This window comes from Rhizobium sp. L51/94 (assembly GCF_019355555.1).
Lineage (GTDB): Bacteria > Pseudomonadota > Alphaproteobacteria > Rhizobiales > Rhizobiaceae > Rhizobium > Rhizobium rhododendri.
On record NZ_CP072141.1, the window covers coordinates 1,817,291 to 1,872,974 of the forward strand.

The 55,684-nt window shown below is 62.4% G+C and carries 55 protein-coding genes and 1 tRNA gene (1 of these 56 only partly in view); 27 read left to right on the forward strand and 29 right to left on the reverse strand.

Translation table 11 applies throughout. The features are described from left to right. Nucleotides 1–157: 157 nt before the first annotated feature. From J5274_RS08850 to J5274_RS08865, 4 genes are all read right to left on the reverse strand, one after another. A complete protein-coding gene (locus J5274_RS08850) occupies nucleotides 158–1,165 on the reverse strand; it encodes an Atu2307/SP_0267 family LLM class monooxygenase (RefSeq protein WP_142824274.1) in 1,008 nt (335 codons plus the stop codon). A 432-nt stretch (nucleotides 1,166–1,597) separates the two neighbouring features. Then, nucleotides 1,598–1,674: transfer RNA gene (locus tag J5274_RS08855), tRNA-Pro, on the reverse strand. 165 nt (nucleotides 1,675–1,839) lie between these two features. Next, nucleotides 1,840–3,324, reverse strand: a complete 1,485-nt coding sequence (locus tag J5274_RS08860) for an esterase-like activity of phytase family protein (protein WP_219274924.1) — start codon at nucleotides 3,322–3,324, stop codon at nucleotides 1,840–1,842. Between the two features lie 212 nt (nucleotides 3,325–3,536). Continuing rightward, a complete protein-coding gene (locus J5274_RS08865; protein ID WP_142824276.1) occupies nucleotides 3,537–3,887 on the reverse strand; it encodes a hypothetical protein in 351 nt (116 codons plus the stop codon). Between the two features lie 304 nt (nucleotides 3,888–4,191). On the opposite strand from J5274_RS08865, the gene J5274_RS08870 reads away from it, so the two are divergent. Beyond that, nucleotides 4,192–5,217, forward strand: a complete 1,026-nt coding sequence (locus tag J5274_RS08870; RefSeq protein WP_142824478.1) for a LacI family DNA-binding transcriptional regulator — start codon at nucleotides 4,192–4,194, stop codon at nucleotides 5,215–5,217. Between the two features lie 46 nt (nucleotides 5,218–5,263). On the opposite strand, the gene cysN is transcribed toward J5274_RS08870, so the two are convergent. The 3 genes from cysN to J5274_RS08885 form a co-directional block, all read right to left on the reverse strand. Beyond that, a complete protein-coding gene (gene cysN / locus J5274_RS08875; protein WP_142824479.1) occupies nucleotides 5,264–6,748 on the reverse strand; it encodes a sulfate adenylyltransferase subunit CysN in 1,485 nt (494 codons plus the stop codon). A gap of 1 nt (nucleotide 6,749) precedes the next feature. Next, nucleotides 6,750–7,703, reverse strand: coding sequence for a sulfate adenylyltransferase subunit CysD (cysD, locus tag J5274_RS08880; RefSeq protein ID WP_219274925.1), 954 nt, complete (start codon nucleotides 7,701–7,703; stop codon nucleotides 6,750–6,752). A gap of 104 nt (nucleotides 7,704–7,807) precedes the next feature. Further along, entirely contained in the window at nucleotides 7,808–8,539 is a 732-nt protein-coding gene (locus J5274_RS08885; protein ID WP_142824278.1) for a phosphoadenylyl-sulfate reductase, read from the reverse strand. A gap of 359 nt (nucleotides 8,540–8,898) precedes the next feature. On the opposite strand from J5274_RS08885, the gene J5274_RS08890 reads away from it, so the two are divergent. After that, nucleotides 8,899–9,345 (forward strand): Rrf2 family transcriptional regulator, encoded by a 447-nt coding sequence (locus tag J5274_RS08890; RefSeq protein ID WP_142824480.1) that lies wholly within the window; start codon nucleotides 8,899–8,901, stop codon nucleotides 9,343–9,345. Here the strand turns inward: J5274_RS08890 and J5274_RS08895 are convergent, their stop codons facing one another. Further along, nucleotides 9,346–10,713 carry a chloride channel protein gene (locus J5274_RS08895; protein WP_142824279.1) on the reverse strand — a complete coding sequence of 456 codons (1,368 nt, stop codon included), beginning with the start codon at nucleotides 10,711–10,713 and terminating at the stop codon, nucleotides 9,346–9,348. It abuts the gene before it with no gap. Between the two features lie 182 nt (nucleotides 10,714–10,895). Between J5274_RS08895 and J5274_RS08900 the strand changes: the two genes are divergently transcribed. From J5274_RS08900 to J5274_RS08910, 3 genes are all read left to right on the forward strand, one after another. Further along, nucleotides 10,896–11,171 carry a YlcI/YnfO family protein gene (locus tag J5274_RS08900; RefSeq protein WP_219274926.1) on the forward strand — a complete coding sequence of 92 codons (276 nt, stop codon included), beginning with the start codon at nucleotides 10,896–10,898 and terminating at the stop codon, nucleotides 11,169–11,171. Further along, complete coding sequence (locus J5274_RS08905; RefSeq protein WP_142824281.1) at nucleotides 11,168–11,467, forward strand: type II toxin-antitoxin system RelE/ParE family toxin; 300 nt, start codon at nucleotides 11,168–11,170, stop codon at nucleotides 11,465–11,467. Before J5274_RS08900 ends, J5274_RS08905 begins: the two co-directional genes overlap by 4 nt. A gap of 555 nt (nucleotides 11,468–12,022) precedes the next feature. Next, nucleotides 12,023–13,081, forward strand: a complete 1,059-nt coding sequence (locus J5274_RS08910) for a LacI family DNA-binding transcriptional regulator (protein WP_142824282.1) — start codon at nucleotides 12,023–12,025, stop codon at nucleotides 13,079–13,081. Between the two features lie 27 nt (nucleotides 13,082–13,108). On the opposite strand, the gene betA is transcribed toward J5274_RS08910, so the two are convergent. Then, nucleotides 13,109–14,761 carry a choline dehydrogenase gene (betA, locus tag J5274_RS08915; RefSeq protein WP_142824283.1) on the reverse strand — a complete coding sequence of 551 codons (1,653 nt, stop codon included), beginning with the start codon at nucleotides 14,759–14,761 and terminating at the stop codon, nucleotides 13,109–13,111. Nucleotides 14,762–14,854: 93 nt separating this feature from the next. Here betA and J5274_RS08920 point away from each other — a divergent pair, with 93 nt between their 5' ends. Both J5274_RS08920 and J5274_RS08925 read left to right on the forward strand, forming a co-directional pair. Beyond that, the gene (locus tag J5274_RS08920) at nucleotides 14,855–15,100 is read left to right on the forward strand and encodes a type II toxin-antitoxin system RelE/ParE family toxin (RefSeq protein ID WP_142824284.1); all 246 of its coding nucleotides are present in this window, start codon (nucleotides 14,855–14,857) and stop codon (nucleotides 15,098–15,100) included. A 6-nt stretch (nucleotides 15,101–15,106) separates the two neighbouring features. Next, nucleotides 15,107–15,469 (forward strand): helix-turn-helix domain-containing protein, encoded by a 363-nt coding sequence (locus J5274_RS08925; protein WP_142824285.1) that lies wholly within the window; start codon nucleotides 15,107–15,109, stop codon nucleotides 15,467–15,469. Nucleotides 15,470–15,480: 11 nt separating this feature from the next. On the opposite strand, the gene betB is transcribed toward J5274_RS08925, so the two are convergent. The 3 genes from betB to betI are packed head-to-tail and all read right to left on the reverse strand — an operon-like array spanning nucleotide 15,481 to nucleotide 19,071. Further along, nucleotides 15,481–16,944: a betaine-aldehyde dehydrogenase gene (gene betB / locus J5274_RS08930; RefSeq protein WP_142824286.1), complete on the reverse strand. Its 1,464-nt coding sequence runs from the start codon at nucleotides 16,942–16,944 to the stop codon at nucleotides 15,481–15,483. Nucleotide 16,945: 1 nt separating this feature from the next. Next, on the reverse strand, nucleotides 16,946–18,475 hold the full coding sequence (betC, locus tag J5274_RS08935; RefSeq protein ID WP_219274927.1) for a choline-sulfatase: 1,530 nt from the start codon (nucleotides 18,473–18,475) through the stop codon (nucleotides 16,946–16,948). 5 nt (nucleotides 18,476–18,480) lie between these two features. Further along, on the reverse strand, nucleotides 18,481–19,071 hold the full coding sequence (gene betI / locus J5274_RS08940) for a transcriptional regulator BetI (RefSeq protein WP_142824288.1): 591 nt from the start codon (nucleotides 19,069–19,071) through the stop codon (nucleotides 18,481–18,483). Nucleotides 19,072–19,240: 169 nt separating this feature from the next. On the opposite strand from betI, the gene J5274_RS08945 reads away from it, so the two are divergent. From J5274_RS08945 to J5274_RS08965, 5 genes are all read left to right on the forward strand, one after another. Continuing rightward, nucleotides 19,241–19,789 (forward strand): HdeD family acid-resistance protein, encoded by a 549-nt coding sequence (locus tag J5274_RS08945; RefSeq protein WP_142829209.1) that lies wholly within the window; start codon nucleotides 19,241–19,243, stop codon nucleotides 19,787–19,789. 192 nt (nucleotides 19,790–19,981) lie between these two features. Further along, nucleotides 19,982–20,236: a type II toxin-antitoxin system ParD family antitoxin gene (locus J5274_RS08950; protein ID WP_142824290.1), complete on the forward strand. Its 255-nt coding sequence runs from the start codon at nucleotides 19,982–19,984 to the stop codon at nucleotides 20,234–20,236. A gap of 185 nt (nucleotides 20,237–20,421) precedes the next feature. Then, on the forward strand, nucleotides 20,422–22,206 hold the full coding sequence (locus J5274_RS08955) for a GGDEF domain-containing protein (protein WP_224128090.1): 1,785 nt from the start codon (nucleotides 20,422–20,424) through the stop codon (nucleotides 22,204–22,206). A 77-nt stretch (nucleotides 22,207–22,283) separates the two neighbouring features. Further along, nucleotides 22,284–23,282: an NAD(P)H-quinone oxidoreductase gene (locus tag J5274_RS08960; protein ID WP_142824292.1), complete on the forward strand. Its 999-nt coding sequence runs from the start codon at nucleotides 22,284–22,286 to the stop codon at nucleotides 23,280–23,282. Between the two features lie 127 nt (nucleotides 23,283–23,409). Beyond that, nucleotides 23,410–24,405, forward strand: a complete 996-nt coding sequence (locus J5274_RS08965; protein WP_142824293.1) for an asparaginase — start codon at nucleotides 23,410–23,412, stop codon at nucleotides 24,403–24,405. Between the two features lie 28 nt (nucleotides 24,406–24,433). On the opposite strand, the gene J5274_RS08970 is transcribed toward J5274_RS08965, so the two are convergent. Beyond that, nucleotides 24,434–25,189 carry a DeoR/GlpR family DNA-binding transcription regulator gene (locus tag J5274_RS08970; RefSeq protein WP_142824294.1) on the reverse strand — a complete coding sequence of 252 codons (756 nt, stop codon included), beginning with the start codon at nucleotides 25,187–25,189 and terminating at the stop codon, nucleotides 24,434–24,436. 117 nt (nucleotides 25,190–25,306) lie between these two features. Between J5274_RS08970 and J5274_RS08975 the strand changes: the two genes are divergently transcribed. Together J5274_RS08975 and J5274_RS08980 are read left to right on the forward strand one after the other, a co-directional pair. Next, nucleotides 25,307–25,663, forward strand: coding sequence for a DUF4406 domain-containing protein (locus J5274_RS08975; protein ID WP_142824295.1), 357 nt, complete (start codon nucleotides 25,307–25,309; stop codon nucleotides 25,661–25,663). A gap of 111 nt (nucleotides 25,664–25,774) precedes the next feature. Continuing rightward, on the forward strand, nucleotides 25,775–26,395 hold the full coding sequence (locus tag J5274_RS08980) for a glutathione S-transferase family protein (RefSeq protein WP_142824296.1): 621 nt from the start codon (nucleotides 25,775–25,777) through the stop codon (nucleotides 26,393–26,395). Between the two features lie 3 nt (nucleotides 26,396–26,398). Here J5274_RS08980 and J5274_RS08985 read toward each other — a convergent pair whose 3' ends face one another. The 3 genes from J5274_RS08985 to J5274_RS08995 all read right to left on the reverse strand — a co-directional run bounded on the left by J5274_RS08985 (nucleotide 26,399) and on the right by J5274_RS08995 (nucleotide 29,387). Beyond that, entirely contained in the window at nucleotides 26,399–27,058 is a 660-nt protein-coding gene (locus J5274_RS08985; protein ID WP_142824297.1) for a glutathione S-transferase family protein, read from the reverse strand. 103 nt (nucleotides 27,059–27,161) lie between these two features. Further along, a complete protein-coding gene (locus J5274_RS08990) occupies nucleotides 27,162–28,517 on the reverse strand; it encodes a TIGR03808 family TAT-translocated repetitive protein (RefSeq protein WP_142824298.1) in 1,356 nt (451 codons plus the stop codon). An 84-nt stretch (nucleotides 28,518–28,601) separates the two neighbouring features. After that, nucleotides 28,602–29,387 carry a carbon-nitrogen hydrolase family protein gene (locus J5274_RS08995; protein WP_219274928.1) on the reverse strand — a complete coding sequence of 262 codons (786 nt, stop codon included), beginning with the start codon at nucleotides 29,385–29,387 and terminating at the stop codon, nucleotides 28,602–28,604. A gap of 246 nt (nucleotides 29,388–29,633) precedes the next feature. Here J5274_RS08995 and J5274_RS09000 point away from each other — a divergent pair, with 246 nt between their 5' ends. From J5274_RS09000 to J5274_RS09010, 3 genes are all read left to right on the forward strand, one after another. Continuing rightward, nucleotides 29,634–30,647: a ligase-associated DNA damage response exonuclease gene (locus J5274_RS09000; RefSeq protein ID WP_142824300.1), complete on the forward strand. Its 1,014-nt coding sequence runs from the start codon at nucleotides 29,634–29,636 to the stop codon at nucleotides 30,645–30,647. Nucleotides 30,648–31,050: 403 nt separating this feature from the next. Then, nucleotides 31,051–32,688, forward strand: coding sequence for a cisplatin damage response ATP-dependent DNA ligase (locus J5274_RS09005; RefSeq protein ID WP_142824301.1), 1,638 nt, complete (start codon nucleotides 31,051–31,053; stop codon nucleotides 32,686–32,688). Between the two features lie 87 nt (nucleotides 32,689–32,775). Continuing rightward, a complete protein-coding gene (locus J5274_RS09010) occupies nucleotides 32,776–33,798 on the forward strand; it encodes a S9 family peptidase (protein WP_224128066.1) in 1,023 nt (340 codons plus the stop codon). 469 nt (nucleotides 33,799–34,267) lie between these two features. On the opposite strand, the gene scpA is transcribed toward J5274_RS09010, so the two are convergent. Next, a complete protein-coding gene (gene scpA / locus J5274_RS09015) occupies nucleotides 34,268–36,403 on the reverse strand; it encodes a methylmalonyl-CoA mutase (protein WP_219274929.1) in 2,136 nt (711 codons plus the stop codon). 646 nt (nucleotides 36,404–37,049) lie between these two features. After that, nucleotides 37,050–38,420 carry a methylmalonyl-CoA mutase family protein gene (locus J5274_RS09020; protein WP_142824303.1) on the reverse strand — a complete coding sequence of 457 codons (1,371 nt, stop codon included), beginning with the start codon at nucleotides 38,418–38,420 and terminating at the stop codon, nucleotides 37,050–37,052. 318 nt (nucleotides 38,421–38,738) lie between these two features. Between J5274_RS09020 and J5274_RS09025 the strand changes: the two genes are divergently transcribed. Together J5274_RS09025 and J5274_RS09030 are read left to right on the forward strand one after the other, a co-directional pair. Then, nucleotides 38,739–39,536 carry a L,D-transpeptidase gene (locus tag J5274_RS09025; RefSeq protein WP_142824304.1) on the forward strand — a complete coding sequence of 266 codons (798 nt, stop codon included), beginning with the start codon at nucleotides 38,739–38,741 and terminating at the stop codon, nucleotides 39,534–39,536. Between the two features lie 168 nt (nucleotides 39,537–39,704). Further along, nucleotides 39,705–40,436, forward strand: a complete 732-nt coding sequence (locus J5274_RS09030) for a L,D-transpeptidase (protein WP_142824305.1) — start codon at nucleotides 39,705–39,707, stop codon at nucleotides 40,434–40,436. 19 nt (nucleotides 40,437–40,455) lie between these two features. Here J5274_RS09030 and J5274_RS09035 read toward each other — a convergent pair whose 3' ends face one another. Beyond that, nucleotides 40,456–40,944 (reverse strand): MarR family winged helix-turn-helix transcriptional regulator, encoded by a 489-nt coding sequence (locus J5274_RS09035; protein WP_224128065.1) that lies wholly within the window; start codon nucleotides 40,942–40,944, stop codon nucleotides 40,456–40,458. Between the two features lie 121 nt (nucleotides 40,945–41,065). Between J5274_RS09035 and J5274_RS09040 the strand changes: the two genes are divergently transcribed. Continuing rightward, nucleotides 41,066–41,488 (forward strand): organic hydroperoxide resistance protein, encoded by a 423-nt coding sequence (locus J5274_RS09040; protein WP_142824306.1) that lies wholly within the window; start codon nucleotides 41,066–41,068, stop codon nucleotides 41,486–41,488. A gap of 231 nt (nucleotides 41,489–41,719) precedes the next feature. Here the strand turns inward: J5274_RS09040 and J5274_RS09045 are convergent, their stop codons facing one another. Next, entirely contained in the window at nucleotides 41,720–42,841 is a 1,122-nt protein-coding gene (locus J5274_RS09045) for an NADH:flavin oxidoreductase (RefSeq protein ID WP_142824307.1), read from the reverse strand. Between the two features lie 100 nt (nucleotides 42,842–42,941). Here J5274_RS09045 and J5274_RS09050 point away from each other — a divergent pair, with 100 nt between their 5' ends. After that, nucleotides 42,942–43,361 (forward strand): helix-turn-helix domain-containing protein, encoded by a 420-nt coding sequence (locus J5274_RS09050; RefSeq protein ID WP_142824308.1) that lies wholly within the window; start codon nucleotides 42,942–42,944, stop codon nucleotides 43,359–43,361. A gap of 65 nt (nucleotides 43,362–43,426) precedes the next feature. Beyond that, nucleotides 43,427–43,732: an alkylphosphonate utilization protein gene (locus tag J5274_RS09055; RefSeq protein ID WP_142824309.1), complete on the forward strand. Its 306-nt coding sequence runs from the start codon at nucleotides 43,427–43,429 to the stop codon at nucleotides 43,730–43,732. A 65-nt stretch (nucleotides 43,733–43,797) separates the two neighbouring features. On the opposite strand, the gene J5274_RS09060 is transcribed toward J5274_RS09055, so the two are convergent. Continuing rightward, nucleotides 43,798–45,354, reverse strand: a complete 1,557-nt coding sequence (locus tag J5274_RS09060; protein ID WP_142824310.1) for a helicase HerA-like C-terminal domain-containing protein — start codon at nucleotides 45,352–45,354, stop codon at nucleotides 43,798–43,800. 214 nt (nucleotides 45,355–45,568) lie between these two features. Here J5274_RS09060 and J5274_RS09065 point away from each other — a divergent pair, with 214 nt between their 5' ends. Further along, complete coding sequence (locus J5274_RS09065) at nucleotides 45,569–45,967, forward strand: hypothetical protein (protein ID WP_142824311.1); 399 nt, start codon at nucleotides 45,569–45,571, stop codon at nucleotides 45,965–45,967. A 44-nt stretch (nucleotides 45,968–46,011) separates the two neighbouring features. On the opposite strand, the gene J5274_RS09070 is transcribed toward J5274_RS09065, so the two are convergent. From J5274_RS09070 to J5274_RS09095, 6 genes are all read right to left on the reverse strand, one after another. Beyond that, nucleotides 46,012–46,266 (reverse strand): BrnA antitoxin family protein, encoded by a 255-nt coding sequence (locus J5274_RS09070; RefSeq protein ID WP_142824312.1) that lies wholly within the window; start codon nucleotides 46,264–46,266, stop codon nucleotides 46,012–46,014. Then, nucleotides 46,226–46,498, reverse strand: coding sequence for a BrnT family toxin (locus J5274_RS09075; RefSeq protein ID WP_142824313.1), 273 nt, complete (start codon nucleotides 46,496–46,498; stop codon nucleotides 46,226–46,228). Before J5274_RS09075 ends, J5274_RS09070 begins: the two co-directional genes overlap by 41 nt. Nucleotides 46,499–46,598: 100 nt before the next feature. Beyond that, nucleotides 46,599–47,372, reverse strand: coding sequence for a trans-aconitate 2-methyltransferase (gene tam, locus J5274_RS09080; RefSeq protein WP_142824314.1), 774 nt, complete (start codon nucleotides 47,370–47,372; stop codon nucleotides 46,599–46,601). A 60-nt stretch (nucleotides 47,373–47,432) separates the two neighbouring features. Then, nucleotides 47,433–48,992 (reverse strand): TerC family protein, encoded by a 1,560-nt coding sequence (locus tag J5274_RS09085; protein WP_142832171.1) that lies wholly within the window; start codon nucleotides 48,990–48,992, stop codon nucleotides 47,433–47,435. 379 nt (nucleotides 48,993–49,371) lie between these two features. Further along, on the reverse strand, nucleotides 49,372–49,833 hold the full coding sequence (locus tag J5274_RS09090) for a cupin domain-containing protein (RefSeq protein ID WP_142824316.1): 462 nt from the start codon (nucleotides 49,831–49,833) through the stop codon (nucleotides 49,372–49,374). 323 nt (nucleotides 49,834–50,156) lie between these two features. Further along, the gene (locus J5274_RS09095) at nucleotides 50,157–51,197 is read right to left on the reverse strand and encodes a zinc-dependent alcohol dehydrogenase family protein (RefSeq protein ID WP_142832173.1); all 1,041 of its coding nucleotides are present in this window, start codon (nucleotides 51,195–51,197) and stop codon (nucleotides 50,157–50,159) included. 247 nt (nucleotides 51,198–51,444) lie between these two features. Between J5274_RS09095 and J5274_RS09100 the strand changes: the two genes are divergently transcribed. After that, nucleotides 51,445–52,332: a branched-chain amino acid aminotransferase gene (locus J5274_RS09100; protein ID WP_142824317.1), complete on the forward strand. Its 888-nt coding sequence runs from the start codon at nucleotides 51,445–51,447 to the stop codon at nucleotides 52,330–52,332. A 90-nt stretch (nucleotides 52,333–52,422) separates the two neighbouring features. Here the strand turns inward: J5274_RS09100 and J5274_RS09105 are convergent, their stop codons facing one another. After that, on the reverse strand, nucleotides 52,423–52,779 hold the full coding sequence (locus J5274_RS09105; protein WP_202617135.1) for a hypothetical protein: 357 nt from the start codon (nucleotides 52,777–52,779) through the stop codon (nucleotides 52,423–52,425). Between the two features lie 110 nt (nucleotides 52,780–52,889). Here J5274_RS09105 and J5274_RS09110 point away from each other — a divergent pair, with 110 nt between their 5' ends. From J5274_RS09110 to J5274_RS09120, 3 genes are all read left to right on the forward strand, one after another. Further along, nucleotides 52,890–53,483, forward strand: a complete 594-nt coding sequence (locus tag J5274_RS09110; RefSeq protein ID WP_142824318.1) for a TetR/AcrR family transcriptional regulator — start codon at nucleotides 52,890–52,892, stop codon at nucleotides 53,481–53,483. Nucleotides 53,484–53,614: 131 nt separating this feature from the next. Further along, nucleotides 53,615–54,466 (forward strand): protein-L-isoaspartate O-methyltransferase, encoded by an 852-nt coding sequence (locus J5274_RS09115; protein ID WP_142824319.1) that lies wholly within the window; start codon nucleotides 53,615–53,617, stop codon nucleotides 54,464–54,466. A gap of 191 nt (nucleotides 54,467–54,657) precedes the next feature. Continuing rightward, nucleotides 54,658–54,909, forward strand: coding sequence for a DUF1488 domain-containing protein (locus J5274_RS09120; RefSeq protein ID WP_111220761.1), 252 nt, complete (start codon nucleotides 54,658–54,660; stop codon nucleotides 54,907–54,909). 37 nt (nucleotides 54,910–54,946) lie between these two features. On the opposite strand, the gene J5274_RS09125 is transcribed toward J5274_RS09120, so the two are convergent. After that, on the reverse strand, nucleotides 54,947–55,684 hold the 3' portion of the coding sequence (locus tag J5274_RS09125) for an MFS transporter (protein WP_142824320.1). The gene runs 486 nt beyond the window's last position; the window shows 738 of its 1,224 coding nt (coding positions 487–1,224); the start codon falls outside the window, past its right edge; its stop codon occupies nucleotides 54,947–54,949.

Consider the following 55,684-nt stretch of genomic DNA (forward strand, 5'->3'; position numbering starts at 1 on the left):
TGAGAAGGCACGGTCGCCCGGCAATGATACGCAGTGTGAGCCGAATGTTGGTGGGGGGCAGGATGACGTTATAAACCTTCAAGCCCACGGCTGCGTATTGCCGCGGCTTGATCGCGCGCCGGGTCGTCAATGTGTCGGGTGACGGGACACCTGTCGTTCAAGTGGACAGGCGCGGTTTGACCTCGCGACCGAGCAGTTCGATCGACCGCAGCATCGCCGGCTGGTCGCTCGCTGCAGAACTCATCTGGAACGTCAGGCGGTCGATGCCACCCAGTTCCTCGGATGTCTGCCGGATCTTGGTCGCCACCGCATCGGGATCACCGACGAGGAACGATCCACCGGGACGAACCAGGTTGTCGAACTGGGCGCGGGTCGACGGTGGCCAGCCCCGCTCGAGGCCGATCTTGGTGAACATCGCCTGCCATCCGGGGAAGAACCGATCCTCCGCCTCGCGCTGGGATTCTCCCACGAAGCCAAGGGCATGAATACCGACGCGCAGTGTTTCGGCGGTGTGCCCGGCGCGCGCTCCGGCCTCCCGGTAAAGGTCGACCAGCGGTCGAAACCGCCTGAACTCGCCGCCGATGATTGCAACCATCAGCGGAAGGCCCAGCAGGCCGGCTCGAACGAAGGATTGCGGCGTGCCACCCACTCCAAGCCATATCGGCATCTTTTTCTGCGCAGGTCGTGGGTAGACACCCTGGCCGTCAAGCGGAGCACGGAAACGGCCGGACCACGTCACATTCGTCTCGTCGCGCAGGGCAAGCAGCAGCTCCAGCTTTTCTTCCGACAGTGCGTCGTAATCCCTGAGGTCAAGACCGAACAGCGGATAGGCCTCGATCGAGGATCCCCGGCCCACGACGATTTCTGCCCGTCCCCGGGAAATCAGGTCCAGTGTCGCAAACTCCTGGAAGACGCGGACAGGGTCGGCGGCGCCGAGCACCGTCACCGCGCTCGTCAGGCGGATGGATTTCGTCCGGGCAGCGGCTGCGGCAAGGATCACGGCAGGTGCACTGTCGAGATAGTCGCCGCGGTGGTGCTCGCCAATGCCGAACACGTCCAGTCCTGCCGTATCGGCCATCACGATCTCGTCGAGCAGGAACCCCATACGGTCCATATCGCCGACGCCAGGGACGGTCGCGGCAAAACTGTCAATTCCGATTTCCAAGATGTAGTCCCTTCATGCGCAACGTCGATGGATTGGAGAAGCGATCTTAGGCGATGACATCCGCCATCGGAAGGGCGACCGCCGGGATGCACCGTCCAACACATCGGACACGGGCTATTTCCCCGGAAGCGTTCATGCATGTCGCGTCAAGGGGATCCGACCTCGAACATGCAGCATGCCGTTTAGGTATTGTCGATTATCGCGCGCGGGCCGCGACTTCCTCCCACGCTCTGCGGGCAAGGTCGCCGCGTGCGAAAACCGCCTCCCGGAAAGCAGCCTTGAACAATGCCCAGCGTGATTTAGGAATCCAATTTGCCGAAAGGGTCTAGTACACCGACTGCAAAAATAATGACTGTCGGAACTTCTGTCGGACCCAGCATCTAAGGGCCAAAACACTTAGAAAAATTCGGGAAAAAGCATTTAAAATCAAACTGGTCGGAGTGGAGTGATTCGAACACTCGACCCCCACGTCCCGAACGTGGTGCGCTACCAGACTGCGCTACACTCCGTGACCAGTGGCGCTTACTTAAACCAGCCGTTTTGGTTAGACAAGGCCGAATCTTCGGGGCGCTGTTTTTTGGATGGTCAGGCCGATTTGGCGGTTGGCGACAGGCACGACAGAGCTTTGTCAAAGGGGCAGGGTGGGCGCGATATGGGCCCACCCCGGCAGGTGGCTACTTCTTTGCAAATCCCGGCAGGGTGACCTGGAAGACCTGGAACATCGTGTCGACATCGGCGCCGCCTTCGCCCTTGTAGGCGGCTCCGACCTGGTAGCCGTCCTGTGTCAGGAAGTCGTTGTCGTTGGCAACAAACAGGAAATAATCGTCCGGGAGTTTCGGGTCGAGGACGCTTGCCAGCGACATCGCTTCCCATTTTTCGGACAGGTTGTTGCGGTCGTTCGGTGCGCCGTTGTGGAGGCCGAAGCGGGCAAGCTGCGCCTCGTCGTTGAGGTCGATGAACGGCGTGCGCTTGGCCGGCGTAACGGAGGGATCGAGGACGCCTTTCGGTGCCACCGGCTTGTCGGCGTCGAAGGCGGTGCCGGCAATATCGGTGGCGGCGGAGACATCCACGAGATCGATGGCGCGGTGCAGCGACTTGTCGCCCTTGACGCCATAGCCGTTGTTGCTGTCGCGGGCGAGCATCAGGAATGTGGTCGGCGACAGCGCGACGATCTCGCTCTGGGCGGCCACCATAGTCTTGCCCTTGGCATCGGTGAAGAAGGGCAGCGGCACGACATATTCGTGCACCAGTTTCAGATGGTCGACATCGCTCGCGTCATAGAAGAGGGCGCGCGTGTTCTGGCGCGTGCTGCTGCTGTCGCCGCCATCCTGGCGCGTGGCTGATTGCAGCACGGCGATGACAGTCTTGCCATCCGGCGTCATCGCCATGCCTTCGAGGCCCTGGTTGTTCTGCCGTCCGGTCTGCGGATCCTTGGGTTCCGGTGCCTTTTCGCCCGGGCCGGGATTGTTCGAGGCGAAATTCGGCTTGCCGTCACGCATCGGGATCAGCGCTGCCGGCGGCTGCGTTGCCGAGACGAGCCGGCCGTCTGCCGAGAAATGATAGATGTTCGGGCCGTATTCGTCGCTGATCAGCATCGAGCCGTCGGCAAGGCGGACGATTGCCTCGTTGTCGAGGGAGATCTTGCCGTTGGACGCCTGCGGCAGCATCGGCAACGTCGCGCTCGCCGGCCGCACGCCGGCTGACGGATCAAGTCCGGTCATGTCGGCGCCCTTGTCGTCCTTCAGAAGCATGGTGCTGGCGAGCGTGGCCGCCACGCCGGATTGCTCCTTGCCCGAGGAAGGTGCGGCACCCGGCGCCGTCGGCGTCATCTGGATGTCGATGGTATTGAGGCGGGGCCGGTAGTCCGTCGTGCCGCTGACATTGTATCCCCGGTCCGGCAGCAGCCAGAGCTTGCCCTTGTAGCCCTCGGCGGTGCGCGTCCAGGTGCCGGGATCTATCGCCATGCCCGAGCCGGAGCCGAATGTCTCGCCAAACGAATCCCGCTGGCTGGCGGGAATGCGGCCGATGCCGACGAGACCCTTGTTGACGAGGGTCTGGCTGGCGGCCGGCGCGGTATCGTCGGCACGGCCCGGGGCTACCGCAAAGCCCGTCAGGAGGACTGTCGAAAGCAGGATCGTCTTCAATATCGAGGTCTTCATAGCAATATCCTCCATCAATGATCGGCACCGCATCGGCTGCGGCTTCGGAGATGGAGCTGTCTTTTTCAAGAGTTCGACAAAACCCCGTCACCGTCTGGGGGAGGGTTTATGGCGGCAACATGATAGCTGGATGACAGGTTTTGGAATGTCGATATCACAACCCAGGCGGATCGTGCTGCAAGCACGATGGCGCGGTCGCCACTATCCGTCACTCAGTCCGTGGCGTTGCGGCGAAAGACCGAGGGGAGGCGCGTCCTGTCGATGACCGCGCCGAGGGCGACGCCCCACATGCCGCTCGCCATATTGACGATGATGTCGAACGGGCGCCCGTCATTGCCGATGGTCAGCACATGGGCGAGACCGAGCGCACTAACGGTGGCAATCATCATGAGGAAGGCAAAAGACGGTGAGTCCGGGTAGGCCAGTCGTGCCAGGCAGCCTGCGATGCACAGCGCGACGATGTGGTAGATGTTGAAAGGATTACCAATCTCGGCCTGCCAATTCACGTGCGCCAGCGTCAGCGCGACGAGGGCTGCGATATAAATCCAGACGCTGAATTTCAAAACGCGATTGGTGTCCATAGGATGAGGATATATCAGCGACTTAAGGCAAGACTAGCGTAGGCACCGCTATATCCGCACTTTCGGGGCACACAAATTGTGTACGCGCGATATAAATGTCGAAACAAATATAGGATCTTGGGCAATTCCGCGGGCTGAATTCCGCCATGCTTCCGATCTTCCCCGCCAAGGGTGATCCAGCCGCATCCGGCTTCGTAAAGAAATACATGAGATGGATATGAGTGCAAGCTCCGGCCGCACTGTCGGGATCACAAGGTCAGGAGCATAGTTGCAGGACAGCGTTGGAATGGAGCCAGGCATCAGGCGGAACAAGCGGACCCGCGTCAGGCTCAGGGACGTCGCCCAGAAGGTAGGCGTGAGCGCTATCACCGTGTCCCGTGTGTTGCGTGCACCCGACAAGGTCTCCGCAGAATTGCGCGAAAACATCCTCCGGGTCATCGATGACATGGGCTATGTGCCCGATCTGGCCGCACGGGCACTCGCCGGCCGCCATAGCGGCATCATCGCGGTTCTTGCCCCGGCAATCAACAGCCAGATCCTCTCCGATGTCATGAGTGGCATCGAAGCCCGCGTGCGCAACACCGGCCTGCACACGCAATATGCCAATACGGTGTATAGCGGCGGCGAGGAGACGGGTCAGATCCGTAACCTCCTGACGCAGAACCCGGCCGGCATCCTTCTCGTCGGCACCGAATGCTGCGAGCGGATTGCCCCGACCGTTATTTCGGCGACCTGCCCGGTATCCTACATTCTCGATCACAGCCAGAAGCCCGAAGAGCCCATGGCTGCGGCCATCGACCACGAGGCCGTCGGCGAGGCAGCCACGCGTCATCTTGTATCCGCCGGTTATCGACGCATCGGCTTGCTCGGCGGCTACCTCGATGTCCGGTCGAACCGGCGACGGCAGGGTTACGAAAACGTGCTGCAGGCAGCAGGCATCCATTATCCCGACCTGATGCTCATGGAGGATGAACCGACCAGCGTGGCCCTCGGTTGCCGGTTATTCTCAGAGCTTCTGGCGCGGGCGCCCGATGTCGATGCGGTGCTCTGCCAGAACGACGATCTGGCGCTCGGCGTGCTGTTCGAATGCCAGCGTCGCGGCATCAGCGTGCCCGGCGATCTCGGCATCTGCGGCATCAACAATCTCGAATTCGCAGCCTCCTCCCATCCGGCCATCACGACCGTCGATATCCCGCGCTTCGAACTCGGTTTTGAGGCCGCCGATATGCTGGTCCAGGCGATTGGCGGCGGGCAAATCGCCGGCCGGCGCAAGCTGGGCTTCAAGTTGATCGTGCGTGGAACGACCCGGTAAGGGGGAAAGGTCAGGGGGTATCGCTCCCCCTGAATTGTCGGTTCTATCAGATGTCGCTTGCCGCGTCCGACCAGAGGTCGGCTGCTTCCGCGGAGGTCATCCGGCGGACCTTCGCCTCGTCGCGACGGCTGGCGAACAGGTCGCTTGCCATGATCTGTTCGGCAAGGTCTGCCGGCAATGACAGGAGCACGCGCGTCTGATCCGGGTCGTAGGCACCGAGGTCGGCGCGCTTGCCCGAGATCATGCCGCCGGCCACCGTGTTGTTGGTGTCGGCATCGATCAGTATGAACGCACCGGTCGAGCGGCTCAGTTCGTAGGGATCGAAGATCGCCAGCTCGTCGAAGATCAGCTGGACCTTGCCGATGGCGTTCATCGGCAGCGCCTTGGCCGGGTTCCATGCGCCGCTGACCAGTTCCAGCTGGCTGACGGGAAGCACCTGCACCCGCTGGCGTCGACTGCCGCTCTTAAGCCAGTAGCGCTTGCCGGAGTGAATGCCTTCCGGCTGCAGCGCGACGATTTGCGCATCGAAGGAAAGGCCGACCTGCGGCTGGTGGTCGATGGCAACGATCATGTCGCCGCGCGACACGTCCACCTGCCGGTCTAGAACCAGCGTGATTGCATCTCCCGCCACCGCCGCGTTGCGCACCAGGTCGAAGGTGACGATCTTGGCGACGTTTGCGACCATGCCAGATGGCAAGATCATCACGCTGTCGCCGGGCTTCACCGAGCCGCCGGCAACGGTGCCCTGATAGCCGCGAAAGCTTTCGCCGGGCCGCGACACGCGCTGCACCGACATCCGGAAGCCGACCGCCTGTGACGAGCGAACGGTTGCCAGTTCCAGCGCCTCGACCAGCGTCGGGCCGGTGTACCAAGGCATGGATGCCGCGCCGGAATATACGACGTTTTCGCCCTTAAGCGCCGACATCGGGATTGTGGTGATCTGCCTGACGCCGAGCGTCGCGGCAAATTCCTTGAAATCATGGGCGATCTTGTCGAAGCCGGCACGATCGTAGTTGGTGAGGTCGATCTTGTTGATCGCCAGCACGAACTGCTTGATCCCGAGCAGCGACGCGATGGTTGCGTGGCGGCGCGTCTGCTCGAGAATGCCGACGCGGGCATCGATCAGCAGGATGGCGAGATCGGCCGTCGAGGCCCCCGTCGCCATGTTACGGGTATACTGTTCATGGCCGGGCGTGTCGGCGACGATGAAGGAGCGGTTGTCCGTCGCAAAGTAGCGATAGGCGACATCGATGGTGATGCCCTGTTCGCGCTCGGCCTGCAATCCGTCCAGCAAAAGCGCGAAATCGGGCAGCCCGAGGTCGTTCTGCTTGCCGGTGGAATCCCGGCGCAGCGTTGCGGCCTGGTCTTCCTTGATGGCCTTGGTGTCCCAGAGCAGGCGGCCGATCAGCGTGGACTTGCCATCGTCGACGCTGCCGCAGGTGATGAGACGCAGCGGGCGGGTGTCGCGCACGGCTTTCAAAGGCTCGGCCGGGGCGAGATGGACGACGTTTGCGGCACTGGCGACAGTCATCTCAGAAATATCCTTCACGCTTCTTCTTTTCCATGGAGCCGGACTGGTCGCGATCGATCGCGCGTCCCTGCCGTTCGGAAACCGTTGCAATTTCGAGTTCGCCGATCACCTCGTCAAGGGTGGTCGCCTCCGACCGGATGGCGCCGGTCAGCGGGAAGTCGCCAAGCGTGCGGAAACGGATCATGCCTTCCTGGCGGACTTCGCCGGGCAAAAGCTCCAGCCGCGGATCTTCGGCGAGGATCATCATTCCGTCGCGCTCCACGAAGGGGCGCTTCTTGGCGTAATAGAGCGGCACCAGCGGAATGTCCTCGGCCTGGATGTACCGCCAGATGTCGACCTCGGTCCAGTTCGACAGCGGAAAGGCGCGCACGCTTTCGCCCTGGCGGATCATGCCGTTATAGATGTTCCAGAGTTCCGGCCGCTGGTTGCGCGGATCCCAGCGATGGTCGGGGGTGCGGAATGAATAGATCCGCTCCTTGGCGCGGCTTGCCTCTTCGTCACGCCGCGCGCCGCCAAAGGCCGCATCGAACTTGCCGGCGTCGAGCGCCTGGCGCAGCCCTTGTGTCTTCATGATGTCGGTAAAGGCGGACGAGCCATGGGTGAAGGGGGTAATCCCCTCGGCGGCACCGCGCGGATTGATATGCTCGATCAGGTCGAGATCGTAGGTCTTCGCGATGTTGTCGCGAAAGGCGATCATCTCGGAAAACTTCCAGCCGGTGTTGACGTGCAGCAGAGGGAAGGGGACGCGGCCGGGATAGAAGGCCTTGCGCGCCAGATGCAGGAGCACCGACGAATCCTTGCCGACCGAATAGAGCATGACCGGCCGTTCGAATTCCGCCGCAACTTCCCGGAAGATATGGATGGATTCGTTTTCCAGCGCTTTCAGGTGCGGATCTAGCGGCGGCTTTACGCTCTGCGGATTGTGCAGTTCCGTATCCGGACGGCTGTCGGCCATTGTCTACTCCAACTCTGTCGTCTCCGGCCGCAGGTTGGGCCGGCATAAAAGGGAATTGCGTCTCGCAAGTCGAGATTGGAATTTGCAGAGACGCGGGGGAAGGTTCAAGCGGAAACGACAGGATCCTCGGCAACATGCAGGCCGCATTCGCGCGTTTCGTCGTTTTCCCACCACCAGCGGCCGGCGCGTTCCGGTTCGCCGGGCTTGATGGCGCGGGTACAGGGCTCGCAGCCGATCGACGGATAACCGCGCGCATGCAGCGGATTGATCGGCACGGCATTGTCGGCGACATAGGCGCGGATGCGATCGATATCCCAATCGGCCAGCGGGTTGATTTTCAGCAAGTGCCGTTCAGCATCGTACTCGGCAAACGGCGTATCCGACCGGTTGGCCGACTGGCCGCGTCGAAGGCCAGTGACCCAGATCGTCGCGCCGGCGAGCGCGCGGGCAAGCGGCAGCACCTTGCGCACGCCGCAGCAGGCATGCCGTGCCTCGACGCTCTCATAGAAACCATTGATCCCGTAGCGCGCCGCAAAGGCGTCGATGTCGGCCTGCTCTGGCTCGAAGCGTTGGATCGAAATGTCGTAGCGGCTTTCCGTCTCGTCGATGAGCGCCAGCGTTTCTGCAAACAGCCGGCCCGTCTGCAGCGTCGAGACGTCGATTGGAAAACGGTGCGTGCCGATCTCGGCAGTGATCACCTGATCCTCGATGCCGAGGCTGGTGGTGAAGACCGCGCGGCCGAGGCTTGCCGCCAGCGACAATCGGCCGGCGAGGTCGAGACCTGCCAGCGCGGCGTTCAATGTTTCCGTATCTTCGATGGAATTGATGGCAGTCATCGGAAAACCTTGTCTGAAAGTGCGCGCAGCATCGCAGACGATGACCGAAAAAGACAGGAATGGGATTTCATAAACGACTTGGTGTGAGCAAATATCTCTCACAACGGCCAACGCAGCGCAAAAGCAACCGCTTTTTCCGCAACCGGCGCCTCTCGGGCTGGCGCTGTCAGCAAGAACAGCGCTTATATCTACCAATCTAGTAGAGTTAATCGCCGGATGTCAAACTGATTTCTGCTGCAATCTTCAATTTTGTAGCCGTTTCGGCCGCACGCGTTCAATTCCGGTTCAGGCAACATGCGCCAAAAGGGGTGTTCACCAGGGAAAAGGCGCCACTGCGCCGTGGATGAATGGCATTGCAGATGATCACGCAGAAGGCAAAATATGCATTGAGGGCGCTGGCCATCCTGGCGCGTGCCGATCAAGGCGAGCCGATGCTGATCTCCGAGATCGCCGCACAGCAGAAGATCCCGAAGAAATTCCTCGAGCAGATCCTGCTGGAACTGAAGCACCGTGACATCGTCGAAAGCCGGCGCGGCAAGCAAGGCGGCTATCTGTTGCTGAAACCTGCCGAAGAGATCACCTTCGGGGAAATCCTGCGCATCATCGACGGCCCCATTGCGCCGCTCCCCTGCCTGTCGCTGACCGCCTATCGCCGCTGCAGCGATTGCGACGGCGAGCAGGGCTGCGAAATCCACCATGTCTTCGCCAAGGTCGCGGATGCCATGCGCAAGGTCCTGTTCAACACCACCATCGCCGACGCCATCCGCCGCCCGGAAAGCGCCACGGTCACAAGGCTGCTGGCCTGATCAAGCGGAACTTGCGTCGGTCCGCGCGGCATCCTTGTCATGCGTCCGTCGTGCGCGGATGGCGGCGGCGATGTAGACACGCGAAAGCCCGTGATAAAGCGGCTCCGGCGACAACATCCGTGACGTCACATAGCCCAGCATCGACACCGCCATGATCGGGATGACCGCCTGGTGATCGCCGGTCATTTCCAGGATAATGACGAAAGCCGTCATCGGCGCCTGCACGACACCGGCAAAATAGCCGGCCATGCCGAGGATGGCGGCAAGGGCGATGCTGGTGCCCATGAGGTGCCCGACGGTGCTGCCGAAACCCGCGCCGACGGCGAGCGACGGGGCAAATATCCCGCCCGGAATGCCTGAAATCATCGACAAAAAGCTTGCCAGGAGTTTTTCCACGAAGAACAGCAACGGCAGCGAGTTCCCCTCTACCGCGCCGCGCGCCTGCTCGTATCCGGTACCAAACGTATTGCCCTTGGAGATGACGCCGATGACAGCCACCGCCAGCCCGCAGCCGCCGGCCATGATGAGCATGCGCAGGAGAGGTTGCGGCTGTGCCCAGCGGCGGATGCGCAGGCCAAAATGCAGGGCAAGGCCGCTGAAGCCGGCACCGAGCGCGCCGCCGCCGATACCGCAGACCAGCACAAGGCCCCAATCGGCAAGGAAGGTTGGCGACGTCACCGCCGTGCCGAAATAATTATAGCTGCCGGAGAGCCCGAGAGCCGCCAGGCCGGCGAGGATCACCGCCGTCAGCACCAGCCCGTTGGCACGGGCCTCGTAGGTGCGGCTCATTTCCTCGATGGCAAAGACGATGCCGGCCAGCGGCGTGTTGAAGGCTGCTGCGATCCCGGCTGCCGAGCCCGCAAGGATCAGCCCGCGTGCCTGTACCATACCGCCGAACCGCGCCGCTGCCAGCATGATGGCGGCGCCGACCTGGACAGTCGGTCCCTCGCGACCGATCGAGGCGCCCGACAGCAGGCCGAGAATCGTCAGCAGGATTTTCCCCGCCGCCACCCGCAGCGACAGCAGCCGCACCCGGTCATCCTCCTGATGCAGGTGCCGCGCTGCGATCGCCTGCGGAATACCGCTTCCCTGGGAATTCGGAAACAGCGTGATGGCAAGCCACGCCGACAGCACGAACCCGACCGGGGTGATGACGAGAGGCAGCAGAAATCCCCAGTCGCCCGAGGTCGTCACCGCACCGAAAAGCCGCTGCGCCATGTCTGCCGCCTTGGCAAAGCCGACGCTGATCAGCCCGATGGCCACAGCCCCCGCCCAGAACACCAGCCGCGTCCGCCACGTCCCGTGCGACCCCCACACAGCCCGGGAGCGGCGCAGGAACTTCGATTTTCGATAGGAAGAGGAGGGCATGGGAGCTCTGGACTGCTGGAAAACTGGCTGAGTTCGGGCAAATTGAGCCTCTGGGCGAAGACCCCTTATCGACCCCGCTGGCGCGTCTTGCAAGTTGGAATCGGTCGGGGTCAGCGCGCGTTATTTGACAAGCGCCTGTTGCGTTCTACAATGCATCGCAATTGCAACGCATGGAGCGGCTCATGAAAACGGCATCCCTTCCGTCACTGCGCGTCGATCCCGAACTACGCGCAGCGGCTGAGAGCGTCTTGAAGGACGGCGAGACGCTGTCGGCGTTTGTCGAGGCTTCTATCCGGGCACAGATAGATTTCCGACGCACGCAGGCGGAGTTTATCGCACGCGGCCTGGCATCGCTTGAAGATGCAAAGAAAACAGGAATTTATTTCAGTTCGAAGGAGGTTCTCGACGAATTGAAGGGAATGCTCGATGCCAGGTCTTCGGAAAAGCATTCCTCGTGACCTATGCGGTCAGGACGACGGCAAAGGCCCGGGAAGATATCAAACGTCTATACGCCTATCTGCTGGAGCGCGATGAACAAGCTGCCGTGCGGGCCTATGCGGCGATTGAAAAGGCCATGGTCATGCTGGAAACGTTTCCTTTCAGCTGCCGTCGAGCGTCCGGCGGCGATTCTCTTTTAAGGGAGCTTGTCGTACCTTTCGGCGCGGCCGGATATGTGCTTCTGTTCAAGATAGAAGACAGCCAGACAGTCACCGTCGCGGCCATCCGCCACCAGCGGGAAGAAGACTACCACTGAGCCCGCCGATCGATACCCATGTTGCTTTGACGATCCAGCCCCCTGTCTCATGGAGCGGCCACAGCGACCGCTTTCTAAAAGTCTGGTTTCTGAGCCTTGAGGCCAACGACCGCGCACCGAAGGGGCTTCAATCTTTTCGTCGATCTCGATGATACCAGCAGAACTCGCACTCCATTGGTTAACTCGCTGCCAGACGATCTCTCACCGAAAGCGCCGGTCGATTGGCAGCGTGAAGGACCATGCTGTGGCCTTTTTGCGCGCGCCGTGCCTGAACATTATCCTGAGCAGGCGAATTGCAAAACCTGCGGGCGGTTTCGGGAGCGGGATTGGCGATTCAGGCTCGGGATCGTTCGGGTCGCCGAAGCGCTCGATGTAGAGATCCGCATACAGGCTCGGGATGGGTGGCATGACGAAGGCTTCCCCCGGTTTGACACAGGACTTGATTGCTTTTGAATCGATTCAATGGTCATGCATCTCTGTCGACCTGTCAAGCAAAAGTTGAATCGATACAAACGGGGCGTTATGCTTCGCTTTCGGTGCAGGCGGGGGTAGGGCATGAAGGAAAAGAGCGCAAAACTTGCCGATGTGGCGCGGGTGGCGGAGGTCTCGCAAGGGACCGCCTCCAATGTCTTCAACCGCCCTGAGGTGGTGCGCGAACAGGTCCGCGAGCATGTCCTGAAGGTCGCTGCCGCGTTGGGCTACAGGGGGCCTGACGTAAAGGGCCGCTTGCTGCGAGCAGGGCGCGTCAATGCGATCGGCGTGGCAACGGTCGAGCCGCTGTCCTATTTTTTCGAAGATCCTTGGGCGCGAGCGATCATGACGGCGATTGGCGACGTCTGCGATGAGAGCGGAACCGGGATTGCGCTGGTGTCAGCGAAAAACCAGGAAAAGCTGGCCTGGAATGTCAACAGTGCCCTGGTCGACGGGTTTATCCTGCTCTGTGTCGAAGGTGGAGAAAGGTTGGTCGACCTGACACGCCGGCGGCAGTTGCCCTTCATCGCGCTGGCGCTTGGCGAGGACGACGCCTCGGTCCCGCGGATCGGCATCGATAACAGGGCAGGCGCGGCTGCCGCTGCGCGGCATCTGGGCGAGCTTGGCCACAGGAATGTCGCCATACTGGCCATCGGAAACCACGATGTTCCGCATGGGCTGTTGCCGCTTTCGCGGATCGACGAGGTTTTAGGCGGCAGCATGCGGGAGCGGATGCGTGGCTACTGGCAAGGGATAGAGACGTTCGGTATCGGGCCCGACGATATGCCGGTCTTCGGCACGCTGAACGACCAGCCGACGGTCGAGGCTGCAATGACGGCGCTGTTCTCGATGCCTGCGCCGCCAACCGCCGTTTTGGCCATGTCCGACCACAGCGCCATGCTGGCGCTGCAGTGGCTCGCCGCTCGTGGCATCGCCGTGCCCGGCGAAGTGTCCGTGGTCGGTTTCGACGGCGTGCCGGAAGCGGCGTTGTCCCAGCCCGCCTTGACGACCGTCGTCCAGCCGTTGCCGGAAATCGCCCGTCGCGCGGTGGCGGCCATACTCGAAGCCACCATACCGGCAGAGGGGCATGTCATGGCGGTCGACCTGGTCGTCCGCAAAAGCACAGCCGCGCCCGGGCGATAGGGGGCAAGCGCGGCTGTCGAGACAGGATTACCGGTCGCTGATGTCAGCGCGCGGGTTGGTCCAGGGTCGCTGGTTGGAGCGGGCGAGCGGTTGGCGGCCGAGGATGTGGTCGGCGGCTTTTTCGCCCGCCATGATCGACGGGCCGTTGAGGTTGCCATATGTCAGCGACGGGAAGATCGACGAGTCCGCGACGCGCAGTCCGTCGACGCCGATGACCCGGGTCTCGGGGTCGACGACGGCCATGGGGTCGTCCCTCGATCCCATCTTGCAGGTGCCGCAGGGGTGATAGGCGCTTTCCAGGTGTTCGCGCAGGAACGCGTCGATCTGCTCGTCTGTGGTCACCTCGGCGCCCGGCTGGATTTCAGGTCCCCGGTAGTGGTCGAAGGCCTTCTGGCCGAAAATCTCGCGCGTCAGCCGGACGCAGTGGCGGAATTTCTCCCAGTCTTCCGGATGGCTCATATAGTTGAAGCGGATCACCGGATCGGCCTTCGGGTCCGAGGAGCGCAGCGTCACGGCACCGCGCGATTTTGACAGGTTGTAGCCGACGTGGACCTGGAACCCGTGGCTCTTGGCGGCCGCCTTGCCGTCATAGCTGATGGCCACGGGCAGGAAATGATACTGGATGTCGGGCTGCTTGATGCCGGGCGCCGAGCGCAGGAAGGCGCAGGCCTCGAACTGGTTGGAGGTGCCAAGTCCCGAGCGGGTAAAAAGCCACTGCGCCCCCGCCACGCCCTGCCAGAACCACGGCAGCCAGGAATAGAGCGACACCGGCTTGGTCGAGACCTGCTGGAAATAGAATTCCATGTGGTCCTGCAGGTTGGCGCCGACACCCGGTCTGTCGACTTTGACCTCGATGCCCATTTCTTTCAGATGCGCTTCCGGCCCGATGCCCGACAGCATCAGCAGCTTTGGCGAATTGAACGAAGATGCAGCCACGATCACCTCGCGGTTGGCCTTGACGACCTCGATCTTGCCGCCGCGCTCGATCTCGACACCGGTAGCACGGCCGTTCTCGATGACGATCTTCCGGGCAAGGCAGCGGATCAGCGTGACGTTCGGGCGTTTCAGGGCAGGGCGCAGATAGGCATTGGCGGCCGACCAGCGGCGGCCCTTGTAGATGGTCTGCTCCATCAGCCCGAAACCTTCCTGCTTCGAGCCGTTATAGTCGTCGGTGGTCTCGAAACCCGCCTGCTTGCCGGCCTCCACGAAGGCGTGGAACAGGGGATTGGTGAAGCCGCCGCGCTGTACATGCAGCGGCCCGTCGGTGCCCCGCCAGCCCTCTTCGCCGCCATGGCTGTTTTCCATGCGCTTGAAGTAGGGCAGCACGTCGGCATAGCCCCAGCCCCGCGCGCCAAGCTCCTCCCAGCGGTTGAAGTCTTCGGAATGGCCGCGCACATACACCATGCCGTTGATCGACGAGGAGCCGCCGAGCACCTTTCCGCGCGGCGCGGTGATCCGCCGGTTGTTGAGGTGAGGCTCCGGCTCGGAGTGATATCCCCAGTTGTAGCGATCCATGCTCATCGGCCAGGCGAGCGCCGCCGGCATCTGGATGAACGGCCCGAAGTCCGTGCCCCCATATTCCAGCACGATCACCGAATGCTTGCCGTCTTCCGACAGCCGATAAGCCATGGCAGATCCTGCCGAACCGGAACCGATGATGACGAAATCTGCTTGCTGCATGGGGGCTCCAGACGTCTATGGAAAAGGGCGACAAATGTATCGCGATGCGCTATCATTGTTGCAGGCGGTATAGCTCAGGGCGATGGTGTCGGAATGAAGGACGTTGTCGTATCCCGACTTGCCGACAAAGCACTTATGCGCATGCAGCCAAAACGGCGGCTGGCGATCATTGAAAAAGTCAAAGCCTATGCGCGCGGAGAGATTGTCGACATCAAGAAGATGAAAGGCGGAAATCTCTACCGTATCAGGGTCGGACTGGATCGGGTTATCATCGATGACAAGGGTAGGATTATCGTGGTCATCGATGCCGGTCCGCGGGGCAGTATCTACAAGGATTGATCCACAATGGGCGATATCAAGAGGTTCGAAATCGACGGCAAACCCTATGTGCTGTTGAGTGAAGAGGATTATGAGGATCTGGTCGATGGACTGAGGGCGAATGCTGTCCTGGCCGGGATTTCTGCAGGAGAAGAAACCTGGCCCTTGGAGATCGTTGAGGCGCGTGCCAATGGCGGAAATGCCGTCCGTATCTTCCGAAACTATCGCCGCATGACTGTCACCGAACTTGCCATGGCCGCCGGAATTTCGCAGCCCTATCTCTCTGAGATCGAGGCAGGCAAAAAAACCGGCAGTGTCGATGTCCTGAAGCGTATCGCTACCGCCCTCAAGGTCGATCTCGACGATCTCGTCGTCGACGTGGCGGACTGATCCATCCATGGTCAATACGGCGCCTCGACCTTGCCCATGGCCACGTAGACCGTTTTCAGCTCGGAATAGTGCTCCAGCGCTGCCAGTGAATTCTCGCGGCCGAAGCCGGATTGCTTCGAGCCGCCGAACGGGATTTCGACCGGGCAGAGATTGTAGGTGTTGATCCACAACGTACCGGCTTCGAGCCGGTCTACGACGCGGTGGGCGCGGGTGATGTCGGCGGTGAAGACTCCGCCGGAGAGGCCGAACTCGGTGCCGTTGGCCCGCGCGATCACTTTCTCCTCGTCGTCGAAATCGAGCACGCACATGACAGGCCCGAAGATTTCCTCGCGGGCGATGGTCATGTCGTCGGTGACATCGGCAAACACCGTCGGCTGGATGTAATAGCCTTCACTGGCGACGTTGTTGGGGATGCCGCCGCCGGCAACCAGCGTTGCGCCCTCGGCCTTGCCTGCCGCGATATAGGCGAGCACCTTGTTGCGCTGGGCGAGCGATACCATCGGCCCGACCTGCGTCGCATCGTCCATGGGGTCGCCGATGACCATCGCCTCGGTGCGGGCCTTCAGGCGCTTCAGGAACTCAGCCTTGACGGCGGTGTGGACGAAGACGCGGGTGCCGTTCGAGCAGACCTGGCCGGTCGAATAGAAGTTTCCGAGCATCGCGCCGCCGATGGCGCTGTCGATGTCGGCATCGTCGAAGACGATCAGCGGCGATTTTCCGCCGAGTTCCATCGTCACATGCTTCAGGCTGCCGGCGGCAGCCGCTGCCACCTTGCGGCCCGTCGGCACCGAGCCGGTCAGCGATACCTTGGCGACATCGGGATGGTTGACCAGCAGCGGCCCGGTATCGCGGTCGCCCTGGATGACGTTGTAGAGGCCCTTCGGAAGCCCTGCCTCATGCAGGATTTCGGCGATCTTCAGTGCACCCAGCGGCGTATTTTCCGATGGCTTGAAGACCATGGCATTGCCGCAGGCCAGCGCCGGCGCACCCTTCCAGCAGGCGATCTGCTGCGGATAGTTCCAGGCACCGATGCCGACGCAGACGCCGAGCGGCACGCGCTTGGTATAGGCGAAGTCGCCGCCGAGCGGGATATAGCTGCCGTTCAGGCCGGCTGGGATGACGCCGCCGAAAAACTCGAAACTGTCGGCGCCCGAGGTCGGGTCGGCGACGATCGTCTCCTGGATCGGCTTGCCGGTATCCAGCGTCTCCAGTTCCGACAGTTCGCGATTGCGTTCCCGCATGATATCGGCAGCCCGCTTCAGGATGCGGCCGCGTGCCGTCGGGCTCATTGCCGCCCATTCCGGCTGGGCACGCTTGGCAGATGCGATCGCCTTCTCGATGATGGCCGGCGTTGCCGCATGCAGCCGGGCGATGACTTCTCCGGTGGCCGGATAGAGGCTTTCGAACACCGCTCCCGCCGTATCCTCCACATATTCGCCGTCGATGAAGTGCGAGGCTTTCGGTTGGGCTTTCATCTTATTCTCCGCGTGGATAGCGTTTGGATTCTTCGAGGGTATCGAGGTTCATGTGGTTGCGCATGTAGCGCTCCGAGGCCTTCTGCAGCGGCTGGTAGTCCCACGGATAATAGGAGACGTTGCGCAGCGCCTCGTAGACGACCCAGCGCCGCGCCTGGCTTTCGCGCACCGCAGCATCGAAGGCGCCCATGTCCCAGCGTTCTTCGCGCTTGCGGCGGAACAGGGCGACGACCTCCGTAAAGTCCGGATCGTCGGCGAGATTGGTGAGTTCCAGCGGGTCGGCGTCGAGGTCGTAGAGAAGGTCAGGGTCGAGCATGCAGTGGATGTATTTCCACTTGCCCTCGCGAATGCAGACGAGCGGCGCATAGGAACCTTCCGCCGCATATTCCATCAGCACCGGCTCGGTGCGCTCGGCGCCATCGATGATGGGCCTCAGGCTCATGCCGTCGGTCCAGGGCATGATGTCCTGCATGGATATGCCGGCAAGGTCGGCCATGGTCGGCGTCACGTCGAGGTTGGAGGTCGGCGCCAGATGCAGCCCCGGGGTGACGCCGGGGCCGGCTATCATCAGTGGCACCCGCGCGGAGCCCTCGAAGAAGTTCATCTTGAACCATAATCCGCGCTCGCCCAGCATGTCGCCATGGTCGGAGCAGAACAGGATGAGCGTGTTGTCGAGCATCCGCGTGCGCGCCAAGGTGTCCATGAGCTCGCCGACCTTGTCGTCGAGATAGGAAATATTGGCGAAGTAGGCCTGGCGGGAGCGCCGGATGTGCTCTTCGGTGACCTCGAAATTCTTGTAATCGCAGGAATGGATAATGCGCCGGGAATGCGGATCCTGCTGCTCGTCGGGCAGCATGCCGACTTCGGGCATCAGCTGATCGCAGCCTTCATAAAGATCCCAGTATTTCCGGCGGGCGACATAGGGGTCGTGCGGATGGGTGAAGGACACCGTCAGGCACCACGGCCGGCGGCTCTGGTCGTCGTTCTCGCGGCTGAGATGATAGAGTTTCTGGTTTGCCAGAAACGCCACCTCGTCGTCATATTCCATCTGGTTGGTGATTTCGGCAACACCGGCGCCGGTTACCGAGCCGAGATTGTGGTACCACCAGTCGATGCGCTCGCCGGGCTTGCGGTAATCCGGCGTCCAGCCGAAATCGGCCGGATAGATATCCGTCGTCAGCCGCTCCTCGAAGCCGTGAAGCTGGTCGGGACCGACGAAATGCATCTTGCCGGACAGCGCCGTATAGTATCCGGCGCGGCGAAGGTGGTGGGCGTAGGTCGGGATCGACGAGACATATTCGGCGGCATTGTCGTAGACCCGTGTCCTGCTCGGCAATTGTCCGGCCATGAACGAGGCGCGGGCAGGGGCGCAGAGCGGCGACGAGGTATAGTTGTTGGCAAAGCGTGCCGAGCGGGCTGCCAGTGCCTTCAGGTGCGGCGCATGCAGGAACTCCGCCGGACCATCCGGAAAGAACTTTCCGTTGAGCTGGTCGACCATGACGATCAGGATATCCGGCTTCATCTCGGTCACGGCGTCTATCCTTTGCCAAGGGCGGTCAGATGAGTGTTTATGTAGTCTTCGGTCAACGCAATAGAGGCTTCGATACCTGTCGGCACCGAGCGCAGACTTTGCCGGATATACAGCCCGTCGATCATCGCAGCCGCGCCTTCTGCCATGCGTTCCGCGTCATCCGCAGTGCAAAGCGGCCGGAGGTTGGCGAGCAGGTTGGAGCGCAGGCGGCGCGCATAGATCACCAGGAAGCGCCGCGTTTCCTCGGAGCGCTGCGCCTCGGCATAGAAGGCGAGCCAGGCGGCAATGGTCTCCGGGGCAAACTGGTTTGCCTGGAAGCTGACGCGGATCATCGCCGACAGCTTTTCGCGCGGTCCTGCTGCCGCCTTGAGCGCCGTCACCGTGTCGTTGCGCAACTGGCGTAGAAGCGAGCGGATGGTTGCCTGCAGCAGCCGCTCCTTGCTGCCGAAATAGTGATGGGCCAGCGCCGCCGAGACACCGGCTTCCCGGGCGATGTCGGACATCGTGACGCTCAGCGATCCGTGATCGCCGATCACCCTGAGGGCGGCGTTGACGAGCGCCTCGCGACGCACTGGCTCCATTCCGACTTTCGGCATCGTCGTCTCCTGATGACGATCATCGTATTTTTGATTGAGCCATCAATCAATAAAAATCGGAAACCCGCGAATTGATTTCGATCAGTGTCCGGGGAAGACCTTTTGCGCTAGAATGCGTTTCTCGACGTGGATTTCACGAAATGTAAAAGTAACAGGAACGGGTGTCGTCATGGTCATGGGTTTGAACGAACTGCCGCACGCCTCCGCTCATGCAAAGTGGGGCTGGTTCGTGGCGCTGGGCGTCCTGCTTTTGCTGCTCAGCGGCATTGCCTTCGGGAACCTCTTCCTCGCCACCGTCGTCTCGGTCTATTACGTCGGAATGCTCATGCTGCTCGGCGGTATCGTCTATCTCATCCATGCCTTCCAGGTGCGGGGTTGGGAACATAGCCTTCCATGGATCCTCAGCGGTCTGCTCTACACGCTGGCCGGTATCTTCGCCTTCATGAACCCGCTGCTGGCCTCGGCGGTCTTTACCCTGATGCTGGCCATAGCGCTGGTCATTGCCGGCGTCCTGCGTATCTGGGTCGGCCGCAGGATGAAGCCGGGGAAGGGCTGGGGGTTCATTCTCCTCAGCGGCATCGTGACGATGGTGGCAGGCTTCGTGGTCGCGCTCGGCTGGCCCGTTAACAGCCTGTGGATCCTCGGCCTGTTCCTCGCCGTCGACCTGATGTTCCAGGGCTGGACGCTCATCGCCTTCGGACTTGGCCTCAGGCGCTGATTAGAAGAAATCGCCCGTTGGTTCCGCCTTTTGACAAGCTTGGCGCGCAGGCATAACGTGAAGACGTGGCAGCACAGCGTGAGGCCCGTATCTCGCGCCGCAGGCCGCCCTTGAGTGAACCTTGAACGCAGGCATGATGCCTGCGCGGATCTGGCAGTTTTTCGGCCAGACACGGCAAAGAGAGGCAATGTCATGCCTATGGTCACTGTTTCCATCTCTCCAATGCAAGTCGCCGGCATCCGCGCCGCCGTCGACAACGGCAATTACGCATCCGGCAGCGAAGTCGTGCGCGAGGCGCTGCGCATGTGGGAAGCGGCACGCAAGCGAGGCGATCTGTGCGATGCGCACCACCTGGCGACGGGTTTGCCCGACGGGGCCGGCAGTGCCGACAGGCGCGTTGCCGATATGTTTGCCGACTTCGACGCTTCAGCTGCGGCCCACAATTGAAGCTGCTGCGTGAAAGCCAAAAAGCTAAACTATTCCTGCAGGTTGGTACATGCCGGCCTTGAGCGCCGGGACGGGCTTTTTGTCATTAAAACTTCACGAACCGGAAAGCTTTTATTGACGCCTCACAACCATCTTCAACCCCAGCGACATCGCGTGGGGCAGTGGAGACGAGTATGTCCGGGAGTATGGTCAAGGAGGTGGCAGTGCGGCGCCATCCCTTCGATGCCGCCAGATGGACGCTCATAGAAACCGCGTTCCAGCCGATCGTCGATATCCGGACCGCCGCCGTCTTCGGTTATGAAGCGCTGATGCGCGGCCATGACCGGATCGGCTTTGCTGACCCCATCGCCGCTCTCGACGAGGCCGAGCGCACCGGCCAGTTGTTCGGGCTCGAACAGATGATGGAGCGGCTGGCGCTTGGCGCCTTCTCGAGTCTCCCGAACCGGGCCGAAGCGACGCTTTTTCTCAATCTCGACGCCCGGCTCATTCCGCAAGGCCTGCTGCTGGTCGAGGGATTGCTGGGGCTTTTGAAAACGCGCGGCATTCCGCCGTCTTCCGTCTGCTTCGAGTTTTCCGAGCGCTTCGACAACAGTGCCTTTCCGGAGATCGCCGGCCTGATCGCCTATATGCGCAAGTCCGGTTTCAAGCTGGCAATCGACGATTTCGGCGTCGGTCATTCGGAAATGCGGCTGCTGTGCGACCAGGTGGTGGACTATATCAAGGTCGACCGGCATTTCGTGACCGGTGCCGATACCGCGATGCGCAAACGGCATTTCCTCAAAAGCGCCGTCTCCATGGCTCACATGCTGGGCGCCCGCGTCATCGCCGAAGGCATCGAGACCGAAGGCGAACTGGCGGTTTGCCGGGACCTCGGCGTCGATATGGCCCAGGGCTGGCTCATCGCCCGGCCGATGTCCGATGTTAGCCAGTGGCATCCGCGCCTGTCGCATTTTCCGGATCACAAATCGACCGCCACGCCTCTGCAGTCGCTCGACGACATCCTCATCCGCAAGCAGATCGAGGTGCTGCCGACCGTGTTCGAAAACGAGCCGATCGACACGGTGTTCGAACTTTTCCGGCGCAATCCGCGACAGGCTTATTTCCCGGTGCTGAATGCCAACAACGAGCCGCGCGGCATCATCCACGAATACAGCCTGAAAGCCTATATCTATCAGCCTTTCGGCCGGGATCTGCTGAAGAACAAGGCCTATGAGCGGACGATCTCGCATTTCATGGAGCCTGCGCCCGTCGTCAGTATCAATTCGACCGTCGATGACCTGATGGGGATCTTCGCCGATGTCGACGATGCTACCTGCCTCGTCGTCATCGAGGACCTGCGCTACGCCGGCGTCGTCTCCGCCGCATCGCTGGTCAAGGCGATGACCGAAAAGCAGCTGAAAACGGCGCAGGACCAGAACCCGCTGACCGGCCTGCCGGGCAACCATGCGATCCGCGATTTCATGCGCATGACGGCCGGCGGCACGGTCGATGCCATCCGCTATTTCTGCTATTGCGACTTCGATGCCTTCAAGCCGTTCAACGATGCATACGGTTTCCACATCGGCGATCATGCCATCTCGCTGTTTGCAGCCCTGATGCGCCGCCATTTCCTGCTGGGCACTCATTTTCTCGGCCATGTCGGCGGCGATGACTTTTTCATTGGCGTCATCGGGGGCAGCCGCGAGGAACTGACCGAGACGCTCGACAGGCTGCGCGCCGACTTCAGCAACGATGTCGCCGCACTTTATCCATCCGACGACCGGGAGCGCGGCTATATCACCGGCCATGACCGCAGCGGCGCGGAAACAATATTCTCGCTGATGCGCTGCTCGATCGGCGTCGTCGAATTGCCGGAAGGTACGGTGATCGACGACATCGGCAATGTCAGCAAGCGCATCGCCGGCCTGAAGACCAAGGCCAAGGAAAGCGCCAGCGGCCTGGTTTTCGAACAACTCTGCGAGACCAATTGACGCCCCACGACGTCGCGCCTTTTATTTCCGCTCCCGCTGACCTATGTGCGTCTCTCCCTGATGTCATGGAGAGCCAGATGCCTTTGCCAACTGATATGCGCTGCGTCGACCTGCCGTCCTTCGGCGCCCCCGAGGTGATGACCATTGTCCGCAAGCCGCTGCCGGTGCTGAAGCCCGGCGAGGTTCTCGTGCGGGTCGAGGCAATAGGCGTCAACCGCCCCGATGTCGCGCAGCGCCAGGGAAACTATCCGGCCCCCAAGGATGCCAGCCCGATCCTCGGCCTTGAAGTGGCTGGCGAGGTGGTCGACGTCGCACCCGGCGTTACCGAATTTGCCATCGGCAACAAGATCTGCGGGCTCGCCAATGGCGGCGCCTATGCCGAATACTGCGCCGTTCCCGCCTCCCAGGCGCTGCGCTTCCCCAATGGCTACGACGCGGTTCGCGCTGCGGCGCTGCCGGAAAACTACTTCACCGTCTGGGCCAATCTATTCCAGATGGCGGGGCTGACCGAGGGCGAGAGCGTCCTCATACACGGCGGCTCCAGCGGCATCGGCACCACGGCGATCCAGCTTGCCCGTGCTTTCGGCGCCGAGGTCTTCACCACGGCCGGCTCCAAGGATAAATGCGACGCCTGCGTCAGGATCGGCGCCAAGCGGGCGATCAACTACCGCGACGAGGATTTCGTCGAGGTCATCAAGGCGGAGACAGAAAGCGGCGTCGACATCGTTCTCGACATGGTCGGTGCTGCCTATCTGGAAAAGAACCTTGCTGCCCTTGCCAAGGACGGGTGTCTGTCGATCATCGCCTTCCTCAGCGGCTCAATCGCCGAGAAGGTCAACCTGGCGCCGATCATGGTCAAGCGCCTGACGGTCACGGGCTCGACGATGCGGCCGCGCACGGCGGAAGAAAAGCGCGCCATCCGCGACGATCTCCTGTCGCAGGTCTGGCCGCTGCTGGATGCCGGCACCATCGCCCCGCTGATCCACCACACATTTGCCTTCGAGGATGTCGTCGAAGCCCATAAGATGATGGAGACCAGCAGCCACATCGGCAAGATCATGCTCCGCGTGGAATGAGCGGACACATCGGCCCTCTGTGAGCCGGGGGGGGGGGGGGGCAGCGCCAACGGCGCGCGCGAGGACGGTTGGCAAGCGTCGCCCCAAACGCTATCACCGCTCGACCCCACCAGCATCGGATGCCATCATGACCAATCCCGTCACCGTCGAAGTTACCCGTGGTTTGCTTGTCGAGAGCCGTCATCGCGGCACGATCGTTGTCGTCGACGGCGACGGCAGCGTGGTGTTTTCACGCGGCGATATCGATGCCGGCGTGTTTCCGCGCTCCGCCTGCAAGGCGATGCAGGCCCTGCCGCTGGTCGAAAGCGGTGCTGCCGATGCCTATGGGTTCGGCCACAAGGAACTGGCGCTGGCCTGTTCCTCCCACAATGGCGAAGACGAGCATGTGGCGCTGGCAGCCTCGATGCTGGCGCGCGCTGGCCGCGATGTCGAGGCGCTGGAATGCGGCGCCCACTGGTCTTCCAACCAGAAGACCCTGATCCACCAGGCCCGCACGCTGGAGAAGCCGACGGCGCTCCACAACAATTGCTCCGGCAAGCACTCCGGTTTCGTCTGCGCCTGCTGCCACCAGGGCATCGATAGCAAGGGCTACGTCGGCTACGAGCATCCGCTGCAGCAGCAAATCCGCGACACGATGCAAGACCTGACCGGTGCCACACTCGGCGCCGACGTCTGTGGCACGGACGGCTGCTCGATCCCGACCTATGCCGTGCCGCTGCGCGCTCTCGCGCACGGCTTTGCGAAGATGGCGACCGGCCAGGGTCTCGGCGCGTTGCGTGCCAAGGCCTCGCGCCGGCTGATCGAGGCCTGCATGGCTGAGCCCTTCTATGTCGCCGGCAGCGGCCGCGCCTGCACGGAACTGATGCAGATCGCACCCGGCAAGATCTTCTGCAAGACCGGCGCCGAGGGCGTGTTCTGCGCTGCCATCCCGGAACAGGGCGTCGCCATCGCCGTCAAGTGCGACGATGGCACCGGCCGCGCAGCCGAGGCGATGATCGCCGCCACGCTCGCCCGGTTTTTCGAGACCGATGGCGAGATCCACGCCGGACTGATGGCCATGGCCACAAAGTCGATGCACAACTGGAACGGCATCCATGTCGGCGACGTCAGGGCGACCATCTGAACCCCGGAAAATTCGCCGAGGCAGGCGCTCACGCCAGTTGGATCCCTAGCCCGGCATCGCGATAGGGCTGGAGATCGGCCTCCGGCAGCGGGCCGGGCAGGACCATGCCGGCCACGGATGCCAGCGGCAGGATATGACACGGCGACGATGCGTCGAGCTTGTCAGGAGTGGCCAGCACGAACGTCTCGGCGGAACATGCCGAGATATGCCGCTTGATGGCCGCCTCCTCGAAGTCGCCCGTCGAAAATCCATGAGCGGGGTGGACGGCGGTAACCCCGAGAAAAAAGATATCCGGCCGCACCAGTGAAATCGTTGCCATCGCACTCGCTCCGGTTGAAACCATCGAATGTTTGTAGATCCGGCCGCCGATCAGGATGACCTCGGCCGTCGGATGATGCTCCAGTTCGCCGGCAATCGTCGGGCTGTGCGTTATCACGGTGAAGGCAAAGCCCCGTGGCAGCTGCCGGGCAATTTCGGCGTTCGTCGTGCCGCCATCGAGGAACACCGTCTGGCCAGGGCGGATCATGCCGGCGGCATAGGCGCCGAGCCGCTGCTTTTCCCCGGACGACAGGCTGCGGCGGGCAGACAGGTCCGGCAAGTCCGGCGACAGCGGCATCGCCCCGCCGTGCACCCTGAGCAGCAGCCCCTCGGCTGCCATCTCGCGCAGATCGCGCCGGATGGTGTCTTCCGACACGCCGAGCATTTCCGCCATCTGCTTGGCAATCACCTGTCCGTCGCTGCGCAAGGCCGCCTGGATCGTCGATTTGCGTTGGTTCGTCAGCATGCCGGTTTCCTGCACGAAGTTAAACGATATTACGCATAATACGAAATATGACTCGACATTCCAGCAATATTATCGATATTCGTGCAAATTGTCGCATCAGGCGACGGGAGACAGACCATGTTGATATTGATTGCCGGCCCTTATCGCTCCGGCACGAACGACGACCCGGTGAAAATGGCGGAAAACCTGAAGCGGCTGGAAGCGCCGTCGCACCGCTTGTTCGAGGCCGGCCATGTGCCGATGATCGGCGAGTGGGTTGCCTTGCCCGTCTGGAATGCCGCCGGTGGAAAAACCGTGGGCGACGACCTTTACGAGGCCATTTTCCATCCTGTTGCCGGCCGGCTTCTGGCGCTTTGCGACGGCGTGCTCCGCCTGGAGGGCGCATCCAAGGGCGCCGACAACGATGTGCGCATCGCCAGGGAACGGGGCATTCCCGTGTGGAACCGCCTCGAGGATGTTCCGGGCTGCGCCTGAAGTCGGCAGGGGGCGATCTATCGCCCTCTTATCCTCCGATTTTCCGACGCATGGCCTTTCACTTCGGTGAGAAACGCGCTTATTCTGCTCCCCCAAGGGAGAGGAATCATCATGACAGTTTTGTATTATTCGCCAGGAAGTTGTGCACTTGCGAGCCTCATCGCCATGGAGGAATCCGGCATCGCCTACGAGCCGCGCCGCATCGATCTTTCCAAGGGCGATCAGAAGACGCCGGAGTATCTGAAACTCAATCCGAAGGGCAGGGTGCCCACGCTGGTGACCGAGCGTGGCGTCATAACGGAGACGCCGGCGATCCTCGCCTATATCTCTCAGGTCTCGCGCAACGTGCGACTGGCGCCGCTCGACGACTCCTTCGCATTTGCCGTCATGCAGGCGTTCAACAACTACCTGTCCTCGACAGTCCACGTGAACCACTCTCACGGGCGCCGGGGCAGTCGTTGGTCGGACGATGCAGCCGCCATCGAGACGATGAAGGCCAAGGTATCGCAGACAATGACCGAGAGCTTTGTGCTGATCGAGGACCAGTTGCTGGCTGGTCCCTGGGTGCTCGGCGCCAACTATTCCGTGGCCGACGGCTATCTCTTTACCGTCGCCAACTGGCTGCCCGGTGACGGCGTCGATATGGACCGGTTTCCCAAGGTCAAGGCGCATGGCGAGCGCATGCGCGACCGGGCGGCCGTGCAGCAGGCGCTCGCCATCGAAAAGGGCTGAGCCTCAGCCTTTTTCCTGCCCGCGCGTCGCCTGCATGGCAAGGTAGGCGGGGCGCGACTGGCAGCGCTTGATCCAGGCATCGAGCGCCGGACGCGCATCGAACAATGCAGCTTCGCTCTGGGCATAGCGAAGCACTTCGGCAACGTTGAGGTCGGCGACCGTGAAGCGATCGCCGACAAAATGGCCGTTCGCCGAGAGATGCTTCTCCAGCACGTCCAGTGGCCGCTTCAGGAGGCGGCAGGCCACCGCGATCGTGGCCTTGCCGGCATCGGTGCCCTGTTCCCCACGGTCGTAGGTCTGGACAAGGCGGATGCTGTGCGGCTCCAGTTCCGTCGCGGCGAAGATCGTCCACATCGACAGCAGGCCGTCCTCTTCCGCCGTCTGGCCAGCGAGCGGCCCACCATGCTTGCGCGCAAGGTAGAGGTTGATGGCGAGCGACTCGTGCATGACGAAGTCGCCGTCGGTAATGCTCGGGATCAGCCCCATCGGGTTGATGGCGAGGAACTCCGGCGACATGGTGTTGATCGGCGCGCCCGGCGCCAGAGGCTCGTCCAGACGGTGGGCCTGCATGACGGGTATGGATTTGAACGAAATCCCCAGTTCGTTTGCCATCCAGTAGTTGCGCGATGCGCGCGAGCGATAGACGCCATAAATCGTCAGCATGAAGGTTCCCTCTATTTGCTTATGCCTACAAACCTATCTGGCAGCGCAGGCGAACGGAAGCAGCTGGCGTTGATGCAGCGATGAAAGCTTTTGATCGGTCGCGCTACGCCAAGCGGTTGCCGAGGATGGTCAGGTGCGGATAGGCCGTGCTGCCGGTCACGAGGTCGGCCGATGCAGGCTTGTCCCAGAGGAAGGCGACGATTGCCCCCTGGCTAGCGGCCTCGAACAGGTTGTTCGAAATCACCGCCGATCCCGCCCCGTCGGCGACCGACACCGCGCACCCGACAGGCGCATTACGGACGATGTTGCCAGAGGCGACGAGGTTGCGCATATAAGGCCCCCAGCCGAGCTTGAAGCCCCAGAGCGGCGCGTTTTCGATGACGTTGCCCGAAATCAGCGTGTCTGCCTCAGCCGAGATGCCGATACCGAAACCGCCGTCTTGTGCATAGGGCGCCGACAGCGACAGGTTGCGCACCACGTTGCCGGTCACACTGGCGAGCCGGCCGCCCTTGTCGAAATTGGCAATGGCGATGCCATTGGCGGCGCCGTCGATCAGGTTGCCCGACACGACAGCGCCCTCGAATTCGAATTCGCAGAAAATCGCCGTCTCGCCGGAGCGCAGGCACTGGTTGTCGCTGATCTGCACGTCCGAAGCGGAGTTGGCTCGCACCGCTGTAAAGGCGCAGTCGGCGATGTGGTTGTCGGTCACCATGACATTGCCGGCCTGATAGACGTTGATGCCGTTGCCGTTCTCCCCCGTGCCGCCGTCGCGGGCGCCGATGCGGGCGATGCGGTTGCCGGAGATGACGCTGCCATCCTCGCCCTTCTGCCAGCGATGCACCAGAATGCCGCCATTGCCGCAATCCTCGACACGGTTGCCGGTGATGGTCAGGGCGTTCGACTGGACCGCATAGACGCCGGCGTGTGCCGCGCCCGAAATACGGTTGCGCTCGATCCTGCCCCCGCAGCGCTCCAGATGCAGCCCATTCCCGGCGCTGCCGGTAATCTCGCAACTGCTCAGCAGCAAATCGCCAACGCCATCGAACCGCAGCAGCCCGCCGGCATCCACGGCCAGCCCGAGGTTCCCCCCGTCGATGACGACGCCGGAGATCTCGATCCGCCCGGCATCGGCCGCCTTCATCAGAAAGCCGCCGCCGCCATAGACGATGCGCGTCGCCCCGGGGACGCCGATCAGCCGCGTATTATCGGGGAGGGTGAGGTTCGAGGCCGTGTAGTTGCCTGCCGGCAGCATCACCGGCCCCTTGTTCCGAGCTGCCGCATCGATCATCGATTGCAGCCCATCCGCCGACACCCGCTTGCGAAACGCCACGCCATCGATGGCACCGCGCATATCCGAGGCAGCCACATTCCCCGCCGGCCCCGCCAGCGCCCGCGAAACCGCTGCCGCACTCGCCGCCGCCGCACAAGCGCCAAGCATCAACTCACGTCGGGAAATCATGCTCGGCTCCTCGAATGCAAGGGAGTTCGCCTTATGCTCCCTTCATGATGCCGATAAAATCGGACGAGACGCAATCCCGGTCTATCACACACGCCGGAACCACTCTTTTTCCTGCGTCGCCCTGATCATTTCCAGATCGAAGTCCGCAAAGGCGATCTCGCTTTGCTCTCCTGCCATGCAAACAATCCGTCCTAGGGGATCGACGGCAAGAGACCGGCCGTCGTTCTTCGGTGCCGGATAGTTGGCCACGGCGACACCAACAACCGATTGGAACGCCATGGCGCGGATGCCTGCCACGCGGACATCGCCCACCTCGGGGTCATCGACAAGAGGACTGCTGTTGGGCACGAAAATGACCTCGGCGCCCAAGCGGACGAGGTCGGACGCCACGTCGGGAAACTCGCGGTCCATGCAGATCATGATGCCAACGGCAACATCGCCGTTCCGGGTCGAAAGGCGAACGACACTGGAGCGGTCGCCCGGTGCGCAGGCATCTTCCGGTATGTCGAAATGGCAGATGTGTCGCTTTCTCTGCTGCAGCACGATTTCGCCGTCACTGTCGATCAGAACTGCAGCGTTGAAGGGCCTGGGTTCGGCCCGTTCGAGAAAGGTTGCCACGACGGCAATACCATGCTTGCGCGCTGCGTCGCGAAACCGCTTCACGTATTCCCCATCCGTTACCACTGCTCCATCGATCCAGGACGCTCTGGAGCCCGCATCCGCGCCATCATAGCGGCTGTAACCGTTGGAAAACATTTCCGGAAACACCAAGACATCGGCGGCTGCCTTGGCTGCCGAGGCAATCGCGGTACCAACGTCCGCATCCGGCATGATTTGCGCCAGCCCGACGCGCATCGAATGGGTTGCCAAGACATCCTCCTTGTCTGCATCGCAATCGCACATGGCCGTGTTGTTCAAGACAGCAGTCTGTCGATGCGCCCTCGCAAGCACCGAAGGTATCACCGTTTTGCGCCCCATCGACAAGCAGAAACCGCCCCAGCACATGCCGGCCGTTGCGACAGCGCAGCCATCGAGATCCGCCGTTGACCCATCTAAATTTGCGCGAAAGCGCAGCCGCCTCTGGCCGTCCGGCAAACTGTCGCTATCTTGTCCTCCATGAGGCCAGATGCATTGCTTTACCCCGCCCCGGAAGGGCTTTTTTGCCCGGTTGGCGGGTTCTATGTCGACCCGGTGCGTCCGGTCGACAGGGCGTTGATCACCCATGGGCACTCGGACCATGCGCGGCCCGGCCATGGCCATGTGCTTGCCACACGCCAGACGCTCGATATCATGCGTATTCGCTACGGCGAGGGCTTTGCCGGCAGCGAGCAGGCGGCGGGCTTTGGCGAGGAGATCGTCGTCAACGGCGTCACCGTCAGCTTTCATGCCGCCGGCCATGTGCTCGGCTCGGCGCAGATCGCCATCGAGAAAGACGGCCTGCGCATCGTCGTATCCGGTGACTACAAGCGTCGCCCGGACCCCACCTGCGCCGCCTATGTCTCCGTGCCCTGCGACGTCTTCATTACCGAGGCGACCTTTGCGCTGCCGGTCTTCCACCATCCGGACCCGATGGCCGAAACGCGTCGGCTGCTTGCTTCGCTGAAGCAGTTTCCCGACCGTACCCACATGGTCGGTGCCTACGCGCTCGGCAAGGCGCAACGGGTCATCCGTTTGTTGCGCGATTGCGGCTATGACGAGCCGATCTATATCCACGGCGCGCTGACGCGGCTGTGCGATTACTACGAGAGCCAGGGCATCGCGCTCGGCGAGCTCCGGCCGGCAACCATCGAAAGCCGCGCCGACCAGACGACATTCCACGGCGCCATCGTCGTCGGCCCGCCCTCGGCGTTCGCCGACCGCTGGGCGCGACGCTTCCACGACCCCGTCTCCGCCTTCGCCTCCGGCTGGATGATGGTCCGCCAACGCGCCAAGCAGCGCGGCGTCGAGCTGCCGCTTGTCATCTCCGACCATTGCGACTGGCCGGAACTGCTGGAAACCATTTCCGAGCTGCAGCCCCAGGAAGTCTGGGTGACGCACGGCCGCGAGGAAGCCCTCGTCCGCTGGTGCGAGCTGCAGGGCATCAAAGCCAAGCCGTTGCATCTGGTTGGATATGAGGACGAGGGGGATTGATGCATCATCGTCTACCGGCTGCAGCTTCCCAGGCAGCGTTGTTTGGGACACGTGCAGAAGCTCCCATCTCCCTCTTTCCTGTGCTCGTCACAGGAATCCAGCCACCGTGCGTCTGCACGGTGAGAGGACCTTTGCCTCACTGCGACAGTCTCACGCAGCGCCGACGCGCTGCACTGGATTCCTGTGACGAGCACAGGAATGAGGGGAAGGAGGGGACTGAGGCCGGGGGAGCGATTGAGGCGGGATTGGTGGAAGCGCTGCGTTTCTTTACCTCCCCCTCGATGGGGGAGGTCGCGGCAAAGCCGCGGGTGGGGGTGATCTGCGGCAAGGTCGGAGCTTGTGGCAGTCACCCCACCCCGTCGCTACGCGCCGACCCTCCCCATGAAGGGGAGGGTGCATACTCATGAAAGCCTTCGCCGATCTCCTCGATCGCCTGGTTCTGACGCCGAGCCGGAACGGCAAGCTGAAGCTGCTGACCGATTACTTCCGCGACACGCCGGATCCTGACCGCGGCTATGGCTTGGCGGCCATTGCCGGCACGCTCGATGTGCGCAACGTCAAGCCGGCGATGCTGCGCGAGCTGGTGCTGGAGCGGATGGATGCGGTGCTGTTCCGCTATTCCTACGACTACGTCGGCGATCTCGCCGAGACAATCTCGCTGGTCTGGGACAATGACGCCGATATCGAGCGGGCGCCGACAGATAAGCCAGGTCTCGGCCAGGTCATCGACGAGATGAATGCGCTCGGCCGCACCGAGGTGCGTGGGTTCGTGCGCGACATGCTCGACAGGCTCGATCCCTCCGGTCGCTTCGCCTTCCTGAAGCTTGCCACTGGCGCCATGCGCATCGGTGTGTCGGCGCGGCTTGCCAAGCAGGCGCTGGCTGAATTGTCGGGCAAGGACGTCACCGAGATCGAGACGCTGTGGCACGGGTTGGAGCCACCCTATGTGACGCTTTTCCAGTGGCTCGAGGGCAAGGGCGACCGGCCGCTGCTGGCAACGCCGGCGATCTTCCACTCCGTCATGCTGGCAAACCCGGTCGAGCCCGGCAATCTCGACGGCCTCGACCCGAAGGACTTTGCCGCCGAATGGAAATGGGACGGCATCCGCGTCCAGCTGTCGCGCTCGGGCTCGACGTCGAAGGTCTACTCGCGCTCGGGCGACGATATCTCCGGCGCCTTCCCGGACGTGGTGGACGCCATCACCTTCGAGGGCGTCATCGACGGCGAACTGCTGATCGGCGGCACCGCGCGCTCGAACAACCCGACCCGTACGTTCTCCGACCTCCAGCAGCGGCTGAACCGCAAGACGGTGAACGCCCAGATGCTCGCCGACTACCCGGCGTTCATCCGCACTTACGACCTGTTGTTCGACGGCGACGAGGATGTCCGCGCCCGGGGTTTCATCGAGCGTCGCAACCGGCTGGCCGAGATCATCGAGCACGCGCCGCACGACCGTTTCGATCTCTCGGCACTCGTCGATTTCACCGACTGGGACGAGCTCGACAGGCTCCGCGCAGCCCCCCCCGATCCTGTCATCGAAGGGGTGATGATCAAGCGCCGCGACAGCCCCTACACAGCTGGCCGCGCCAAGGGGCCGTGGTTCAAGTGGAAGCGAAATCCGTTCAACATCGACGCGGTGCTGATGTATGCCCAGCGCGGCCACGGCAAGCGCTCGAGCTACTATTCCGATTTCACCTTCGGCGTCTGGTCGACGACACCGGAGGGAGAGCAGCTCGTGCCGGTCGGCAAGGCCTATTTCGGCTTCACGGATGCCGAGCTGGAGGTGCTCGACAAGTTCGTGCGCAACAACACGGTCGAGCGCTTCGGTCCGGTACGGTCGGTGAGGGCGGAGCGTGAATTCGGCTTCGTGGTCGAGGTCGCCTTCGAGGGCATCAACCGCTCGAGCCGGCACAAGTCCGGCGTGGCCATGCGCTTCCCGCGGATCGCCCGTTTGCGGCAGGATAAACCGCCTTTCGAGGCCGATCGGCTGGAAACACTGGTGGCAATGATTGACGCCAAGACCTCTCCCGCCGAATATTAGCGTCAATGCGAATCCTCACCACAAAGTGAGTTGGCGCCGACTTTCAACCCGTGCAGACTTGGTCTGGCGGGGAACCACGACGGAGCTTTGACTTTGACTGATGTACCTGAGTTCTCCCACCGCCGCCGTGCTGTTCTGACCGGCCTTGCCGCAAGCGTGCTCCTTCCGATCTCCGCCCGTGCAGCCTCCGTTGCCTCCCGCGCCACCACGCCGCCTGCTGCTTCGACGACACCACCGGCGCCGGCGGCCGCTGCGCAGCCGGCCCCGGCTGCAAAGGCATCGGATGTTTCCAACACCGCACCGGCGCAGATGAGCGGCGATTATCAGCGGGAGCGCCGCAAGTTCCGCACCAACCTGCTCGTCAAGGGACCGGCGCCGGATAAATACGAAGCGCTCGTCGCTCCCGAAGGTGCAAACCAGATCTTCTACCGCAGCGGCTATGGCGGAGAGCTCGAGCTTGTCGCCTGGGTGTCGCGCTTCGAGCGCACCCGTACGCCGCGCCCGGCAGTCCTCTTCCTGCATGGCGGCAATGCGATCGGCCAGGGCCACTGGCAGCTGATGAAGCCATACATAGATGCCGGCTATGTGGTGATGATCCCCAGCATGCGCGGCGAAAATGGCCAGAAGGGTAACTTCTCCGGCTTCTACGACGAGGTAGACGACGTGCTGGCCGCCTCGGACCGGCTGCGCCACATGCCGGGCGTCGATCCGCATCGCATGTTCCTCGCCGGCCACAGCATCGGCGGCACGCTGGCCATGCTGACGGCGATGTCGACGCGGCGTTTTCGCGCCGCCGCGCCGATCTCGGGAAATCCGGACTCTTTCGCCTTCTTCAACAGGTACCCGCAGGATATCCGCTTCGACGACAAGGACCCGCGCGAATTCCAGATGCGCTCGCCTGTCTGCTATGCTCACAGCTTCAAGTGCCCGATGAAGGTGATGCACGGCTCGGAAGAGGTGCACTTCGTCACCCGCGTCGGCATCCTGTCGAAACGGGCCCGCGAGGCGCATGTCAACATGGACGTCGACGTCATCCCGGGCGGCCACTTTTCTGCTCTGCCGGCCGAAATCGAACGCAGTATCCAGTTCTTCAAGGGTATTGCGGCCTAGCCTGTCGCGCAAAAATGGGCGGCGTTATCCGCAGAACACCCGTATCACGGTCGATTTCGGGTTGGTGACACTCTCGAATGCTGTGCCGCTGTGGACAAAATTGAGACGCGTGGGCGTATCTGTGGCGACACGTTCCTGGCTGCCGTAGTGGCGGGAGTCTCCGGGTATTTTGAGCCCCACTGTCGCAGAGGATGGACCGCCTACGAACTTTTGATATCGGGATGCACCACAGGCATCCGAGGTCGATGCCTGGTTTGACGGGGACGTGGTTGAGCATGCACTCAGAAAAATCAGTGCCGAAAAGATTGATGCTATCGGTGAAGGTTTCAAGGTTGTGCCTTTTGCGTGATGGTTTGCTCTATCTCTGCTTTATCAGAGGCATAGACATTGCCACCCCATCATTGCCGATGCAACCGACCTGGTAAATCTCAACACAGGATAGAATATGGCGCCCTTCCCGTGGCCGTCGTCACGCTGGCATCATCCGTTCGATCAGTGACTGCGCCGCCTCGGCGATGACGGTGCCGGGCGGGAAGATCGCGTCGGCGCCGGCGGCCCGGAGGGTGGCGAAATCTTGAGCCGGAATGACGCCGCCGACCGCGATCAGGATGCTGGCGCCACCCCTGCGGGTGAGGGCGCTTTTCAACTCCGGCACCAGCGTCAGGTGACCGGCGGCCAGCGAAGACGCGCCGACGATATCGACGCCTTCGCGCACCGCAAGATCGGCCACTTCCTCCGGCGTCTGGAACATCGTGCCGACGACGACGTCGAAGCCGATATCGGCAAAGGCCGAAGCGATGACCTTCTGGCCCCGGTCGTGGCCGTCCTGGCCCATCTTGGCAACCAGAATGCGCGGCGCCGCACCCCGTGCTCTCCGGAACCCCTCGACGGCGGCAACGGCGGCGTTGAACACAGGATCGTTGTCGCCGACCTGGCTGCGGTAGACGCCGGAGATCGTCTGCACTTCGGCCACATGCCGGCCGAATGCCTTTTCCATCGCCAGCGAGATCTCGCCGACGGTAGCCCTTGCGCGCGCCGCCTTGACCGCGAGATCGAGCAGGTTGCCCTCTCCATTGCGGGCCGCCAGCGTCAGCGCATCCAGCGCCTGCTCCGTGGCGGCGGTATCGCGCAAACCCTTCAACTGCTGCAGCTTCGACAATTGCCGGGCGCGCACCTCGGAGTTGTCGATCGTCAGCACATCTACGTCGCGCTCCTCGGCGAGGCGGGAGACATTGAGCCCGACAACCACCTGCCGGCCGCTGTCGATACGCGCCTGCGTCCGGGCTGCGGCTTCCTCGATGCGCAGCTTGGGAATACCGGTTTCGATGGCTTTCGCCATGCCGCCGAGCGCCTCGACCTCCTCGATATGGCTTAGCGCCCGGGCAGCGAGATCGTGGGTCAGCCGTTCCACATAGGCCGAGCCGCCCCAGGGATCGATGATGCGGCTGGTGCCGGATTCCGTCTGCAGAAGGATCTGCGTGTTGCGGGCAATGCGGGCGGAATGATCAGTTGGCAGCGCCAGCGCCTCGTCGAAGGCGTTGGTGTGCAGCGACTGGGTATGCCCCTGCGTCGCCGCCATCGCCTCGACCATGGTTCTGACGATGTTGTTCATCGGGTCCTGCGCCGTCAGGGACCAGCCGGAGGTCTGGCAATGGGTGCGTAGCGCCAGCGACTTCGGATCCTTCGGCGCAAAATTCTTCTGCATCAGTGCCGCCCAGAGCAGTCGCGCGGCCCTGAGCTTTGCCACCTCCATGAAGAAGTTCATCCCGACGGCCCAGAAGAACGACAGGCGCGGGGCAAACTTGTCGATATCGAGCCCGGCAGCAACGCCGGCCCGCGCATAGTCGATGCCGTCGGCAATCGTGTAGGCAAGTTCAAGGTCAGCCGTCGCACCGGCTTCCTGCATGTGGTAGCCGGAAATCGAAATGGAGTTGAATTTCGGCATCCTTCGGCTGGTATAGCTGAAGATGTCCGAGACGATCCGCATCGAGGGCTGCGGCGGATAGATATAGGTGTTGCGGACCATGAACTCCTTGAGAATGTCGTTCTGGATGGTGCCGGACAACTTGTCCTCGGACGCGCCCTGTTCCTCGGCGGCAACGATGTAGAGCGCCATGATCGGCAGCACCGCACCGTTCATCGTCATCGAAACGCTCATCTCGCCAAGCGGAATGCCGTCGAACAGCTGCTGCATGTCGAGGATCGAATCGATCGCCACGCCGGCCATGCCGACATCGCCGGCGACGCGCGGATGGTCGCTGTCATAGCCGCGATGGGTGGCAAGGTCGAAGGCCACCGAAAGCCCCTTCTGTCCGGCCGCCAGATTGCGCCGGTAAAATGCGTTCGACGCCTCGGCCGTCGAGAAACCGGCATATTGGCGGATCGTCCATGGCTGCTGGACATACATCGTCGGGTAGGGGCCCCGGATGAAGGGCGCTGCCCCCGGATAGGTCTCGAGAAACGGGACATTGGTCAGTTCCGCCTCGCCATAGCGACGGTTGACGTCAATCCCCTCAGGCGTCTCCCAGGCATCACCGGTTTCGGCGACCGTCGGAAGGTTAGGGCGAACCCAGGGCAGGACTGAAAAATCAGGAATGCGGCTCATACGATATCTCCCAAGCCCATGACCGGCACGAGTGCCCCGCCACGCCCCTTCATCAACAAGCCCAAAGACCACAGCCACCGGCTCATCGATTTTCGAAAGGCACCGCCCCATTCGCCCTCATTCCTGTGCTCGTTACAGGAATCCAGCCAAGGCGCGTCTGCGCCTTGAGGGGGCCGGTGCCACAAGCGCAAGAGTCTTTTCCGCCCAAGGACTTGGGCGTGCTGGATTCCTGTGACGAGCACAGGAATGAGGGAGGGGGATGCGCTCTGTGTCGCAAGATGGTCCTGTTTCCAGGAGGGGGCTGTCAGGCCGCATGGTCGTAAGGCAGATGTCACTCGGCCTTCTTGGCCACCTATCGATAACCTGCGCCCCGGGGCCACTCCCTTTTCCCGAGCATCACCCCATCCTCCCTCATTCCTGCGCTCGTCACAGGAATCCAGCCAAGGCGCGTCTGCGCCTTGAGGGGGCCGGTGCCACGAGCGCAAGAGTCTTTTCCGCCCAAGGACTTGGGCGTGCTGGATTCCTGTGACGAGCACAGGAATGAGGGAGGGATCGGTACTGTCGTCGACTGTTTGGACATCGATATCCTCTTGCGGCCGTTGGCTTCGAGCCATCAAGTTCCGACCAGCGGCACCCTGTTCGACCATCATAATACCGTCTCCTCGTCCCGTCGCACCAGCCGCACGCCGACAGTGGCAACTGTGGTCCGAGGTCCCAGCACCGTGACGAGCCGCTCCTTTTCCGCAGCAAACAGTGTCGTCCCTACAATCAGTCCAGACGGACGCTTCTGTCGGGATTGCGCCACCATCGATGCCAGGCTGCCATTGGCGATGGCGGTCTGCAAGCCGCCTGCGCGTTCGATATCGCCGAACAGCGCCCAGGCTTTTGCCGCAAGTGCATCGGTCAACGCCTCGAGGCCGCCGGAGCCTGCGGATGGGTCGGAGACGTGGTCGAGGTGGCTTTCGGCGGTCAATATAAGCTGCGTGTTGCGCGCCAGGCGTCGCGCCAGCGGGTCGGGAATGCCGTGGGCGAGGGTGTGGGGGAGGACGGCAATCTCGTCGGCGCCGCCCGTGCCGGCGGCAAATACCGCGATGGTGTTGCGCAGAATATTGGTCTCGGGATCGCGTAGCGTCAGCATGCGGTAGCTGGTTTCAGTGAAAACATGCGGCCGTATCGCTGGATCGACACCGCAGGCTTCTGCGATGCGGGCAAAGAGCAGCCGCGCGGCGCGCACCTTGGCCATGGTAAGAAACTGGTCCTGGTCGGCGCAGAGGTTGAGACTGATGGCGCCGAGCACCGCTTCCGGCTCAATGCGCTCGGCCTCCAGGAGGCGCAGATAGGCAGCGATTGCCGCTGCCATGACGGCCAGTTCCTCCGCCTCGGTGCCGCCGGCATTATGGATGATCCGCCCGTCAGCGTTCAGGATGGTGCCGCCGCGTGCCAGCCCTTGCCGCTGCCGGAAGCGGGTGCCGAGGTCGGCCGTCTCGACAGGCCGTCCGCCAAAGGCCGCCGGGGTGAAGGGGTCGATGCCGAAATGCACTGTCTGCGGCAGGTACGCGCCGGACTGCATGAGGTCGTCGACGACGGAAACCGACTGGCCGCCCTGTTCCAGCCGCACCGAAACGGGATAGCCTGCGGTGGCGGCAAAGAGCGATGCGACAAGGGCCTCCTCGCCGGCACCGATCCCCGTACCAAAACCCTGGGCGCTGTCGTCAAACACCATGCTGACAGCCGTGGCGCCGTTGGCCAGATCGTCGGCCAGTTGCGACAAGGCGCGTGTTGCATCGGGATCGTCGATCCGCTGGGAGATCGCCCAGGCCGCCGATGGCTGGCGACGCGCGAGCGGTGTTGCAGCCACACGTCTTTCGTAGAGCGGCTGGATGGCGATACCGTCGTCGGTCGCAGACACCAGCGTGCGGTCGAAATCAGCGCCCTTCAGCGCCTTGCCAACCAGCGCCAGCCAAGCCTCGCGGTCTGTGGCGGCAAAAGCCTGCGGGTCGAGAATGTTCAGCGTCATACGATCCTCCTCAGGTCGTTCTAAAGGAGCGAGGCGGCGTCGAAAACAACACATTGGATGGTTTCTCAAAATAACTGCGCCACCCAGCACAATTTGGATGACAAGCCTGCCTCACTGCCTCACTGCCTCACTGCCTCACTGCCTCACTGCCTCACTGCCTCACTGCCTCACTGCCTCACTGCCTACTGCCTACTGCCTACTGCCTACTGCCTACTGCCTACTGCCTACTTCTGCACCCGACACCAGCCTCGCGCCAGCCGTGGCTGGCAGGGTGCTTTGGATTGCTCCTTTTGCGCGTTCTCGATGATGGCTGGTCCTATGCTCCTTTCCCGTTTGCTGTTGCTGGCTTCGACTGTCTCCTGCCTCGCGCTGGCAAGTTGCAGCATCATTCCCGACACCGGCGCCACCGATCCGGATCGCTTTGCCCAGGAAACCGCGCCGGTCTTCTACCGGCCGGAAGGCATCGATCCCGAGAAGGTCAAGCGCCTGCCGGTGCAGCCGGTGCCCCAGGTGCGCAATATCTACCAGACTCAGTTTCACCAGACCTATGGCCTGCCGGTTTCCAATCCGGTGCACCAGGCAATGTATGCCCAGCAGCACGAAGACGATTTCACGCTTCCGGCCATACCCTATTCCCGGATCGATCCGCGCTTCCTGCGCCAGGAGGTCAGCTATCAGTCGACCGAGCGGCCGGGCACCATCGTCGTCGATACCCGGAACTACTTTCTCTATCTGGTCGAGGGCAACGGCAAGGCGATGCGCTACGGCGTAGGGCTCGGTCGCGAAGGCTATGCCTGGGCCGGGCGGGGCGTGGTGCAGTGGAAGCAGAAGTGGCCCCGCTGGACGCCGCCGGCGGAAATGGTGGCGCGCGAGCCGGACATGCGACCGATCTCGGCCGAGCGCGGCGGCATGAACCCGGGGCCGACCAACCCGCTGGGTGCCCGGGCGCTTTATATCTACAACAACGGCAAGGACACGCTGTACCGTGTCCACGGGACGCCGGACTGGCAGTCGATCGGCAAGCCGACATCGTCGGGCTGCGTGCGCATGCTCAACCAGGATGTCATCGATCTCTACAATCGCGTGCCGGCCCATACGCAAATTGTCGTGATGTAGGCGTCTCAGTCTACTATTTTAGGAGCTGTTGCATAAGCGCGATAGCGGCGGAAGATCAGGCGCTTTAAAGGCTTGTTAAGCTTGAATGGTCTTCAATCGGCGAAACTGATTCGGCACTTGTCGTTTTTGTCCGCCCGACGCCCCCGCACCATGGAATGATGTTCACACATGAACCTGCCTTCGTCTCTTTCACGCCGTAAATTTCTGACCTTCGCCGGCATCGGCGCCGCATCAACGCTCGCCGGCTGCGCCTCTTCGGCCGGTCCCGGCGGCCAGATCATCGAATACCGCAACCCGATGCCGATGATCAGCGGCTGGCTCGGCGGCAACGGCTATCGGGGCGAACAGCCAGATCCGGCCGTGATCTACGCTGCAATGGAAGACAACGGCTATCTCCTGCCGGCCATTCCGTATCAGCAGATCGACCCGAAGTTCTGGCGCCAGCGCGTCATCAACGACACCGGACAGCCGGCCGGCATGGTCATCGTCGATACACGCACCCGCTTCCTCTACATCACCGAACCCGGCGGCACGGCAATGCGCTACGGCATCGGCGTCGGTCGCGAAGGCTTCGCTTGGCAGGGCACCGGCGTTATCCAGTGGCGCCAGAAATGGCCACGCTGGAACCCACCGGACGAAATGGTTGCCCGTCAGCCGGAACTTGTCAAGTATTCGATCAAGAACGGCGGCATGGGCCCGGGCCTGAAGAACCCGCTCGGCGCGCGTGCTCTCTATATCTTCCAGGGCAAGCAGGACACGTTCTACCGCCTGCACGGTAATCCGGACTGGCATTCGATCGGCAAGGCCGTATCGTCGGGCTGCATCCGCATGCTGAATCAGGACGTCATCGACGTCTACGACCGCGTGCCGGAAAAGGCACCGATCATGGTCATCCAGTAATAGGCCTTGAAAATGCGGGTCAGTCTGATTTTGTCAGATTGGCCCGCAACTGCTGCAGGCGGTCGCGAAGACCTGCCATATCGTCGATGCTGCAGCCGATGGTCTCGCCGATGGCGAGCATGATGCCATCGACCTCACTTTTCATCGCCTCTCCCTTGTCGCTCAACGACACGATAAGCTGGCGTTCGTCCTCTGCATCGCGTGTCCGGACGATAAGCCCGTTCTGCTCGAGACGCTTCAGCAGCGGCGACAGTGTTCCGGAATCGAGATCCAGCTGCTCGCCGATCGCCTTCACTGGCAGCCGGCTTTTCTCCCACAGCACCAGCATCACCAGATATTGCGGATAGGTCAGGCCGACGCGGTCGAGGATCGGCTTGTAGGCACGCGTAAACGCATGCGCCGTGGCGTAGACGGCAAAGCACAATTGCCGCTCGAGGCGTTTTTCCTCGTCGGGCACCACTCGTCTTGTCACGTGCTCTGCCATTTCATCCTGCCGTTCAGTTCCCATGTAATTGCCCACAGGGGCTTTCCAAAATCAAACCGCAAATATCTATTGCACACAATTAGATTTCGCGATATATAAAATCATCCAACCGAGCAAGATCGTCCAACCGAGAAGGAAACGCGATATGCCTATTCTCTACACCACCAAGGCTTCTGCAACAGGCGGCCGTGCAGGCCACGCAGCATCTGAAAACGGCGCACTCGATGTGACGCTGACGGTTCCGAAGGAGCTGGGCGGCGACGGCGCTGCCGGCACCAATCCTGAACAGCTGTTTGCTGCCGGTTATTCCGCCTGCTTCCTCGGCGCATTGAAGTATGTCGCCGGCCAGCAGAAGGTCAGCATCCCGGATGACACAAAGATCACCGCAACGGTCGGCATCGGCCCGCGCGAAGACGGCACCGGCTTCGGTATCGAAGTGGCGCTGTCCGTCCACATCCCGGGCATGGAAAAGGCCGAGGCTGAAAAGCTCGCCGCTGCCGCCCACATCGTCTGCCCCTACAGCCACGCAATGCGCACCACGACCGAAGTGCCGGTCACCGTCGCCTGAGCCAGCATTTGTTGTGAGACGAAGGGCCTTCTCCCAGCCGGGAGGGGGCCTTTTTTGTCCTGGAACAAGATGATGATGTTGGCGAGGAGCGCTGCCGCTAAACACAACGGTTGCGCATGAGGGGAAATCCCGAAACTGCTTCGAGCAAATCAAAGTCAAACTGCATGAGACCAGGATGACGAGACGGCGGCAAGGCGATAATCGCCGCCGTCCCACTTCATCGAGGCTAGATCAGACCAGTTGGCCGAAATCGGCAGGACTGAAGTCCTTGAGAGCGGCGGTTTCGCCCGAATGGATCTTGGCGGCCCAGGCCGGATCACTGATCAGCGCACGGCCGACCGCAATGAGGTCGAACTCTTCGCGCTCCATCCGGCGCACCAGATTGTCGAGACCGGTCGGCGTAGAGCTTTCGCCGCCGAAAGCAGCCATGAAATCGCCGGAGAGGCCGACCGAGCCGACGCTGATAGTGGCAGCGCCGGTGAGCTTCTTCGCCCAGCCTGCAAAGTTCAGGCCGTTCTCTCCGTCTATCTCGGCAAATTCAGGCTCCCAGAAACGACGCTGCGAGCAATGCAGCACGTCGACCCCGGCTTCGACCAGCGGCACCAGCCAGTCCGCCATTTCATCCGGGGTTTCCGCCAGGCGGGCCTTGTAGTCCTGCTGCTTCCACTGACTGAGGCGCAGGATGATCGGATAGTTCGGACCGACTGCGGCGCGGATGGCTTTGACAACTTCGATCGGGAAGCGCGAGCGTTCCTTGATCGACGTGCCGCCAAACCGGTCGTCGCGGACATTGGTAAGGCCCCAGAAGAACTGGTCGAGCAGATAGCCATGGGCGCCGTGGATTTCGAGTGTGTCGAAGCCCAGGCGCTTGCTATCTGCGGCAGCGCGCGCATAGGCGGCAAGCGTGTCAGCGATGGTCTCGTCGCTCATTGCCTCGCCGAATGGTGCGTCTGGAGCCTCGAGACCCGATGGGCTCTCGATCGGCGATGGCGGAACCCACTCGGTTCGGGCATTCCTGACGGCGCCGACATGCCAGATCTGCGGCCCCATCTTGCCGCCGGCTTTGTGGACGGCGTCGATGACGTTGCTCCAGCCGGAAAGCGATGCTTCGCCATGGAAGAACGGCACATTGGGATCATTCTTGGCGGCCGGGCGGTCAATCGCCGTGCCTTCCGAAAGGATCAGTCCGACTTCGTTTTCGGCGCGACGGCGGTAATAGGCGGTGACGTTGTCGCCCGGTACGCCGTCCGGCGAGAACGAGCGCGTCATCGGCGCCATGACGATGCGGTTCTTCAGTTCCAGCGACTTGACGCGGAAGGGCTGGAACAAGGAGGATACGTCTGTTGAACTCATGGAAAGGCTCCGCATTGATGATGCGGCAGATTAGTATATCCTGGATACCTAGTGTCAATCAGGCACTTTTCGGCCACTAGGTTGCTCAAAGGAAACCACCATGTCAGAACAGCAGGCGTTGTCGCGGGAAGCCGGTGGAGATATCGCAGCCAAGCCCCGGAAAAAGGTTCTCAGCGCCGCCGATTGCCCACACCGCCTGCTTCTGGAGCAGGTCGCCGACAAATGGTCGGTGCTGCTGCTGGCAGCCCTTTGCGACGGCCCCCTGCGCTTCAACGAGATCCGCCGTACGCTGGAGGGCATCACCCAGAAATCCCTGACCCAGAGCCTGCGTCGTCTCGAGCGCAACGGGATCGTCGACCGCCGCGTCATCGATACATCGCCGGTTGCCGTCGAGTACAGCATCACCCCCCTTGGTCATTCGCTGAAAACGCCTTTCCGCGCTCTCTACAGCTGGACGGTCGACAACCTGCAGGACGTTGAGAAGGCCCGCGCCCGGTTCGACCAGAGGAAGGGTGGGTGAGGAGATGTTGCGATTGATTGCGCGACTGCTATAAGCGGCGATCTTTGCATCAGGAGTAAATTTCGATGGCAGCCGATAACGACGAATACGTGTATGACGAGGCAACAGGCGACTGGCGTCCCGCGTCCGAAGTAAAGGCTGCCGGCGCTTCCGGTGCCGTCGAAGTGCGCGATGCCTCCGGCACGGTTCTGAAGGACGGCGATAGCGTCACGCTGATCAAGGATCTCAAGGTCAAGGGCGCAGGCCAGACCCTGAAGCAGGGCACCGTCATCAAGTCCATCCGTCTGACCGACAATCCGGAAGAGATCGACTGCCGCCACGACGCCATCAAGGGCCTCGTCCTGCGCACCGAGTTCGTCCGCAAGCGTTGATCGCCAAAGCCCCGGGATCAGAACCGGGGCTCACTCCGGTTTTCTCGTTTCACACCCGGCGCTTGCTACCGCTTCAGGCTGCCAAGAATACCCCGCACCAGCGCCCGCCCGACCTGGGTCGCCACGGTGCGGGCGACACTTTTGAGCGCCGCCTCCATCACCGTTTCCCGCTGATAGCCGGCCCGTCCGGCCGGCTTTTCCTTGGTCTCGTCCTTGTCTCCGCCAAAGCCGGGCAGGGTCCAGCGGCCCGAGGCGTTGTCGTTGTCGGCGGGCTGAGCCTGTGGGTGCTGCTTGGCGGCGTCCTGGTCCGCAGCCTTGCTGGCCCGGGCGATCAGGATCTCGTATGCGGATTCCCGGTCTATATCCTGGTCGTACTGGCCGGCGACCGGGCTGTTGGCCATGATCTTCTGGCGCTCGTCAGCCGTGATCGGTCCGACGCGGCCGGAAGGCGGGCGGATCAGCGTGCGCTGGACGATAGACGGCGCGCCTTTGCCCTCCAGCGTCGACACCAGCGCCTCGCCGGTACCGAGCGTGGTGATGACGGTGGCGCAATCGAAATCGGGGTTGGGCCGAAACGTCTCGGCAGCGCTCTGTACTGCCTTTTGCTCACGCGGCGTATAAGCGCGCAGCGCATGCTGTACGCGGTTGCCGAGTTGGGCAAGCACGGTGTCTGGCACGTCGAGCGGGTTCTGGGTGACGAAATAGACGCCGACGCCCTTCGAGCGGATCAGTCGCACCACCTGCTCGACGCGCTGCGTCAGCACTTTCGGTGCGTCGTCGAAGAGCAGGTGGGCCTCGTCGAAGAAGAACACCAGCTTCGGCTTTTCGGGATCGCCGATCTCGGGCAGTTCCTCGAACAGTTCCGACAGCAGCCAGAGGAGGAAGGTCGCATAGAGACGTGGGTTCATCATCAGCTTGTCGGCGGCTAGTACCGAGATCTGGCCATAACCGTTCTGGCTGGTGCGCATGATGTCGCTGATCTTCAGGGCCGGTTCCCCGAAGAAATGCTCGGCGCCCTGCTGCTCCAGCACCAGCAGGCCGCGCTGGATCGAGCCGACAGAGGATTTCGAGATCAAGCCGTACTGGTTGGAAAGCGCAGACGCGTTTTCCCCCATGTAGTTGAGCAGCGCCTGGAAATCCTTGAGGTCGAGCAGCGGCAATCCGCCCTGGTCGGCGATCTTGAAGGCGATGTTGATGACGCCTTCCTGTGCTTCCGACGCATCCATCAGCCGCGACAGCAGCAGCGGCCCCATCTCGGCAATCGTGGTGCGGACGCGGTGACCCTTTTCGCCGTAGAGATCCCAGAAGATCACCGGAAACTGCTCGAATTCATACGGCGAGAGGCCGATCTCCTCGGCGCGTTTCAGCAGGAAATCCTTCGGCTCGCCCCGCGCCGCAATGCCGGAAAGGTCGCCCTTGATGTCGGCGCAGAAGACCGGGACGCCGGCCCGCGAAAAGCCCTCGGCCATCACCTGCAGCGATACGGTCTTGCCGGTACCTGTAGCACCGGTCACCAGCCCGTGGCGGTTGCCGAACTTCAGCGACAGGTATTCCTTGCCGGCGATGCTGTCGTCCGGCTTGCGGCTGGCGCCGAGAAAGATCTGTCCCTTGTCGTCAGCCATCCGTCGTCTCCCCACCGGATCAGGCAGCCCTGCCGGCTGCGATCGTGTTTTACATTGCTTAGTTATAAAGGGGGTCTTCCGCAGGAACAACAACTTGCTGCGGGCACTGCCATAATCGCAGAAAAGCTATCTCCCGCTTCGCGTCGCCTTGAGTTGGCAGGCCAAACAAAATACGCTTGAGGCTACCCTTTAATCCCTGTGGCAGGAGAGCCCCATGAACGAAGTCGTAGACCAGATCGCCGCCAAGGCAGGCATCGCCCCCGATATCGCCGAACGCGCCGTCGGCATGATGCTCGGCTTCCTGCAGCGCGAGGCGCCGGATGGCCCCGTCTCGAAGATGATCACGGCGATCCCTGGCGCGCCCGATCTCGTAGCCCAGTTCAATGGTGCCGAGACTGGTGGCGGCGGCGGCCTGCTAGGAGGCCTCATGAGCGCCGTCGGCGCTGGCGGCGGCATCATGGCGCTCGGTCAGGAACTGATGAGCCAGGGGCTCGGCATGAGCGAGATCTCGGCGCTCGCCAAGGAAACCATCGCAGTCGCAAGGCAATATGCCGGTGACGAAGTCGTCGACGAGGTCGTCGGCTCGATCCCGGGGCTCAGCCAGTTCGTCTGATCCGGTAATATAAGGCGGCGGTTCGGAAAAATTCGGACTGTCGCCTATGCCTCATTGTCCAGCCATTCGCGCAGCGCGGCGTTGATGCGCGTCTGCCAACCCGGACCACCCTCGCGAAACCGCTCCAGGACATCCGCATCGAGCCGGATTGTCGTCGATTCCTTCGGTGTATCGATCAGCGGCCGACCGCGCCTGACGGGCACGCTCCTGAATTTCTCGATCCATTCGGGTGTGGAAAGGTCAGGCGCGTCGTCCTCGTCATGCCATTCTGCCTGCGTAGACTTTTCGCTCTCGGTCATTGGCCTTCCTCATGCTGATTATACGCTCATGACCATCGCGTGGTGTCCACACGACGATTATCATTCTGCCGTCAAGCCAACCAACGGTGATGAACCTCTGTTCGCCGTAGTCGGCTCGATCGTCTTCTCTGGTGAGGGTATCACCGGCAAAAACTTCGCTGCAGCGCGCAAAGTCCAGCCCACGCTCCCATAGGGCACCATTGCGTTTTGCAGGATCGAAAACAATCGCCATTTTTGTTACTACAAAAATCTATAATTTGCAATAACGATACGATAGCAACTTTTGCGAGCAATGATAGTCCCGACGAGGCCCGTTGCCCGGGCGCCAAACTTCAGCCGCCCTTCACCACCACCAGAAACATCCGCGGAAAGCGCAGCAGCACGCGGCCGTCGGCGAGTGGGGGGTAGGCTGCCCGGACCCGTTCCAGGTAGTCGGCAGTGAACTCATCGCGGTGGGTGCTGCCGGCGTTGTCGAGATAGGGGCGCAGGCCGGTGCCCTTGACCCATTCGACGATCGCTTCAGCATCGGCCATCGGGTGGTTGTAGATGGTATGCCAGATGTCGATGCGCGATGACTTGCCGATCAGCCGGTCGTAATAGACGGAGGGTTCGGCGAGGGGAGTGCGGCGGACGCTCTTTGCCTCGAACGCCGGACGCCAGGGCCCGGCATGCGTTGTCTCTTCCATCAGCAGGTGTGTCGGCTCGTTGAGATTGTCCGGCATCTGCACCGCCAGCACGCCGCCGGGCGCAAGGCCGTCCAGCAGCCTGTCGAAGATGTCGAGATGGTTGGGCAGCCACTGGAAGACGGCGTTGGCAAACAGCAGGTCGGTCTTTTCGCTCGGTTGCCAGGTCGCAAGATCCGCCTGCGTGAAGGTAGTGCCGGGCATCCGCCGGCGCGCGCTCTCCAGCATGTCGAGATCGCTGTCGAGGCCGGAAACCCCGGTGGCACCGAAGCGCTCGACGATCAGCTCCGTCGAATTGCCGGGTCCGCAGCCGAGGTCGATTGCACGGGCAACCGTTTCAAGCGGCACCTGCGCCAGCAGGTCGCGCGCCGGGCGGGTGCGCTCGTCCTCGAACTTCACATACTGGTTTGCCGACCACGCCATGTCATGTCTCCCTGTCTTTTCAGACAGACCATTGGCGCCAACTATGACGCCAGCATGACGTCAGGCCGGCTCCGCGACCCGGCTGATCCGCACCTTGGCGATGTTGCGGCCTTCCAGCTTGACGATCTCGAAAGCCAGGTCCTCGGAGGCAAAGTTCTCGCCCTCGTGCGGCAGGTGGCCGAGACGCCAGAGGATGAAGCCGGCCAGCGTCGAATAGCGGTCGTTTTCGTCGACGAGGTCGGCGTCGACCAGTTTCGAGGCCTGGCGGATGTCGATCCAGCCATCGACGGTCAGCGATCCGTCCGCGCCCCTCTCGATTGACAGTTTTTCGTCGTCCTCGTCCGGAAATTCGCCGGCGATGGCTTCAAGCAGGTCGGTCGTCGTCACCATGCCCTCGATCTCGCCGTACTCGTCGAGAATGACGGCAATCGCCTGGTTCGAAAGCCGCAGCTGCTCCATCAGCTTCAGCGCCGTGATGCTTTCATGCACGACGAGCGGCTGGCGGATCGACCGCGCCAGATCGACAGCGCCGTCCTTCAGGAGGTCGCGTAGCAGATCGCGGGCGCTGGCGATGCCGATGAAATTGTCGAGGCTGCCGCGCGCCACCGGAAAGCGCGAATGGCCGACGTCGAGGATCAGCTGCTGCAGTTCGGCCTGGGGCTTGTCGAGGTCGAGCCAGTCGATGTCGATGCGGGGCGTCATGATCGAGCGGGCAGAACGGTCGGCCAGTGCCAGCACGCCCTGGATCATGTCCTTCTCCTCGTTCGAGAAGACTTCGGCTTCGCCGGCCTGTTCGGCGATCAAGTCAACCGTCTGCCCGAGCGTGCCCTGAGAGCGCTTGCCGCCGAGCAGGCCCAGCACCGCGTCGGCGGTGCGGTCACGGATGTTGCTCGGCGTGATCAGCCGCTCCTTGCTGTGGCGTGCGAGCTGGTTCAGCGCCTCGATGATGACCGAGAAGCCGATTGCCGCATAGAGATAGCCCTTCGGTATGTGGATGCCAAAACCTTCGATGATCAGCGAGAAGCCGATCATCATGAGAAAGCCGAGGCAGAGGATGACGACGGTCGGATGCTTCGAGACGAACAGCGTCAGCGGCTTCGACAGCATAAGCATGACGCCAACGGCAATGATGACGGCCATCATCATCACCGCGAGGTCCTGCACCATGCCGACGGCGGTAATCACGCTGTCGAGCGAGAAGATCGCGTCGAGCACGACGATCTGCACGATCACCTGCCAGAAGACGGCATGGACCTGCTTCTTATCCTTGCTGTCCTCCTGGCCTTCCAGCCGCTCGTGCAGCTCCATCGTCCCCTTGAACAGCAGGAAGATGCCGCCGATGATGAGGATGATGTCACGGCCCGAGAAGCCGAAATTCATCACCGTGAACAACGGCGTCGTCAGCGTCACGATCCAGGCAATGGAGGCCAGCAGTCCAAGACGGATGACCAGCGCCAGGCCGAGACCGATAAGCCTTGCCGAATCGCGCTGTTGCGGCGGCAGCTTGTCCGCGAGGATCGCGATAAACACGAGGTTGTCGATGCCGAGAACGATCTCGAGAACGATGAGGGTGGCCAGACCGACCCAGACGGAAGGATCGGAAATCCAGTCGAAGATCATAGTTCTGCGTTGGCGGCCGCAGTCATTACAGACCGGCCACTCCCCTGTTTTGAGATTGGGTGATGTGTGTTTACGCTTAGATCGGCCGACGACGGGCGTCCACGCGTCGAAATGCCGATGGCTGGTGTCACGGACGAGGAGCGCCAGCGACCCGCTTCGCCGGGTCTACAATCGTCGCTGCCCTCGTCTGCCGGCATATCGCGCTCGGCATGGGGCAGGCTTGTACTGGATGGGTCGCTATCGGGCATCGGTGCAATCTGGCGTCGAACTGCTGTTTGCGCAAGGGGGAGAGGACGAAAACATCGGTACAGGCGAGGTTATGAACACACTGCATGCCAGCAAGCCGACCGCAGCGCGCTGCGGCGGTCGGCCTTGGATATTACGATGCCAGAATACGGATGCCGTGCTCGCCGGCGGCAACCAGAAATCGTTCGGCTTCCTCGTCGGACGCGACTTCCGCCTGCGGGCCGATGTCGGCAACTTCGAAATAGGTGGCCATGTCCTTGTCGATGATGGCCGAAAAGACGACGGCTTCGGGGCCGGTATTGCTGTAACCATGCGGCACGTTGCCGGGGATGGAAATGATGTCGCCAGCCTGCGCCTGCGTCTCCGAGAGGCCGGAGTCGGTCATCTGCTGCACAGTCAGCGTACCCTCGAGAATGCGGAACACTTCGGGGCTGGCATGGCTGTGAAGAGGCGTGCCGCCACCGGAGGGAACCGTGACGTCGAAGACGTTGAGCCACGTGCCTTCAAGGCGCGCCTGGCGCTGGACGTGGTCGCCGAGCACGAAAAGAGGCTTGGCCTGTGCTGCCGTATCGGCATGGGAGGAGTCGGACATGATGTCGCTTTCTTGTTTTTCTTCTTGAGGACGCGTCCGTTAAACCCTTCGACCACCCTTGGCAACCGTGCGGCCATGGTCATACGGACGGGCAGCCCTGCGTCATATTCACGGGTACGAACGCGGCATTGCAGTCTGAAGCGCATTCGAGCGACCTTTGGAGGTCGGCCGAACCAGCCGTGCATCGCCACCTTCGTGCCCTTGCAACTGAGTGCTAGCACGCTCTCCGATACAGACATGTGACAAGCAAGACATCGGAAGCGAGGCGTATGGCCCGAATGCAACCCGGCGACTAAGCGCTCCCGATGAAGCCGCCGACCGCGACGTCAAAACCGCGTGATGACGCTGATCCCGAGGCCTTCCGCCCGGTCGAGCGTCATCAGCGCGGGAATAGCCTCTTCCAGGCTGATCCGGCGCTGGATGAGCTTCTGCGGCGCGATCTTGCCGGCAGACAGCATGGCGAGCATCGCGTCGTAGCGCCAGGCCTGCATGCCGTGGCTGCCATAGATCTCGAGTTCCTGGCTGATCACCTGCGCCATCGGGATGGCCGGGGTCGCGTGCTGGCCGAGCATCAGCCCGACCTGCACGTGTCGGCCGCGTCGGCGCAGGTTGCGGATAGAGTTGAAGCAGGTCGTGGGGTGGCCGAGCGCGTCGATCGACACATGCGCGCCACCGCCGGTGATCTCGCGCACGGCCTCGGCGACATCCGAAACGGTGCCGGCATTGATCGTCGCCACCGCACCGCATTCGCGGGCAAAGGCCAGTTTTTCGTCCGAAAGGTCGATGGCAATGGCATTGGCACCGAGTGCGGTGGCGATCATGATCGCCGAAAGCCCGACGCCGCCGCAGCCGTGCACGGCGATCCATTCTCCGGGCTTGGTCTTCGCCTGGTCGGTGACGGCACGGAACGACGTGGCAAAGCGGCAGCCGAGGCTGGCCGCTGTCGCGTCGTCGATCGTCTCCGGAAGATGCACCAGATTGGTGTCCGCATAGTCGATCCCGACATATTCGGCGAACGATCCCCAGTGGGTGAAGCCCGGCTGGAACTGGTTCGGGCAAACCTGCTGGTTGCCGGAATGGCACTCGCCGCAATGGCCGCAGCCGGAGACGAAAGGCACGGTGACGCGGTCGCCGACCTTGAAGCGCACGACACCGCGCCCCGTCGCCACCACCTTGCCAGCCAGTTCGTGGCCGGGAACATGGGGAAGGGCGATATCGGGATCATGCCCCATCCAGCCATGCCAGTCGCTGCGGCAGAGGCCGCTCGCACCGACCGCGATGACCACCCCGTCTTCCGATGGCGTCGGATCGGGCAAGGTGCGGATTTCGGGTTTAGCCTCGAAGGCTTCGTAATACATGGCGCGCATCGGCAGTTCCGATTCGAGTGGGCGTTGGATGGTGTCCATGATGGCACGCCACCACGGCTGCTTCCACTCTGCGGCCCATCAATTCTGCTCATGCACCAATTCATGCGACGGATGGCAAGCGCAGGAAAGTTGCGCCGGCTTTGCACCTTCGCGTCATTTGTTGCGAATGGATTTGCCTTGGAGATTTCTTCTTGATTCTCGCCTTCCATGAGGTCTTGTCTCGTGACGAAATTCGAAGGAGACCACCATGGCTGTCGATACATCGCCGCGTTCCGCCACCTGGACCTATGTCGACGGCGAGTGGCTGCCCGGCAACCCGCCGCTGATCGGGCCCACGTCGCATGCGATGTGGCTGGCCTCGACGGTCTTCGACGGTGCACGCTGGTTCGATGGCATCGCGCCCGATCTCGATCTGCATTGCCAGCGCGTCAACCGCTCGGCCCGCGCCATGGGCCTCGAACCGACCATGACGGCCGAACAGATCGAGGCGCTGGCCATGGAGGGCGTGAAGAAATTCGATGGCACTTCGGCGCTCTATATCAAGCCGATGTACTGGGGCGAGCACGGGATGCCGACCAGCGTCGTCGCCGTCGATCCGGCCTCGACCCGCTTCGCGCTCTGCCTGTTCGAAGCGCCGATGAACAATGCCAAGCCGCAGTCCCTGACCGTCTCGCCCTATCGCCGCCCGTCGCCGGAGACGGCGATGACCGAGGCCAAGACCGGCTCGCTCTACCCGAACAGCGGCCGGATGATTATCGAAGCCCGCAGCCGTGGCTTCGACAATGCGCTTGCCTGCGACATGAACGGCAACGTCGCAGAAACCGCATCCTCGAACGTCTTCATGGTCAAGGACGGCGCTGTATTCACACCCGTCGCCAACCGCACCTTTCTGGCCGGCATCACCCGCGAGCGGATCATCGGCCTGCTCCGCCAGGCCGGCTTCGACGTTCGCGAGACGACATTATCCGTTGCCGACTTCATGGCGTCGGACGAGGTTTTCACGACGGGCAACTATTCGAAGATCGTCAGCGTCGACCGCCTCGATGGCCGCACCTTCGGCGAAGGACCGGTCGCTCGCAAGGCACTGGAAATCTACATGGACTGGGCCCATTCGCGCAAAGCCACCGACGAGTAATCGGCTCATCTTTAGACGCATGAAGACGAGTTGGCGGCGAGACACGATGGCCACGCCCGCTGCGGGCGGCACAGGCGTAGTGCGAAAATCCTACTTGGCCCGTCCGACGGGCTTGCCCTTCGTCTGCCAGAGCGCATGCACCTCCTGCCAGTCCGGCACGCGGTCGGCATAGAATCCCAACGTCTTGCCGGTCGCAATCGAACCGAATGCCTTCATCGCCTGCAGATGCGCGCCGTCGACAAGATAGCGGCGCATGGCGGCCTCGTCTTTCCAGACTGTCAGCGTGTGATGGACGCCGTCTATCTGTCGTGTATCCGTCGAGATGTTCCCCTCTGCCTTCTGCGCCTGCAGCATCGAGGGGATGGCGTGCCACCAGAAGCGCGGGAGATGACGCCGCGCCTTGATCTGCAGGCCCGTAATCGACACGTAGACCATCGTTCCGTCCATGACTGCTCCCGTCCGCGAGGCCTGCTGGCTCGCATCTAGACACTGTAAAGATATATGGCATTCATGCCGGCCTCTCGTCAAGGGCGATCTTGTCGGTGTAAGGATGCGGGATGACTCAGACCTATCATCATGGTGCGCTTCGTCCGGCCCTGCTTGCCGCAGCGGAGGCAATCCTCGACCGCGACGGTATCGACGCCCTCACGTTGCGGGCCGCGGCACGCGAAGCTGGCGTCTCCCATGCGGCACCGTCCCATCATTTCGGCGATATCACCGGCCTGCTGACCGAGTTGGCGGCCGCAGGCTTCGTCCGACTGCGGCAGGCTCTCGAGAAGCATCTGGCCGAACCGGACCCACGCACGCGAGTTCAGGCACTGGCGCACGGTTATGTCGCCTTCGCCAGGGCCCATCCCGGGATATTCCTGCTGATGTTCCGCTCGGAGCGGCTGGACTGGTCTTCCCCGGCGCTGGCGACGGCAGGCGTCGCCGCCTTCGCCCTGCTGACCCCTGACCAGTCCGGCCCGGCACCGGCCACCACGCCGCAAAACTTCGAGACCCTGGTGCTGGCCAGCACACGCTGGTCGCTGATGCACGGGCTGGCCACCCTGCTGATCGACGGCCGGCTCGGCGCAATGGCGGAAAAAACGCCGGACGCGGATCTCGAGCGACTGATCGAGGCGGTGATCCGCAATGGTCTCCCGGCCTGATCGAGGCGCTCGTCAGACTGTTTGCCAAATTCCCCGTTGCACAACAGAAGAAAATGCATTTTCCTTGTGACCAAGCCGGTGTTTCCGAGTTTTGTCTGAACCGTAATGTGCCGGAGAGCGGGGAGGGGTTCATGAAGAGCAACCGCGCCAGCCTGGAAGAGATCCGCGGCTTTTTCGCCAAGCGCATGGCCGCCGTCAGCCTGTCCCGCGATCCACGCCTCGAGCGTGTCTTCGAGCTCGTTCCCCGCGAAGTCTTTCTCGGCCCGGGGCCGTGGCATGTCTGGGTAGAGGGCAGCAACTACCTGGAAACGCCGAGCGCCGATCCCGTCTATCTCTACGAGAACAACCTTGTCGCCCTGGATGCAGCCAAAGGCATCAACAATGGCGAGCCTTTCCTGCATGCCTCGTGGATCGGAGCGGTCGCCCCGCAGCGCGGCGAAAGCGTAACCCATATCGGCGCGGGTACTGGATACTACACGGCCATCCTGGCGCTTCTGACCGTGCCGGATGGCAAGGTCACAGCTTTCGAACGGGAAACCCATCTCGCCGACAGAGCGCGGCTCAATCTCCAGCCCTTCGAAGGCGTCACCGTCGTCAATGCCAACGCCACGCAAGCAGCCATGCCGATGTCCGACGTCATCTACGTCAATGCCGGCGTTGCCGCGCCCCCGGTTGCCTGGCTGCAGGCGCTGAAGCCAGGCGGGCGGCTGATTTTCCCCTGGCGACCGACGCAGGGTGTCGGATTGACGTTGCTCATCCGCGCCGATGCAAATGGCTTCAGCGTCGCCCCGCAGAGACCGTCGTGGTTCATTCCCTGCATCGGCGCATCCGATGAGATCGTCGCGACGCGGACGCCACAAAGCGCATCGGAGGCACGATCCGTCCGCTCGGTATGGATCACGACCGCAAGGGCGCCGGACGACACCGCCATTGCCGTCTATCCCGATGTCTGGTTTTCCAGCGATATCCCGCAATCTGCCTGAGCGGCTTTGGGTGCGGTGACATTCCTGCAAATTAAAGCCGCCGCCTCACGCCCTCGCATGCTATGCTCTGCGCGAGACCTGCGATGCCACGCTACCGCAGGCAGCTTTTCCGGACGCAAGGGGACAAGAGGCGATGACGCTTCAGCCCCCGATTTTTAAAGGCGACCGGGCCGTTTTCAGAAGGTAGTCCGATGTCGCTTACGTTTCCCAATGCCAGCCGCAGCTATGACGAACCCGGTCGCCGCGTTCGCTTCCTCGGTCACGACGGCATGTTCCAAGTCCAGCTGTTCGTCGATGTCGACGTGTTTGCCGGCGCCAATTCCGAGGCCGGCTATCTCGCCGCCTTCGACGCCAAGCGCAGCGGCATCCAGGCCGTCGCCACAAAGGCCTACGCCGCCACCCGCCGCAGCTCCTACATCCTGACGTCGAAGGATTTCAGGTAAAACAGCACCATCCGACTTTGAACGAGACGGCGCCCTCTCAGGCTGCACCGCTCTTTTCATGTCGCGGCCGAACCATCCAGCTGTAGACCGCGCCGGCTGACAGCAGCACGCAGGTGCCTAAAAATACCGCGCGCATGCCGATGTGGCCGCCGACGAAGCCGCCGAGCACCGGGCCGACCACCTGGCCGACGAACTGCGACGAGGTCGACAGGCCGAGGATACCGCCGGCGGCCGCATCGGGCACGCTGTGGCGGATGACGGCGGCGATGCAGGGCAGCAGCCCGCCGAGCGCCACGCCCATCAGGAAGCGCAGTATAATCAGCTGCCAGGCGCTGGTCACGAACGCCTGCGGTATCAACAGCAGCGCGGCGATGCCGAGCGCGCCTGATATCACCGGCCAGTGGCCGATGCGGTCGGCGAGCTTGCCCAGCCACGAGGCCGATAGCACGCTTCCCAGCGCCGCCACGGACATCACCACGCCCGATATCAGCGTCAGCTTCGTCTGGTCGTCGATAAGGTCTGCGACATAGACGGTGATGATCGGCTCGATCGACATGTTGGCGAGCATCAACAGCATGCCGGTTGCCAGCATGGCGATGACCGGCCGCTTGTCCTCGATCGAGCGCCAGCCGCCGCTAGCCTTGGCGGCTTGTCTGCGGGAGGCCGATTTCTCCTCCTTGATCAACAACATGGTGGCGAGGAAGGTCAGGAAGATCACCCCGCCGGCTGCAAGGAACGTGTTGCGGATGCCGATGATAGCCGGCAGCGCGCCGCC

Bases quoted from the DNA above. Each gene is read 5' to 3' on its own strand.
- J5274_RS08860 (WP_219274924.1), bottom strand. From the start codon at position 3,324: ATGAAGACCTCGATATTGAAGACGATCCTGCTTTCGACAGTCCTCCTG.
- J5274_RS09085 (WP_142832171.1), bottom strand. From the start codon at position 48,992: ATGATCTTCGACTGGATTTCCGATCCTTCCGTCTGGGTCGGTCTGGCC.
- betI (WP_142824288.1), bottom strand. From the start codon at position 19,071: ATGCCGAAAGTCGGAATGGAGCCAGTGCGTCGCGAGGCGCTCGTCAAC.
- J5274_RS08970 (WP_142824294.1), bottom strand. From the start codon at position 25,189: ATGCTGACGAACCAACGCAAATCGACGATCCAGGCGGCCTTGCGCAGC.
- scpA (WP_219274929.1), bottom strand. From the start codon at position 36,403: ATGAGCCGCATTCCTGATTTTTCAGTCCTGCCCTGGGTTCGCCCTAAC.
- betB (WP_142824286.1), bottom strand. From the start codon at position 16,944: ATGAAAGCCCAACCGAAAGCCTCGCACTTCATCGACGGCGAATATGTG.
- J5274_RS09110 (WP_142824318.1), top strand. From the start codon at position 52,890: ATGACTCAGACCTATCATCATGGTGCGCTTCGTCCGGCCCTGCTTGCC.
- J5274_RS08870 (WP_142824478.1), top strand. From the start codon at position 4,192: ATGGAGCCAGGCATCAGGCGGAACAAGCGGACCCGCGTCAGGCTCAGG.
- J5274_RS09060 (WP_142824310.1), bottom strand. From the start codon at position 45,354: ATGGCTGACGACAAGGGACAGATCTTTCTCGGCGCCAGCCGCAAGCCG.
- J5274_RS08925 (WP_142824285.1), top strand. From the start codon at position 15,107: ATGGGCGATATCAAGAGGTTCGAAATCGACGGCAAACCCTATGTGCTG.
- J5274_RS09045 (WP_142824307.1), bottom strand. From the start codon at position 42,841: ATGAGTTCAACAGACGTATCCTCCTTGTTCCAGCCCTTCCGCGTCAAG.
- J5274_RS09070 (WP_142824312.1), bottom strand. From the start codon at position 46,266: ATGACCGAGAGCGAAAAGTCTACGCAGGCAGAATGGCATGACGAGGAC.
- tam (WP_142824314.1), bottom strand. From the start codon at position 47,372: ATGGCGTGGTCGGCAAACCAGTATGTGAAGTTCGAGGACGAGCGCACC.
- J5274_RS09005 (WP_142824301.1), top strand. From the start codon at position 31,051: ATGAAAGCCTTCGCCGATCTCCTCGATCGCCTGGTTCTGACGCCGAGC.
- J5274_RS08895 (WP_142824279.1), bottom strand. From the start codon at position 10,713: ATGCCCTCCTCTTCCTATCGAAAATCGAAGTTCCTGCGCCGCTCCCGG.
- cysD (WP_219274925.1), bottom strand. From the start codon at position 7,703: ATGGCCGACAGCCGTCCGGATACGGAACTGCACAATCCGCAGAGCGTA.
- J5274_RS09050 (WP_142824308.1), top strand. From the start codon at position 42,942: ATGTCAGAACAGCAGGCGTTGTCGCGGGAAGCCGGTGGAGATATCGCA.
- J5274_RS09030 (WP_142824305.1), top strand. From the start codon at position 39,705: ATGAACCTGCCTTCGTCTCTTTCACGCCGTAAATTTCTGACCTTCGCC.
- J5274_RS08920 (WP_142824284.1), top strand. From the start codon at position 14,855: ATGAAGGACGTTGTCGTATCCCGACTTGCCGACAAAGCACTTATGCGC.
- J5274_RS09075 (WP_142824313.1), bottom strand. From the start codon at position 46,498: ATGGCGATTGTTTTCGATCCTGCAAAACGCAATGGTGCCCTATGGGAG.
- J5274_RS09000 (WP_142824300.1), top strand. From the start codon at position 29,634: ATGAGGCCAGATGCATTGCTTTACCCCGCCCCGGAAGGGCTTTTTTGC.
- J5274_RS08955 (WP_224128090.1), top strand. From the start codon at position 20,422: ATGGTCAAGGAGGTGGCAGTGCGGCGCCATCCCTTCGATGCCGCCAGA.
- J5274_RS09035 (WP_224128065.1), bottom strand. From the start codon at position 40,944: ATGGGAACTGAACGGCAGGATGAAATGGCAGAGCACGTGACAAGACGA.
- J5274_RS09100 (WP_142824317.1), top strand. From the start codon at position 51,445: ATGGCTGTCGATACATCGCCGCGTTCCGCCACCTGGACCTATGTCGAC.
- J5274_RS08890 (WP_142824480.1), top strand. From the start codon at position 8,899: ATGATCACGCAGAAGGCAAAATATGCATTGAGGGCGCTGGCCATCCTG.
- J5274_RS09105 (WP_202617135.1), bottom strand. From the start codon at position 52,779: ATGGACGGAACGATGGTCTACGTGTCGATTACGGGCCTGCAGATCAAG.
- J5274_RS08960 (WP_142824292.1), top strand. From the start codon at position 22,284: ATGCCTTTGCCAACTGATATGCGCTGCGTCGACCTGCCGTCCTTCGGC.
- J5274_RS08985 (WP_142824297.1), bottom strand. From the start codon at position 27,058: ATGCTGACGATTTATGGCGTCTATCGCTCGCGCGCATCGCGCAACTAC.
- J5274_RS08965 (WP_142824293.1), top strand. From the start codon at position 23,410: ATGACCAATCCCGTCACCGTCGAAGTTACCCGTGGTTTGCTTGTCGAG.
- J5274_RS08945 (WP_142829209.1), top strand. From the start codon at position 19,241: ATGGTCATGGGTTTGAACGAACTGCCGCACGCCTCCGCTCATGCAAAG.
- J5274_RS09065 (WP_142824311.1), top strand. From the start codon at position 45,569: ATGAACGAAGTCGTAGACCAGATCGCCGCCAAGGCAGGCATCGCCCCC.
- J5274_RS08950 (WP_142824290.1), top strand. From the start codon at position 19,982: ATGCCTATGGTCACTGTTTCCATCTCTCCAATGCAAGTCGCCGGCATC.
- J5274_RS09120 (WP_111220761.1), top strand. From the start codon at position 54,658: ATGTCGCTTACGTTTCCCAATGCCAGCCGCAGCTATGACGAACCCGGT.
- betA (WP_142824283.1), bottom strand. From the start codon at position 14,761: ATGCAGCAAGCAGATTTCGTCATCATCGGTTCCGGTTCGGCAGGATCT.
- J5274_RS08910 (WP_142824282.1), top strand. From the start codon at position 12,023: ATGAAGGAAAAGAGCGCAAAACTTGCCGATGTGGCGCGGGTGGCGGAG.
- J5274_RS09040 (WP_142824306.1), top strand. From the start codon at position 41,066: ATGCCTATTCTCTACACCACCAAGGCTTCTGCAACAGGCGGCCGTGCA.
- J5274_RS09055 (WP_142824309.1), top strand. From the start codon at position 43,427: ATGGCAGCCGATAACGACGAATACGTGTATGACGAGGCAACAGGCGAC.
- J5274_RS09020 (WP_142824303.1), bottom strand. From the start codon at position 38,420: ATGACGCTGAACATTCTCGACCCGCAGGCTTTTGCCGCCACAGACCGC.
- cysN (WP_142824479.1), bottom strand. From the start codon at position 6,748: ATGACTGTCGCCAGTGCCGCAAACGTCGTCCATCTCGCCCCGGCCGAG.
- J5274_RS08990 (WP_142824298.1), bottom strand. From the start codon at position 28,517: ATGATTTCCCGACGTGAGTTGATGCTTGGCGCTTGTGCGGCGGCGGCG.
- J5274_RS08980 (WP_142824296.1), top strand. From the start codon at position 25,775: ATGACAGTTTTGTATTATTCGCCAGGAAGTTGTGCACTTGCGAGCCTC.
- J5274_RS09095 (WP_142832173.1), bottom strand. From the start codon at position 51,197: ATGCGCGCCATGTATTACGAAGCCTTCGAGGCTAAACCCGAAATCCGC.
- J5274_RS08885 (WP_142824278.1), bottom strand. From the start codon at position 8,539: ATGACTGCCATCAATTCCATCGAAGATACGGAAACATTGAACGCCGCG.
- J5274_RS08975 (WP_142824295.1), top strand. From the start codon at position 25,307: ATGTTGATATTGATTGCCGGCCCTTATCGCTCCGGCACGAACGACGAC.
- J5274_RS09115 (WP_142824319.1), top strand. From the start codon at position 53,615: ATGAAGAGCAACCGCGCCAGCCTGGAAGAGATCCGCGGCTTTTTCGCC.
- J5274_RS09025 (WP_142824304.1), top strand. From the start codon at position 38,739: ATGCTCCTTTCCCGTTTGCTGTTGCTGGCTTCGACTGTCTCCTGCCTC.
- J5274_RS08900 (WP_219274926.1), top strand. From the start codon at position 10,896: ATGAAAACGGCATCCCTTCCGTCACTGCGCGTCGATCCCGAACTACGC.